We start from the raw sequence: 57671 nt of genomic DNA on the forward strand, positions 1-57671 counted from the left end.
CTATTCGGGCAACTAAGTATTACGTTAAGTAAATCTTAGATTTGCTACTACAAACTTGTTGGCTCTAGAGCCCGTCTCGTTTGGAGTGCGCGTATCTTATAGCGACTCAAAAAATCCTGCAAGGGCTTTTTTTGTTAATTTCGGTTGTTCGGCTAGTTTATGTTCAAGGTGATTATCAATAAGCCATAAATCGTTTCTGTTGATCGTTCTCTGTTCAATAACCATCAAAATAGCTGTGAAATTGCTTTTATCCAAGCTTGTAAATAGAAAGACGCCGCTTACATTTGCTGTAAACGGCGTCTTTTTAGCTAGTCTTTAAGAAAGACCCATTATTCGTCGTCTTTTTGTGGCACGTAGCCTTCAATTTCAACGTCTTTGCCTTCAAATAAGAAGTTGACCATCTGCTCTTCAAGAAACTTACGGTCATCAACGTTCATCATGTTTAATTTCTTTTCGTTGATAAGCATAGTTTGCTTTGATTGCCATAGTGCCCAAGCTTCTTTACTCACATTGTCGAAAATACGTTTACCTAAATCGCCTGGGTAAAGCTGAAAAGCGAGGCCTTCAGCCTCTTTGTTCAAATACACGCAGTTTACTGTGCGAGCCATGATTACTCCTTATTTAATACTGAACCTAAGTCGGCTAATACTCGCTCTGTTGCAGCAGCTAAGCCAACTTTAGGTGGATGAGGTAAGTTATACCAGACCGTCGCGGCTTGTTCCATGATCTGGTTATCGCTAAATTCACTAACCCGCACCAGTACGGGTTGTATATCAAGGTGAAAGTGGCTAAATGTATGCCTAAAACCTAGCAGGTCTTGTTGTGAATTCACCTTTAGTTGTTTATCTACTATATAAGTATCAAGTTCTTTTCTGGTATCAAACTGCGGAAAGCACCACAGACCGCCCCAAATACCTGCAGGCGGGCGTTTTTCTAAATGAACATGTTGGTCTTGCTCTAAAACTAGCAACCACGCTGACTTTTCTGGGATCGCTTTTTTAGGTTTTTTACCAGGAAACTCAGTTTGTCGGCCACTAAGTTGTGCTTTACAGTCAATAGCAACTGGGCAAGCTGCGCAGTTGGGTTTTGAGCGGGTACAAACAGTAGCACCAATATCCATCATTGCTTGGTTATACTTTTGAATATCTTTAGCGGGAGTGAGTTCTTCTGTCATTTGCCACAGACTCTGCTCAACCGCTTTCTTGCCCGGCCAGCCTTCAATAGCGCCATGACGAGCAAGCACTCGTTTTACATTACCATCAAGAATAGCAAAGTTGAGCCCAAGAGAAAGTGATAGCACTGCACCAGCGGTTGAGCGGCCTATACCCGGTAGCGCTAAAACCTCATCAAAGTCAGTAGGGAACTCACCGTCGAATTTTTCTAGCATCGTTTGCGCTGCTTTATGCAGATTACGCGCCCTTGCATAGTAACCAAGACCGGTCCAGTGGTGTAGAACTTCGTCTTGTTCGGCTTTAGCTAAGGTTTCAATATCAGGAAAACGGGCAATAAATTTTTCAAAGTAAGGGATAACTGTTGCAACTTGGGTTTGCTGCAGCATGATTTCTGAAATCCATACTTTATATGGGGTTTTGTTTTGCTGCCAAGGAAGCTGTTTACGACCAAAGTTGTCGTACCATTGAATTATGCGAGTCGAAAAAGTAGCTGTAGTTTTCATCGGCGCAGTGTAACGTTAGGCGGGCGCTTAAACAAGGCGAGATAGCCGCTTTATCTGCTAGAAAGTGAATGGTTATCAGTTTTAAAAGCAGCTAATTTTAGGCTAAGCAAATGCACTACTCGCACAAACTGAGATTCTTGGTATAATTTTGCCACAATAAGGCTTGCACTCAAGGTTTAACTTTGGATAATGCCTTTCTTTTTTAATAATAGCTGTCTAATGCTAGCGCAGCCTTAAGCGAGGGCAAAATGAGCGACGTAACAACCGCTGAATTCAATGAAGAAGGTAAATACCTTCGTAAAGTCAGAAGCTTTGTATTGCGTGAGGGCCGCCTAACCAAAGGCCAAGCTCAAGCAATGGAGCAACAATGGCCGATCATGGGTCTTGATTACACTCCTGATGCTATTGACCTAGTTGAAGTATTTGGTCGTGAAGCCGATACAGTTTTAGAAATTGGTTTTGGTATGGGCGCGTCATTGGTTGAAATGGCAAAAGCTGCACCAGAGTTAAACTTCATTGGTATTGAAGTGCATAAGCCTGGTGTTGGCGCTTGTTTAGCAGAAGCTGCAGAGGCGGGTGTAACTAACCTGCGTGTTTATCACCATGATGCTATTGAAGTACTTGAAAATAGTATTGCTGACGGTAGTTTGTCACGTGTACAACTTTTTTTCCCAGATCCTTGGCATAAGAAACGCCACCATAAGCGTCGTATCGTGCAAGCACCTTTTGCTGAATTGATCCGCAGTAAGCTTAAAGTCGGTGGGGTATTCCATTTAGCAACTGATTGGGAAAACTACAGCGAACACATGTTAGAAGTGATGAATGCAGCGCCTGGTTATAAAAACCAATCTGCAACAGGTGATGTAGTAGAGCGTCCTGATCATCGTCCGCTTACAAAATTCGAAGCGCGTGGCCACCGTTTAGGTCATGGTGTTTGGGATCTGATGTTTGAGCGCATCTAAGCGTTCAGCAAAATATAAACTTTAAAAATAAGTTATTTAGGAGAACAACCATGGCAGCAAATCGTAGCCGTCGCTTACGTAAAAAACTACGCGTAGATGAGTTTCAAGAGTTTGGTTTTGATGTTAACTGGACTTTCAATGACTCAGTTACAGAAGAGCAGATTGATGCAATCGTTGATCAGTTTATTGATGAAGTGATTGAGCCTGCTGCGCTAGGTTACCACGGTGGTGGCCATAAAGAGTGGGAAGGCATTATCGCAACTCAGGCGATTGGTAAGTGTACAGAAGAAAACCGTGCAGCGGTGAAAGCTTTCTTCGACGCACAACCTGTATCAAATCTAGAAGTCGGTGAGCTTTACGATATTTGGTGGGGCTAATGCCTGAGTTGGCATTGCTTGAAGAGATTGTCGAAAGCGTTCGGCCTCTTCTAGGACAGGGCAAAGTAGCTGATTATATTCCAGCACTTGCCCAAGTCGATGCTAATAAGTTAGGTATTGCGGTGACAACAGCTGATGGTGTCACCATAGGGGCTGGAGATTATCTCGAGCCCTTTTCAATTCAGAGTATATCTAAAGTATTTAGCCTTACTTTAGCGCTAATGCTGTATGAAGAAGATGAAATTTGGTCTCGAGTGGGTAAAGAGCCATCAGGGCACTCTTTCAACTCTTTAGTCCAAGTTGAGCTAGAAAAAGGCGTACCGCGTAACCCGTTTATTAATGCTGGTGCATTAATTATTGCCGACTTACTCCAAAGTCGATTGGGCGCTCCTAAGCACAGAATGCTCGAAATTGTCCGAGGCTTAAGCGAAAACCATAGGGTAGGCTACGACAAAGTTGTGGCGGCATCAGAATATCAACACAGTGCGCGAAATGCTGCAATTGCATACTTGATGAAGTCATTCGGTAACTTTAACAATGATGTTGATACTGTTCTGCATAGCTATTTTCATTATTGTTCATTACGTATGAGTTGTGCCGATCTATCTCGGGCTATGTTTTATTTGGCAAATTCAGGCAAAAGCCTTGCTGGTAAGCAGCTAATTAGTCCGGTGCAAACTCGGCAGCTTAATGCATTACTGGCAACTTCTGGTTTGTATGACGGAGCAGGTGAGTTTGCCTATCGAGTTGGTATGCCCGGTAAAAGCGGTGTTGGCGGCGGCATTATTGCAGTGATCCCTGGTGATATGTCTGTTTGTGTATGGTCACCAGAGCTTGATCCTAACGGTAACTCACTCGCGGGTACCGCTATTTTAGAAGCGCTAAGCCAAACTTTAGGTCGCTCAATATTCTAACTAATACCTAAGTCGTTACTCTCAAGTGCTCGTTGGCACAAATGTAATATTTGGCTAATTGTTAGCTTAATTAGCTAAATATTACATTCTTCCTCAATATCAATTGGTTCGAAATCTTCTTTCTTTAATATAAATATTCAGCCTAAACAAAGGTTTGCAACTTTGGCACAGGTTGTGCTTTATCTTGCTCAACGAATATTTATAAAGCTCTAAAGGACTGATGCAATGAAAAAGTTACTAACTTCTGTAGGGATCTCTGCTGTACTATTATCTGCGACAAGCGTTCAAGCTGTTGCAGCACACGACTCTCACTATGACGCTAAAGAATGCGAAGTTTTACTAAATTACGATGTTACGGTTGAGCCTAAAAAGCTGATTATTAGTGAAGTTGGTGATGAGAAATACCGTATCGAAATGGACCAACTATTTGTAAATGGCCAGCAGGTTAATTTGAACAAAGAGCAGCAAGCGTTAGTAAGCCGATACTCTGAAAGTGTTTCTGGCCAAGTTCCTGAGGTGATTGCTGTTGTTAATGATGCCGTATCGATAGCGTCTACGGCAGTTAGCCTAGCGCTCACTCCATTATTAGGTGACAGTGCTGGTGCACAAATTGATGAAATGATGGCGGGTCTCGAAGAGCGTATTGAGAAAGTAGCCTATCAACATGGCGACACTTTTTATTTAGGCGCAACAGAGTCATCACTTGAAGATGCATTTGGTGAAGAGTTCGAAAAGGAGATGGAGCAGCTTATTCAAAACTCTCTTGGTAGCATGATGATGTCGTTAGGTGCACAAATGATGTCGGGTGACGGTGATAGTTTTGAGCAAAAGATGGCATCATTTTCTGCGAAAATGGACTCTGTAGGCGAAGAGATTGAAATGCAAATTGAGCAGCAAGCAGATGATCTTGAGGCTCGTGGTGAAGTGCTGTGTAACAATTTCAAATCACTTATAGTGTTAGAAAAACAGTTGCGTTCGGCAGTGCCTGAATTAGCGAATTATCCTTTACTTGAAACTGGAAGCAAGACATTACTTGAGTAAATTAACTGACTGACATTGCCTCTACTGGACTAATACCGACAGGTATTAAACTGTTGCTTCAACTGTCTTGCAACGCCCCCTGCATCCCCTCTTTGTGCAGGGGCTTTTCTATGTTAATCATATAAATCCTGCCCATTAGTCAGCCCCACAAGCGACATATTTGATGAGTTATGGCGTTTTTTTGGTATACTTCTAAAAATAAAAGCAAAAACCATTAATTGGTTACATAATAAAAAACCTACTCTAGCGTACATATATTCACTTAAGATATTGTTTTTTATAAATAAAACAGCATGTCTTAGCGATGGAAGTACTATTACTGTCGTAAACACCTTAAGGCGATTTACATGTTAGAACTTTTAGAACCAATCGCAATTTTCACCCACGTGGCTCGGGCGGGCAGTTTTAGCTCTGCGGCGAGAAAATTAGGCATTTCAAAGTCTAAAGTAAGTACCCAAGTAGCGGATTTAGAGCATAAACTTGGTGTTCAATTGATCCAACGTACAACCCGTAGCTTGAGTTTAACTGAAGCCGGGCAATTACTTTATGCTCAAGGTGAAGAGTTGTTAAGAGATGCTGATCAAGCCGTTGCCAGCGTTCATAATCTTAATGATGCAACTCGGGGTGTATTGAAAGTCGGTATTTCGCAGTCTTTCGGTACAATGCATATTATTCCAGCCTTGCCAGAGTTTATGGCAAAACATCCAGAGTTAGAGTTACAGGTTAGCCTACTTGATCATAAAGTTGATGTGGTTAGCGAAGGCTTAGATCTACTATTGACGATGTCAGAGCAACTACCGTTAGGCATGGTTGCTAGACCATTAATGAAGTGTCAGTTCTTATTGGCAGCGTCACCTTCCTATGTTGAAAAGCACGGTGTGCCTAGTCGTCCAGAGCAGTTAGTTGATCATAACTGTTTGGTGTATCAAGGTGAGTGGCATGAGCACAGCATTTGGCAGTTTAAACAAGGCGATGATTACTGCGAAATTGGCGTAACCGGTAATTTCAGAGTCGATAATGCTCCAGCATTAAAATCGGCAGCAGTCAGCGGCTTAGGTGTGGTTTATCTTGCCAGTTACTTGCTTGAAGATGAGCTAGAAAAGGGCACATTAGTCCCTATTTTAGAAGACTGGCAGTTAACGCATCACTTACCATTACAAGCGGTATATCCAAGACGTAAGCATTTGGCGCCTAAAGTCAGTGCCTTTATTGATTTTATCAAAGATCATATTGGTACACCGCCATATTGGGACACGCCATTAAAAGAGTTGTATGCAAAACGTAAGTAAAATGGGGAAACATTGTTTTATGATGAAGACAATGTAAACCTTAGCTAAAGTAGCTAAGACTTATCGTATTAAAATTCAATATCTTATCATATTTTGAATACCTGTTTAGCTAAGTCTGAAATAGGCTTAGTTAAACAAGTATACATCATGCCTATTGCAGTTTGTTCTCAATTTAATACAATTGCCTGCAGTTGATTCAAATGCTCTGAGTCCTAAACTGTAATAGAGAATGACCCCTCTTTATTGCGTTTACAGAGCCGCTATAAGCAGTTTTGATTCAATGCTGACAGCGGTTTACGAACTAAAACAATGTCAGCCTTAAAACCATCATCCTAATTTTGGTTTTACCCCAGCTTTGACTGGGGTATTTTTCTTTCTGGGGTTAAGCATTAGAATCTTTAAAGCTTGTTTCGTATTTGGAACAATCCGCGTGCATTTAGCAAAAAGCCTCGCTAACTTGTGGTTAGCGAGGCTTTTTGCTAAAAAGTGTTGAGCTAGCTGCTTTGCTCTATCCAAAGATCAATTTCACTTTCAAGCACATCAAGCGGTACCGGTCCGTTTTTCAGTACGATAGTGTGGAAATCACGAATATCAAACTTATCACCAAGGGCCTGCTGTGCCTTATCTCTTAAGGCTAGTAGCTTAATCATTCCTACTTTGTAGGCCGTTGCTTGTGATGGCATCACAATATGACGTTCAACCATTTTCACTGCGTCAGACTTGGCATTTGGAGTGTTAGATACGTAGTATTCGATTGATTCTTCTCGAGTCCACTTTTTAGCGTGAATACCAGTATCGACCACTAGACGACATGCACGCCATAACTCCATTGCGAGTCGGCCAAAGTCAGAGTAAGGATCTGAGTACATACCCATCTCTTTAGGGAAATATTCGCTATATAGTCCCCAACCCTCGATATATGCAGTGTAACCACCAAACTTACGGAACTTCGGAATACCTTCTAGCTCTTGAGCAATCGCGATTTGCATATGATGCCCAGGTGTTCCTTCATGGTAGGCTAGTGCCTCCATTTGGTATTTTGGCATGGCTTTCATGTCGTAGAGGTTGGCGTAATAGGTGCCCGGACGACTGCCATCAGGTGATGGATTACTATAAAAAGCTTTGCCTGCAGATTTTTCTCTAAAGGCTTCAACCTGTTTAACAATCATTGGTGCTTTAGGTTTGATTTTAAATACTTCATCGAGTCTGCTACTCATGGTATCAATAAGTGCTGTCGCTTCGTTTAAATAATCTTGGCGGCCTTCGGTGGTATTAGCGTAGTAGAACTGCTCATCTTCACGCATAAATTTAAAAAACTCATTTAAAGAGCCTTCAAAATTAACCTTTTTCATAATCGCGCGCATTTCACTGTGAATACGGGCAACTTCTGCTAGTCCAAGTTCGTGGATCTCAGTGGCAGTCATGTCGGTTGTCGTGGTGCGAGCAAGGGCGTTATTGTAAAAAGTATCACCTTGAGGAAACTTCCAAGCGCCATCGCGGGTATCGGCTTTGGTTTCCAGTTTCGTCATATAGGCAATGAGTTTGTCGTAAGCCGGTTTAACATCGTTAATCAGTGCAGCTTTAGCCTCTCTAAGCAGGCTATCTTTGTCGCTATCACTAATTTCTAACTTGGCAACTTTACGCTTAAAATCGCTCCATAGAGCACTGTCGTCACTGTTAGCGCTATTGTTAAATGGCGCACCGCTAATAATATTCTTACTGTCGTTAATCACATACGGGAACACAAACTTTGGCGCGATAATGCCTTTGTTTTCGCGGATCTCTAATGCTGTTTGTAGTTGTGATAAACGTTTAGGCACACCTTGTAAGCGGCTGATATAAGCCTTTGCATCTGCAACGCTACCAATTTGGTGTTGGTTAATTAAAAACGATGCGATTTGTGAATGGCCGCCGTACATTTGATTAACTGGGTAGTTGTGGTAACGCCATTTATCATCTGCAATGCTCTGTTCGAGCTTTTGAGTGAGTAGTTGATAGCTGAGAAGTGTTTGTCTGTCGAGTTTACTCGTGTCTATCTGCTGTAGTTGAGCAAGGTGCTTTTTATCGCGCGCGAGAGCTGCGTCGTCAGCGGCATCGCTCATTTCATCCCATTTATCGTAATCAGTTTTGATCCCTAAATGGGTTTGTGAAATAGGGCTCGCCATGACATTTTCCATAAAAATGCTTTCAAACAGGGCGTTGGCTTTTTCTGATTCACTTTGTGCCTTGTGAGCAACACTCTCACTTGGACTTAATTGGGCTATAGAAGTAGGGGCGGCATTTGCACTAGTGCTAAGCGCTAATGAGAGCGAGAGGGTAATTAAGCTAATATTTGTTTTTATAGACATTTTTTAGGCTTCCTTAGAATTATGATTGTTATCCTAAAGAAGCCTGCAGTTAATTTTTTGATCTAAGTGTTACTAAATATTTCTAGCTGAAGATTGCTTGTATTATCGACTAATAAATTCAAATACTTAAGCAATCATTGAGCCGTGGGTGTGATTCACAAAATATTATAGGAATTGTGACAGTAGCTCATTGACGAAAAGCTGACCTTTGCTAGTAAGCTGCCAATGTTCATCCGAATCAGTCATTAATCCTTTGACGCAGGCCTGTTTTATTCCTTCACTAATGGTATCGCGCTTAAGACCAGTACGCTGTTCAAACTCAAGCTTGGGAATAGGGCTCATTAAGCGTAGACGATTCATTAAGTACTCTAATGGTCTGTCTTCTAGCTCAACTTCAGTTGTTTCATAGCTATAGTTATCTGCAGCTAAGTAGCCTTTAGGGTGTTTTATTTTTACTGTTCGTATAATTTTATCGTCATCGACTAGGGTGATCTTGCCATGGGCACCGCAGCCTATTCCTAGGTAATCACCGAATTGCCAATAGTTGAGATTATGGCGGCACTGATAACCTTCTTTGGCGTAAGCTGAGATCTCGTACTGTTGATAGCCAAGTTCAGCCAAACGCTTTTGCCCTTGCTCATAGATCTGCCATAGATTCTCATCATCAGGCAGCTGAGGCGGCTTAGAGTGGAATAGGGTATTGGGTTCTATGGTCAGCTGATACCAAGATAGGTGCGGTGGAGCGAGCTCTGCTGCAGTCTCGATATCGGCCATTGCCTCTTCAAAGCTTTGGTTTGGTAGACCGTGCATTAAGTCTAAATTAAAGCTTTGGTAACCTGATACTTGCGCTTTTTGTGCCGCAACCTGTGCTTCGCATTTATCATGAATACGCCCAAGTAAATTGAGCTTTTCAGTTGCAAAACTTTGCACCCCAATGGATAAACGCGTGACACCAGCTTGGCAATAAGCGGCAAAGTCGTCGTGTTCTAAAGTGCCTGGATTGGCTTCCATTGTGATTTCGATGTTGTCGCTAAAGGGAATGAGCGCATCGACTTCTGTTAGTAAGCGGCCAATCTGTTTAGCGTCAAATAATGAAGGGGTACCGCCACCGATAAAGATAGTGTGTAGCTCGCGGCCTTGCACATAATGCAGATCTTGTTTGAGATCGTTAATGAGTGCGTCGACATATTCAGTTTGTGGTAGCTCTCCATGTTGGCCATGGGAGTTAAAATCACAATATGGGCACTTTTGTACGCACCAAGGAATATGTATATAAAGACTTAACGGTGGCAGGGTTAGCATTATTTTAAAATACCTTGTTGCTTCATAGCATCGATGAGTAGCACTAGCGCTTTACCACGATGGCTCAATTTGTTCTTTTCATCAGAGCTTATCTCTGCAGCTGAGCATTCATGCTCTGCTGGAATAAAGATAGGATCGTAGCCATGGCCATTTTCTCCTTGAGCAGCATTCGCAATGCGGCCTTCCCATGAAGCTTGGCAAATGATTGGGGTTGGATCTTTTGCATGGCGCATATAAACCAACACACATTGAAAACGTGCGCTACGCTCACTCTGGCCTTCAAGCGCGGTTAATAACTTAGTGTAGTTTTGCTCATCTTTAGCGCCTTCTCCGGCGTAACGAGCTGAATAAATGCCAGGTGCGCCTTGTAAAAAGTCAACTTCAAGCCCTGAGTCATCAGCGATGGCTGCATGGCCAGTAACTTCTGCTGCATGTCTCGCTTTGATGATCGCATTCTCAACGAAGGTAGTACCGGTTTCAGGCACTTCAACTACATTAAATTCGCTCTGAGCTAAGATCTCAACGCCGAAACCTGCCATCAATTGCGAAAATTCTTTAAGTTTGCCTTTGTTACCGCTAGCTAGGACGATTTGATTCATGTGAGGCCTTTAGAGGGAGTCTGAAAATAATGGCGGCAATGATAGCCGAGATAATTGGGTTTCGGTAGTAGATAGCTAATAAAAAAGGGGCATCAAGCCCCTATTTAAATGAGTTACAGCGATTATTCTACGTAAAACTTCTGCTTGAAAGTTAACGTAGTATTGAGCTTTTTGTCGTATTTAACCGCGATTTTAAAGTTGATTTCTTGATCATCTCGGTAAGGAACTTCCGCTATGTAATAAATAGCGTCACCTTCGCGGATCTCTCTAAACTTTAAATCGATTCTGGCATCGAGCAAGTTATTGGCAACGCCAGACAATTCCACAGGAACCGCAGGGTTACCTTCAACACTGGTATCAAGCACAGCGATATTGATAATGCCAGTATAGCTACTGCGCTTAATGCCATATGACTTGGCAATACTCGGTGTTAAAAAGGTACTGCTGAGGGCAACGTAATGGATATCAAAGTTACCCACTTTTTCTTTCTGTTCTGCAAACGCGTTACTACTTAAACACAAAAGTAGCACAAGCATAGTGGTGAGCGAGCGGATCATATTAGCTTCCTTGAAATGATATCTTGTTAACAGTATAGAGCTTTGTTGCCGCGAATGCCTTATTCATCTACAAGGTTACAAAAGGTTTTGTACTTCAGCTGGGATTAACTTAGGTGCGATAATTCGTACCTGTTTGTGGCGTCCCATCTGGCCTTTAAGGATCTCAATATCGCCTTTAGGCACCTTGAATGATTTGGATAAATATTTAGTTAAATGGGCGTTAGCTTTGCCGTCAACAGGTGGTGCTGTGATGGCAATTTTAATCTCTTCACCGTGCAGACCAACAATTTGGTCACGACTTGCTTTGGGCTGAATATAGAGTTGAAGCAGCAGGTTTCCCTGCTGCATTTGTGCTGCAACCACTATACGCTAGCCCAAAATGGTACGTATTGTGCCAATAGAATATTGAGGAAGTTAAGGATAATCATCATCACCAGCAGTGATAAATCCAAGCCACCCATAGGAGGTAAGATTCGGCGTATTGGCGCGAGTAATGGCTCAGTTAGTTGGCCCATCACCATTTCTATCGGGTTATTGCCTTGACTTACCCAGCTCAAAATCGCGCGTAAGATCAGCATCCAGAACAGCAGTACGCCTGCTTCTTTGATAACCGAAACAATAGAGACAAGTAATAAGGTTGGAACATTAATCGCTGCACCAGCCATTAAACTTAGAATAACAAACTTCAGCACAACAACTGTGATGGCTAATATAAACGATGCGGTATCAAAGCTACCGAAAGATGGGATCACACGGCGCATTGGTCCAACAATCGGGTGGGTCGCTTTTACAATAAACTGGCTAAATGGATTATAAAAATCGGCTCTAGCCAGTTGTAGCCAAATACGTAACACCACAACCATTAGGTATAAATCAAATACCGTACTTACCAGAAAACTAAATGCATTCATCTGTTTACTCTACTTGTTCAAGTTAAATTAGTATTGCTTTGCCATTTCTTGTGCACGGGCGATGCAGTTATTCATAGCGCTATCGACCAAACTACGCAAGTCACCTTTCTCAAAGGTTTCAATTGCCTGAGCAGTTGTGCCACCTTTTGAAGTCACATTGTTTCTAAGTTGAGCTAGGCTTAGCTCAGGATTTTGCTTAGCCATCAAGGCTGCACCTAGAGCTGCTTGTTGTGCCATTTCGCGGGCAGCATCTTCTGGCATACCTGCTTTGACCGCACTTTCTACCATAGATTCTAAAAATAGGAAGAAATAGGCTGGGGAGCTGCCAGCGAGGGCGATAACTTGGTTTAAATCATCTTCAGTATCAACCCAAACAACTTCACCACCGGTGGCCATTAAAGTTTCGCAAATGGCTTTTTGCTCAGCCGAAATATCATCTCCAGCATAAAGGCCTGTTAAGCCTACACCTATTTGTGTTGGAGTATTAGGCATAGTGCGTATTAGTTTGATCTCTTGCTTAAAAAAATCACTATAACGCTTGGCAGTAACACCAGCAGCAATAGTAATAATCAATTTGTTTGATAAATCTAAACCGCTAAGTTCTTCACCAACAACTTGCATAAAGTGTGGTTTAACACCGAGTACGATAACATCAGCGTTTTGCGCAGCATTCACATTATTGTTCGACACATTAATACCAAAGTCGCTAGCCATGGCATCAAGCTTTGGCTGGCTAGGATTAGTGGCTTCAATAAGTGCTGGGTTATAGCCACTTTTTACAAGGCCGCTTACGATACTGCGGGTCATATTACCTGCGCCGATAAAGCATACTTTTTGTTGTGTCATGAAGATCTCGTTTGTTTTAGTTAGTATTTTGCTACTTTAGATATTTGGGCGACAAGCGCTAATTACAAGGTATTGTATAGCATGCGATTAGCGTCTAGCCGTTAAATTTAATTAAGCTTTTGAATAATCGCGTTCACCAAAAATGGCGCTTCCGATCCGCACCATGGTTGAGCCATGGTTTACAGCTAGTTCTAGGTCGTTACTCATTCCGACAGATAAGGTATCAACGCTGCTATGACGCTCTGCAAGCTGATTAAATAGTGCCTGAAGAGCTGCGAGTTCGGCACTGGCGGTTTGTTCATCAACATCGGCAGATGGAATCGCCATTAAACCGCGCAGTTTTATGTTGGGTAGCAAAGCGACTTTGTCAGCAAGCTCGAGCACGTCAGCCGCTAAAGCACCAGACTTACTCTCTTCTAAACTGATATTGACTTGAATACAGATATTGAGCGCAGGCTTACCGTCAGGGCGCTGATCATTTAAACGTTGGGCGATTTTTTCTCTATCAACCGTATGCATCCAATCAAACAGACTAGCAACGACTTTGGTTTTATTTGATTGTAACGGTCCAATGAAATGCCATTCAATATCGGGATAGTCTTGGCTTAACGCATTAATCTTTGTTTCACCCTCTTGAACATAATTTTCACCGAAGCGGCGTTGGCCAGCTTGATAAGCTTCTATGATGTATTCATTCGGCTTAGTTTTACTAACCGCTAAAAGTTGTACATCTTGTGGTCGACGTGAGGCATTTTGCGCCGCTTGGGTGATTCGATGCTGGGCGATTGCGAGTCTGTCTGTTATTGTTGTCATCTTGTAAGTTTTTGGTTGAATGGATATCCCAAACTATGGAAATCACAGAGTTACTAGCCTTTAGTGTAAAACACAATGCGTCAGATCTACACCTTTCTGCAGGTGTTTCTCCCATGATCCGCGTTGATGGTGAAGTGAGAAAGATAAACTTACCCGCTTTAGATCATCAAGGCGTGCATAGCTTAGTCTATGACATCATGAATGATAAGCAGCGTAAGGATTATGAAGAGCATTTAGAAATCGATTTCTCGTTTGAAGTACCGGGCCTTGCGCGTTTTCGTGTTAACGCTTTTAACCAAGCCCGTGGCGCTGCTGCAGTATTTCGTACCATTCCGAGCGACATATTAAGCTTAGAGCAGTTAGGCGCACCAGAGATCTTTAAAAAAATCGCTAGCTTTCCCCGCGGCTTAGTTTTAGTTACCGGGCCGACAGGCTCAGGTAAAAGTACCACTTTGGCCGCAATGATTGACTATGTGAATGAGAATCGCCATGACCACATTCTTACCATTGAAGATCCGATAGAATTTGTGCATCAAAACAAGCACTGTCTGATTAACCAGCGTGAAGTGCACCGTCATACCCATAGTTTTAATGCCGCGCTTCGTAGTGCATTACGTGAAGATCCCGATGTCATCTTAGTCGGTGAGATGCGAGACTTGGAAACCATCCGGTTAGCTATGACGGCTGCTGAAACCGGTCACTTGGTATTTGGTACCTTGCATACCACCTCTGCCGCTAAAACCATTGACCGTGTGGTCGATGTATTCCCTGAAGGTGAAAAGGGCATGGTCAGAACCATGTTGTCAGAATCGCTTCAAGCGGTTATCTCCCAGACACTGATTAAGAAAGTCGGTGGTGGGCGTGTCGCTGCTCATGAAATTATGATGGGCACTCCAGCTATTCGTAACCTTATTCGTGAAGACAAAGTGGCGCAGATGTATTCGGCGATCCAAACCGGTATGGCCCATGGCATGCAAACGCTAGATCAATGTTTACAAAACCTAGTCAATCGCGGCCAGATCTCACGAGAAGACGCGATGGCTAAAAGCTCAAATAAGCAAGCTAACTTTTAACAGGGACTCGTTAACCTATGGATGTTACTCCTTTTTTAAAGGTCATGATTGAGCGTAAAGCCTCTGATCTATTTATTACCGCTGGCTTTCCTCCCAGCGCTAAAATTGATGGAGAATTGCGTCAGCTTGGTGAAAACCCGTTCACACCAGCCCAATCGTTAGCCTTTGTTGAGTCATTGATGACCGACGCACAAAAGCAAGAATTTCATGAGTCGCGTGAGTGTAACTTTGCGTTTTCAGCGAAAGATTATGGGCGTTTTCGTGTCAGTGCGTTTTGGCAGCGTGAGTCACCAGGCTGTGTTATGCGTCGCATTGAAACTCAAATTCCTGATGTTGATGACTTAATGTTGCCGCCAATTCTTAAAGATTTGGTGATGAGTAAGCGTGGCTTGGTGATCATGGTTGGTGGTACCGGAACGGGTAAATCAACCTCATTGGCAGCTTTGGTTGGTTATCGTAATAACCATGCTCGCGGCCATATCCTCACCATTGAAGATCCTGTGGAATTTGTGCATGACCACAGACAAAGCATTATTACCCAACGTGAAGTTGGAGTTGATACCGAGTCGTTCGATGCCGCTTTAAAAAGCTCACTGCGTCAGGCGCCAGATGTTATCTTGATTGGTGAGATCCGCAGCCAAGAAACCATGGAGTTTGCCCTGTCATTTGCCGAGACGGGCCACTTATGTATGGCGACCTTGCACGCAAACAATGCTAACCAAGCACTCGATCGTATTATGCATTTAGTGCCAGAGAGTAAGCATCATCAGCTATTGTTTGATCTGTCATTAAATTTACGCGGTATTGTAGCGCAGCAACTGGTACCTAAAAGCGACGGTACTGGCAGACGCGCTGCGATTGAGGTATTAATTAATACGCCTCGTGTAGCTAGCTTGATTGCTAAAAATGAGCTGCATTCGCTTAAAGAGGCTATGGCTAAATCGAATGAACAAGGTATGCAGACTTTCGACCAAGCGCTATTAAAGCTGTATACCGATGGTGAAATCAGCTACGCCGATGCGCTGCATCATGCTGATTCGCCAAATGATCTGCGCTTAATGATTAAGTTGCAAAGTTCAGACCCTACCAGTAGCAGTTCAATGGATGGTGTTACCCTCAACCTAGATTAATTGTATAGCTCGCAAATAATTCACAGGCAGTACTTGGTACTGCCTGTCTTTTAGTTAAGCGTTGGCAGTGATCTTTATTTTAGTTTCAACGTATCTGCAGATAATATTTTGAACCTTAAGGAGTTATCTTGGCTAAGTTTTCAGGGTTAACCAAAGAGATTGGTCATAAGAAACGTGGTAAAACCGGTGTGTTACTGGTTAACTTAGGCACCCCAGACGAGCCTACAGCGCCAGCTGTTAGGCGCTACCTTGCCGAGTTTTTAGCTGATCCTCGAGTTGTTGAGATCCCAAAGCTCATTTGGATGATGATTTTACATGGGATTATTCTGCGTGTACGTCCAGCAAAATCAGCGGCACTGTATAAACAGGTATGGACCGAGCAAGGCTCGCCATTAATGGATATTACGCGGCGTCAAACACAAAAGTTGCACAGCTATTTTAAACAAGCTGGTGAAGAGGTATCGGTTGAGTTTTGTATGCGCTATGGCGAGCCATCAGTCTCTTCTACACTAAAACGTATGCATCAAGATGGTATCGACAAACTCGTGGTGCTGCCGTTATATCCACAATACGCGGCACCAACCACTGCATCAGCTTTTGACGCTATAGCTAAAGAGCTAACTAGTTGGCGTTATCTGCCTGCTTTGCACTTTATCAATACATACCATGATAACCCTGACTTTATTGATGCGTTAGCTGCATCGATTGCCAAAGACTTTGAAACTAATGGTCAACCGCAAAAATTGGTATTGTCGTATCATGGCATGCCGGAGCGTAATTTACACTTGGGCGATCCCTATTATTGCTTTTGTATGAAAACCACTAAGCTGGTGGTTGCTAAGCTCGGGCTAAAAGAAGATCAGTACATCACTACTTTTCAGTCGCGTTTTGGTAAAGCTAAATGGTTAACGCCATACACAGACGCAACGATGGAGTCGTTGCCTAAAGAGGGCATTAAAGATATTGCTGTTGTTTGTCCTGCTTTTAGTGCTGATTGTTTAGAAACACTTGAAGAGATTGCCGGTGAAAACCGTGAGATTTTTGAAGAGGCGGGTGGTGAAAGCTACCGTTATATTGCCGCGCTAAATGACGATGATGCGCACATTAAGATGATGGCGAATATTGTTAAGCCACATATTTAATTAAGTTACAGCAAGTAAAAAGGGAGGCTAAGCCTCCCTTTTTATATTGGTATTAATTTACTCGCCGTATTGATTTTCAAAGTAACTTTCAACAATCAATACTGCCGACATGGCATCGACTTGGCCTTTGGTCAGTGCTTTATAACCGCCCATTTCAAATAGTCGTGCTTTGGCATCAGCTGTGGTCAAACGCTCATCTTGAGTTGCTACTTTTACACCAAAGCGGCCACTTAAGCGATTGGCGAACTTGCGGGCTCTTTGAGTCATCTCTTGTTCTGTGCCATCCATGTTCAGTGGCAAGCCAACAACAATTAGATCCGGCTTCCACTCACTGATAAGTGCACCAATCTCTTCCCATTTTGGAATACCGTCAACAGCCTTTATTGACAGTAAAGGTCTTGCTGTTGCGGTGATCTCTTGGCCTATGGCAATACCAATACTTTTAGTGCCGTAATCAAAGCCTAAGACGCTTCTATCGCCCATGTTAATTTGTTCCTATTTAGCTCGATATTGCGAGTAGTGTTTATGCGTGGCCGGCAAGGTTGGATAGTTGCCAAATATCAAAACCAAGGGATTGAGTCGCTTGTTGCCAGCGCTCAGCATGGTCAATATCAAATAGCAGTTCAGTTGTTGCAGGAATCGACAGCCAAGTGTTTTCAATGAGCTCTTGCTCAAGCTGACCGCGAGTCCAACCGGCATAACCGAGTGCAATTAAAAACTTTTCTGGTGCATTATCAGAGCCTAGACTGGCAAGAATATCTTGCGAGGTGGTGAGCATGACATCATCTGTAATTGCATCACTGTTATTCCAGCAAGTCTGAGTGCTATGTAGCACAAAGCCACGCTCAGGGTTAACTGGCCCACCGAGTAAAACCTCTCCAGCTAAAGAGGTCACAGGCATTGGCTCTTCAGCAAGCTCCATTTGTTGCAGCAATTCGTCGACAATGATGCCGCTTGGTTTATTAACGACGATCCCCATCGCGCCTTTCTCATCGTGTTCGCAAATATAGATTAGCGAACGTTCAAAGTAGGTATCTTGCAAAGATGGCATGGCAATTAGAAAGTGATTTTGTAAACTGTCCATCGGCTTTTCCATATCAGCTTGTACTAACCACCTGCTAATTTTACAGTGTAATTAAGCTTTTCGAGCAAGGTTTTGATTTGCTCTCGATTATCCGTTTGCACTTCAATATTGAACTCTTTAACTGTACCGCCACAGCCACATTGCTTTTTAAGTTTCTGCGCTAGGGCTTTAAGCTCTTTCTCTTGTAGACCTAAGCCCTTAATAACAGATACACCTTTACCCTTACGGCCTTTGCTGTCTTTATGAATTCTAACGATACCGTCGCCTTCTGGCGCCGTTTGAGTTTGTTTTTCAGGCGCTATACGGCCAACATCAGTGCTATAAACTAAAGATACGTTTGGATCAGATTTCATATATGTGGTCGTTAATAAACTTATATCGGCAGTTTAGCAAAGTTACTAAGGTTAAGGGAGAGGGCTGTGAGGAGAAACTTATGTAAATGGAGTCAGGCTGACAATTAACCTGACTCACTATCTTTATTGGTATAAGTGTTACAAATAAAGTGCTAGCTCTATCAGTAATGAGGCAAAGGTGAGACTTGCTAACAAGGCGATATATTTATGAGTACTTGGCAGTGCGATAGCACACGAAGTCAACACAAAGCCAATGGCAGTTCCGGCAAAATGAGTCACAGGTGCGCTAGCAATAGCAATGATAATCCAGCTCAGGACTATCACAGGTAAGATAACCAAAGAGTGTTGGCTTAGCTTATCAACCGTAGATACTTTTGTGCTCTGGTGACTAGTGACTTTTTCCGGAGTGATAATAAATACAACTGTGGCAATAACAAACGCGGCTATAAACCAAAACATAATGATAGTCTCAATAAATTAATTGATAATGATTATCATTTAGGCGCTTCCTTAAGTCAAGCTTAACGAGATGGAGATTTACTAAAATTGAGTTGTAGATTAATAAATTGCTCTGTAAGCTGAATATTAAGCGGTCAAAATATAAAAGATTATTGTTGGAGAGAACATGAATAAGTTATTAGTGATTATTGCTGCATTAGCATTAAGTGCGTGTAGCTCACTTAAGACAAGCTCGGATTATGATCCTGGGGTTAACTTTGATGAAGTGAAAACCTACGCATGGGTAGAGAAGAAAACTGATGATGCAACTTATCATTTAGATGGCTTAATGGATCAACGTGTGCGTAAGGCAGTCGATGATCAACTACAACTTAAAGGCTTAACGCCAAGTGATGCCGCTTCTGCTGATGTGTTAGTTAATTACCTCACTAAAGTTGATAAGAAAATAAACGTAGATACTTTCAATACTAACTACGGCTACAACCCATATTATGGCCCTGGTTGGGGCTGGGCTGGTGGCGTAGGCCATACGCAAACCACAGTGCGTGAATATGAAGTGGGTACCTTGATTTTAGATCTTGTTAACGCCAAAACAGGCAAGCTTATTTGGAGAGGTTCAGTTGCAGATACAGTACGCGACAAAGATACTCCTGAAGAGCGTGTAGAAGTTGTTAATGAAGCGATTGGTGCATTACTGCTAAATTATCCACCAAAGCCTGAAGGCAAATAGCTTTTAAGCATATAAATAAAAACGGCCAGTAGGCCGTTTTTTTTATCCATAGAAACTTATCTAGGCAAAATGAGCTAGTGACTTGGGTATATTAGTTAACTGTAAATCCCTTAAACCAAGAGACTGCAACGCGGTTAAGTTTTCTATTTCATCAGGCAACTCGGTTAGCAAGGAGTAGCTTAAATCTAGCTTTAGTAAGTTAGTGAGCTTGCCGATCTCTTTAGGTAATACCTCAAGCTCACAGCAGTATAGGTTTAGCTCTTTTAACTGGCTCAAGTCGCCGATTTCTGTTGGTAACTGATTGAGGCAGACATTATCTGATAAATCTAGCGTTTCTAAGGACGCGAGTTTGCCTATCTCTATTGGCAACTCCTGCAAACAGCAGCCATTTAGGATTAATTGCTTTAAATTAATTAAATTACCTATCTCTGCAGATAAGGTTTCAATCTCATCACATGTGCTAGATAGATTGAGCTTTTCGAGGGATGTAATCTGCCAGATCTGTTCTGGTAAAGCATCGTTTTCACAACTGGTAAAATCTAATCGTTTTAAATTAGGTAGCGCAGTAATTTGCGTTGGTAGTGTTGTCATGGCTGGATAGTCAATACTAAGAGTGTCTAAACAGACTAGATTGCCGATTTCTGCAGGAAGTCGCTTTGTGCCAGACATATCAAGTTCAAGCTTAGTTAACTTTGCTAATTGTCCTAGCTCTTTGGGCAGCTCGAGGACTTCGGTTCCTGATAAACGCAACTTTTCGAGTGAGCTTAAGTTGGCGATCTCGGCAGGTAGACTGTTAATTTCTCGCCCTCTCAATTCAAGCTCTTTGAGGTTTGCGCATTGCTGTTTATTGCTGAGCAATGCTGTTAAAGCTGCGGCTGTACAGATTTCCATTATGATCCCTTTAAACTTTATTTATGCAACAAGCCACGCATTAACGCTCTAACTTGTTTATTAAATTCATTTTCACAGCGACTTTTGTGCTGAATCACATCAACGTTAGCCTGCCAACCAAGTTGCTCGAAATCAATCTTAAGCTTGCAAAGTTGTTGGTTAGCTAACGCTTCTTCACAAAGGTGAAGTGGCAATAAGGCCCAGCCAAAGCCTGCTTTAGCCAGCTCAAATAACATGTAATAGTTATCGGCATGCCAAACATCAGGAGAGTGTGGCGTGTTGAACCAACCTTGATGATTACCTTTAGAGCCAATCAGCAATTGGCGATGCAATCTCAGTACATCGATATGTGAAGAGGTTTCTCGCGCCAGAGGATGCTCAGGGCTGACTAAAAGCTCAAACTGCACAGTGCCGAGAGACTCAAAATCTATGCTTTCAGGGTAAGTGAGTTCGCTAAATACAATCCCAAAGTTCGCGCGTTTGTTATCAACCAGATGAATAATATCCATACTCGATGCACACAATAGCTCAATCTCAAGCTGCGGATATTGGCTTGATAAGCTTTTTAACAGTGCGGTGAACTGGTTATAGGGGATTGCCTCATCAACAGCGAGAGTCAGTTTTAGCTCATCTTGCTTGTCTAACGCCAGCACTTGTAGATTCAAGCGTTGGTGCTGGGCGATAACCGCTTTAGCTTGGGGCAGTAATTGTTCTCCTGCCTTGGTGAGCGTGGGGTAACGGCTGCTTCTGTCAAATAGAGCTTGGTTAGTATCGATCTCTAAATTGATGATGTGCTGGCTTATCGCTGATTGCACTTTGCCAAGTTTTCTTGCAGCAGCAGAAAACGATCCGGTTTCAACCGTGGTAACAAATGAATAGAGCTGTTCAATGGATAACATATCAGTAAAAGCGATGGTATCTAATTTTTATCTATCGTAGTTAAAGATGATAATGACTGCAACTTAACTGTAGAGCGATTTGTTATGACATTTAAAGACAGAATTATTCATGCGGTACTTTTTGAAGCGATTGCCCTTGCCATCATCGTGCCTGCTGCGAGTATGTTTTCCGGGAAAGAGGCGAGCTCAATGCTAGCGGTTGGAGTTGGCTTAAGTTTGTATACCGTGGTGTGGAATTACTTTTATAACCTTTGGTTTGACAAGCAGTTTGGTGCAGATCGACTTAACCGTAGTTTGATGACTCGTATTGGTCATACTCTAGGATTTGAGGGCGGGATCATTTTTATTACCGTACCGGTAGTGGCTTGGTTCTTAGAGATCACCTTGTTACAGTCGTTAGCACTTGAGGCGGCTTTCTTAATCTTCTTTTTCTTTTATGCTGTTGCTTTTAACTGGTGTTATGACAACGTTCGCAGCAAATTGAAATTGGCTTCATAATCGAAGCTGAGCATCAATCTGAACCAACATAAAAAGCCGCTGTTACAGTATGAGTAACAGCGGCTTTTTTGTGTAAACAAACAGCGGCATAGCTCAATTACTCGAGTGCTTATTGGTGATGGCGGGGCTAAAAATCGAAAATGAATAGATATCAGCTATGCTTGTAATGCATAAGTTAATTATTTGGCTGTGTTTTTAGGTTTTTTGAGGGTAAAATGTTGCGGTTAACGTCCTGCTGGTTCAAAACGGCCTGTTTACGCTTAGATTAGTTTATCTACTTCAGTTTTTACCAAGCCTACAGGGGAATTGTGGCGTACGAGGGGGCGAACAATGAAGATGATGCTAGTTGTTATTGGTTTGATGATAAGTCCATTATGTGCAAGCGAAGCACAGATAAAACCATGGCCAGATGCAGATCTTGATGGTGTACCCGATTTAAAAGATGCCTGTGCAAATACCGTTAACAATAAAACGGTTGATGCCAGTGGCTGTAGTGAAAATCAACGAATACTAGCGCAAAAACATAGCTTAAGTGTGATGCCCTTGCTTTGTTTTAATAGCAATACTGGTGGATTATTTCCTCGCAGTTGTAGCGAGATATCAACAATTGCTGTTAGGTTTGAATTTGCTAAAGCACAAGTATTGATATCACAACAACCCAGTTTACAAACCTTGTCTCGTTGGCTTAAGGCAAACAATGTGCCTTTAGTTGTTGTAGGACATACAGATTCAGTGGGTGAGGCGACGTTTAACCAACAGCTGTCTGTTGAGCGAGCGCAAGAGGTGAAAAGAGTTTTAGTACAGCAATTTGGTCTTGCTGCAAACAGGCTGCAAATTAAAGGTATGGGAAGCACAGATCCCGTTGCGAGTAATCAAACTGCGCATGGTCGAGAGATAAACCGGCGCGTTGAATTTTTAGTTAATGTTCAATAAGTTTAAATTTAAGGGAGAATACACATGGATCACTTGCAAGATTTAATGGACTATGCGCCAGAGTTAATTGTCACCTATGGCATGAAGATAGTGTTTGCCATTATCATTTTTATCATTGGTAAATTCTTATCCAATGTTGCTAAAAACCTCACCACTAAACTGCTAGAAAAACGCAAAGTTGATAATACCGTTACCTCATTTGTTGCTAACATTGCGTGGGCATTAGTATTTGTATTCACCATTGTGGCTACGCTTGGGCAAATTGGTGTGCAAACCGCATCATTAGTTGCTGTGATTGGTGCCGCCGGTTTAGCGGTTGGTTTAGCGCTACAAGGCTCACTATCTAACTTTGCTGCTGGAGTATTGATGGTGCTATTTAGACCATGCCGCGTTGGTGATTACATTGAAGCGGCTGGCATTGCCGGTACGGTTAATGAGATCACCATTTTCTCTACCAAGTTACTGACTCCAGATAACAAAGTGATTATTGCGCCAAACTCGGCAATGATGGATGGCACGATTATTAACTATTCAACAATGGAAACTCGTCGTTTAGATTTAGTGATTGGTGTGTCATACGATGCGAACCTTGCTGAAACTAAAAAGGTTCTTACCTCAATTTTAGACAATAGCCAGTATGTGCTAAAAGATCCCGCTTACACGGTAGCAGTGGCAGAGCTTGCTGATTCATCAGTTAACTTTGTCGTGCGTCCATGGGTTAAAGGTTCTGACTACTGGCCAGCTCATTTTGAAATTCTAGAGCAAATCAAGGTCGCACTTGATGAAGCTGGTATTGGTATTCCGTACCCACAAATGGATCTTTATGTAAAAGAAACTCCAGCAGCTTAATCAGGTATTGTTTAGGCAATAAAAAGGTCGGCATATGCCGACCTTTCTTTTAATGCGCATTGTCAGATTGATACTGATAATCAAACTTTGGCATAGACCATTTATAGCGAATGGCGAGCATTCTGAAACTAAAGCCAAAGGTTAATGAAATCGTTAAGTTAATCCACTCTGGTACGCCATTAAACTTCATCGCGACATATGCAGCAGCTGTTAATAGCGCCACTAGCGCATAGAGTTCTTTCTTAAAAATCAGCGGTACTTGATTACATAAAATATCGCGGATCACACCACCAAATACCCCAGTGACTACGCCCATTACAATGGCGATCTCTGGACTAAAACCTAAAGTCAGGGTTTTCTGAGCACCAATAATTGAAAATACCGCTAGACCTACTGCGTCAATGGCTAAAAACAGCTTAGATAAATGACGCATAACGGGTGCAATCATTACCGTGAGTAATGACGCCGCTGCGATAGCAATAAGGTAATGGACGTTCTCAATCCAGATTAATGGATAGTTGCCCAGCAAGATATCGCGCAAGGTTCCGCCGCCGATTGCGGTGACACAACCTATAATCACTACGCCAAACAGATCCATCTGTTTTTTTCCAGCAGCCAGCGCGCCAGTCATAGCTTCGGCCAATATGCCGATAAGCCATAAAAAACTGATAATTTTAACTTCTAACATGATTTGCACGAGTGAAATAAAAAGGAGACGATTTTGCCTGTTTTTAGCGCTTAAATACAATGATAAAAGCTAGATTATTGCATTACTTTTTCTAATGAATTTATTTTTAGGTGTGACTTATGTCTCATATTCTAGGGTGGCTTGGCTTGTTTGCTATTAGTTTTACGTTTCAATTTTACTCATGATTGTTGGATTTTTGAGATATGTTGCAAAGTTGTGTTATTCGCCCTGTTTATTGCAGTTTGTAAAGTTTTGCTTTTTGCTGGCAGTTCTTAACGCAGCACAGTAATATTGGCCACTATTTGTTATTTCTACAGACTTAAGGTTCACAATGATTGATTTTCGCAGTGATACGGTCACTAAGCCAACAGCTGCAATGCGCAGCGCCATTAGCCAGGCAGAAGTTGGCGATGATGTTTATGGCGATGATCCAAGTGTTAATTACCTTGAAGATATGGCCGCAGAAATGTTTGGTTATGACAATGCGCTATTCACCTCTTCAGGTACTCAAGCTAACTTACTGGCACTGATGGCACATTGTGAGCGCGGTGACGAATACTTGTGCGGTCAGCAAGCACACAACTATAAGTTTGAAGGCGGCGGGGCGGCAGTATTAGGCAGTATTCAACCACAACCGCTAACTAACCAATCTGATGGCAGTATTTTACTCAGTGATATTGAAGCGGCAATTAAGCCTGACGATATTCATTTTGCTCGTACACGTTTATTAAGCCTTGAAAATACCATTGGCGGTAAAGTGGTACCGCAAACCTACTTAGCGCAAGCACAAGCACTGGCATTTGAGCGTGGCTTAAAAATCCACCTTGACGGTGCCCGCGTTGCTAACGCAGCTGTTGCACAGAATATTCCGATGACAGAAATTACCCAGTATTTTGACTCGGTTTCAATCTGTTTATCCAAAGGTTTATGTGCACCAGTTGGTTCACTATTACTAGGTGACGAGCGCTTAATTACCAAAGCAAGACGCTGGCGTAAAGTGTTAGGCGGCGGTATGCGTCAAGCTGGTATTTTGGCTTCAGCAGCAACATTGGCATTAACAGAACAAGTTGAGCGCTTAGCGGAAGATCATGACAACGCAGCGTTTTTAGCGAATGAATTGGCCAATATTGATGGCTTTAGTGTTGATATGTCGCAAGTGCAAACCAATATGGTATTTGCTCAGGTGAGTGATGACATTAATGTCAAAACGTTAGCTATCGATTTAAAAGCAAAAGGCATTTTAGTTAGTCCGGGTAAAACCATTCGTTTGGTTACTCATGCTGATATCTCAAGAGCCGATATTGTTCGCTTTATCAGTGAACTTAAGGGCTTATTAAGTCGCGGCTAGTCGCCATAGTTATCACATATGACTCATACATAAAAACCTAGGCTCTTGCCTAGGTTTTTTGTTTTTACGCTCTTAGTAATTTTACGTTTAGGGAGAATAACGTTAATGCTGGTGGCCCGCGGCTCCTGTTGATAGTGCATTACCCTGGCTATCGTAAAAGCCAGAGCTACCATGCTGAATAAAGCCTTGGTGGATCATTTGAGCGATAAAAGGGTCTGACTCATTATCACCCACATCGGCAAAATCCATATCGCGGTAGTTAGCGGTATGCTCTGCAAATTGGGTTGAGCTAAGCGGCGTTAACGCGACTAACTGAAACTTGAGCTGTTGCCCGTCTTGCACCATGGTCATCGTGGCTGGTAGCGCTAATTCTGGCAACCATGTCAGTTGCAGCTGCTGGTGTTGATGCTGTTCATTGCGGTAGTGCTTAGCTTGCAAGCAGGTTAAGTCGATAGCGCCTGTTTCCTGCTGCGTAGCTTGCTGGGCACTGACCAAAGTCAGCTGTTGTAACGTTTTTGGCGCAATAAGCTGCGATAACTGCTGGTAATCAAACTGCATATTTAACGATAGTAAGTCGCCTTTACGGTATGAAATAGAGCGTTGTTGTTTAGGGAAGTAACGCACGTATTCACCTTGTTTATTCCACAACTCAAAACTCACATCATTATGTTGATAAATGACTTGCTCGGCGTTGCGCAGCAAAGTAAAACGTTTCTGCTCACCTTGGCTGGTGGTGACTGAGTAAGTGGCACTTAGATGTTGGGGTCTTATGTTGCTAGAGCTTATGCTGGCAGAGTTTAGCTGTTCACAGCTTGTCGCACTGGCATTAACGGCGACGCCTGCAAATAAGCTGAGGCCAAGTACAGCGTTGAACGCCGCTTTAGAGAAAAGATGTTGTGAGCGCCATAATTGGCCAATGGATGAAACTAGCATGTTAACTCCTACAGCAAAAATGGCACATGCCTAAGTTTTGCATGAATAAACAGGGTCATATCCATTTTCAAAATGATGATATGACCAATTTTTTTGTAAAAATGGAGCTAGCTTAAGCTAGCTCCTATCCTTTTTATTGCGCAGCTTCAGCCTTGTTCACAAGGTTGCCGGCATGATTCATTACGTGGAACAAGTGGTTTTGCTCAACAGTGCCTTGAACAAGGTGTGAACCCGGGCCGCGAGCAAAGATGCCAACATCCTCACCTGCGTGAGTTTCACTGCTCAGCGGAACTAGCGCTTCTTGGTGGAAGCCCGCACTTTGAGTATCGACATAGTTGAGGTCAAAGCGACCTGGTGCGACTTCAAAGCCATAGCGCTCATCACCACCGGTGGCTAAATTGGCGTAACCACGACCATTGGTATAACCCACTGTGGTATAAGGCATGCCATTAGCATCAGTTGCATTGGTTATCGCAGGTTGACCGTCTGAGCCATTACCTTTAACTAGGCCAAGAATTGGGTTGCCGCGAGTTGGGTAGCCTGCAATGGTAAATACATGGCTGTGATCGGCAGTCACCATTAACAGGGTATCGTCAGCCGATGTTTTTTCCATGGCGACACGTACTGCCTCAGATAAAGCAATGGTGTCGTGTAAAGCGCGAGCAGCGTTACCCGCATGGTGAGCATGATCAATTCGACCAGCTTCAACAATGAGTACAAAGCCTTTATCGTTTTTCTGTAAAATATCGATGGATTTGGCTGTCATTTCAGCAAGCGAAGGTTCACCGTTAACACCATCTGTACTGCGGTCTAATTCATACTCCATGTGAGATGAGTTAAACAGCCCAAGCGCATGGTCAGTTGTCATCGGATCTAACGCTAAAAACTGATCTCTATCAGCAACATAAGCTGAGTTTTCATACTTAGTTAACCACTCATTAGTTAAATCGCGGTTATCTAAACGTCGGCCAGACTTACCTTCAGGATCGGTGACAGAGGTTGGGATAAACGAGCGACGACCGCCACCCATTACTACGTTTAAACCTGAGCCATAATCAAATGCCAATAGCTGAGAGGCAATATCGGTACAGCCATTGGTCACGGCTTCTTCTGGTAGATCGGCATCGTTTTCCCAGTTACGCTCAGGCACGTGCGCATAGGTTGCAGCCGGTGTTGCATGGGTGATACGTGCTGTAGATACCACACCTGTAGATAACCCCGCCATGGCGGCAAGCTCTAATGATGTGACTAAGTTTTGGCCTTCGGTAGATGCGCAGTTGCCACGAGTCACGCCTTCAGCCTGACCAATCACACCGACATCGGTTTTAACTCCAGTGACCATCGCTGTCATGGTGCCTGCAGAATCTGGGGTTTGGCCGTCAACGTTATAGGTTTTTGCTAGACCAACATAAGGCAGGGTTTCAAACGAAAGCGAGTTTTCTTCACCAGTTTGGCCGTTAAGTTGCCCCTCTAAAATGCGTGCCGCGGTGACCGTTGATACGCCCATACCGTCGCCAACAAATAGAATGATATTTTTTGCTGCACCAGCTTCATTATTAACCGTCATCTCTTGTGCCTTAGCTACGCGAGATTGTCCGTCAACATACCATTGGTTTACGGCCGTCCAGTCTTTGCCGCTATCGCCGGTTTCACCTTTATCACCATCGTCACTACAAGCGGCAAGTCCCAGCATTGCAGAAACAGATAATACGAGTAATTTCTTGTTCATTTTAAAACTCCATAAATGGGTACGGTTGCAGGCGCAATATCTGTTGCGCCAAACATGATTTGGTACACTTGTACCCATCGATTAGTATTTGCTGCCACCAAGTGCTTGTGCTTGATTGATGATGTGGTAAATAACGTTTTGCTCGATAACCCCTTGCACCAGATCAGAGCCGGGGCCCGTGGCATGCAAAGTAATATCTTCACCAGCGTGAGTTTCGCTGCTTGTTGGAATAAGTGCTTGCTGCTTAAACTCTTTATCTTGCGTATCAACAGAGCTTAAATCATCACGTACGCCAACTACTGCGCCGGGGCCATTGGTGTAGCCGACAGTCGTGTATGGCTTGCCATCTTTAGCGATTGAAACATTGCCGTCGATACCGTGAACTAAACCAAGAATTGGGTTACCGCGCTTTGGGTAACCAGCGATGGTAAATACATGGCTGTGATCAGCTGTGACCATAATGAGGGTTTCTTCAGGGTTGGTATTCTCTACTGCAGTGCGTACTGCGTTTGACAGTTCAACGGTATCCATCATGGCGCGGTATGCATTACCAGCATGGTGAGCGTGGTCAATACGGCCAGACTCAACAATTAACAGATAGCCCTGTTCATTCTTGTTTAGCAGCTCAATGGATTTTGCCGTCATTTCAGTCAATGAAGGCTCGCCTGCAGTATCGTCTAATCGATCTGCTTCATATTCCATATGAGATGAGTTAAATAAGCCAAGCAGATGATCGGTAGTATCGACATCAATCGCATCAAAACCAGCTTTATCCCATACATATGCGGCATTGCTGTGGTTCTCTGTCCATGCTTGGGTTAAATCGACACCGTCTGTACGACGCCCCGATTTGCCTTCACCGTCAGTGACATCATTAGGAATAAAGTTACGGCGACCGCCACCAAGCGCAACGGTAAGAGCATCGGCTTCATCGCGCATCACAAGTTGGTAAGCAATATCTTTACACTCATTGGTTACAGCTTCTTGTGGTAGGTTTGAGTCGGCTTCCCAGTTACGCTCAGGTGAACGTGCATAACTGGCAGCTGGGGTCGCGTGAGTTAGGCGTGCAGTGCTTACTACACCCGTTGATAAGCCCTTAGCGTTGGCTAAATCGACTAAAGTGATCAGCTCATTGCCTTTTGATGATAGGCAGTTGGCTCGTAAGCTGGTATCTGATACAGATAAAACACCGGCTTTTGATTTTACTCCTGTCACCATGGCTGTCATGGTGCCAGCTGAGTCAGGTGTTTGCTGGTTGGTATTGTAGGTTTTGACTAAAGCCGTTTTAGGGAATTGCTCGAAGCTTAAAAAGTTTTCTTCACCGCCTTGATTACCTGCTTGCTGTTGTCCCTCAAAAATGCGCGCGGCAGTAAGGGTTGATACTCCCATACCATCACCTACAAATAGGATAACGTTTTTAGCCTTTGTTGCTGTTGTTTGATTTGTTTTATCGCTGACGAGCTGGGCACTATTTTTAAACCATTGGCTGTCTGTTTGCGTGCTGGGTAAAACAGATGCATTTGCCGCGACAGTTGCGAGACTACAAGAGATCATCACAGCTATTCTTTTGATATTATTCACTATTGTCACCGTAAATTAGTTAGGTTTATATAAGGTTCCGTGTGGCGAACAGATTGTCAGGTAATTGCGTGACGTTATTGAGTCGAATTTATGTCGGTTTTATTGCGGTATTAAAACAGGCCTGATTACAGCTCATTAAGCGAGTAAATAGCGCACAGCAGCACCAAATGAGTGCGAGAGGGGAGCTGAAGGGATTAGTTCTTTGTTTTAACTGTATGATTTTTATGACAATGTTTGATTGGTATTTTATTTGCTACCACTAATTGAGTATTTAACTTTTGAGGTGTAGATAATGAAATATTACAGTCGTCGTTTTATTAAGCCAGAGCATCTAAATCCGGCCAACTTTCTATTTGGTGGACAATTGTTAAGTTGGATTGATGAGGAGGCGGCCATCTTTGCTGGCTGCCAAATGAAGAGCCAGCGCCATGTAACAAAGTTAATGTCGGAAGTTAATTTCATGGCACCAGCTAAGCAGGGGGATGTCATCGAGTTTGGTTTAGAGTTGATAAGTGCCGGAGCCACTTCGATTACGGTTTGCTGCAAGGTGCGTAATAAGTTAACTCAGATGCCTATTGTTAGTATCGACAAAATTGTGTTTGTACATGTGAATGAGAAAGGCCAGCCTGCTGAGCACGGAATGCGTGCCAATGCGGCTTAATAGGTAATAGTGGCTAATAGTGTGTAATAGATTAAGCGTCACATAAAACAAAGGCTCAATAGTGAGCCTTTGTTTATTTTTAGTGCTAGTAAAACCTGCTCGTTAGCTAGTCTTCGCTTAAGTCTTGTTTTACTGAATTAACCGCATCTCTTGAAGCGTGGCCGATTGCGCGAGTGGTATCTCGGGTCGCATGGCCAATATCTGTGGTGACTTCTTTAGTGGTACTGCCAATTTGACGACCGGCTTCTTTTAAGTCGGCGCAACCGCTAATCGCCAAGCTGCACAAAAGTGCGCTAATTAAAGCTAACTGTTTCACTGAATGATATTCCATTTCTTATTAGATAGCGGGCATATTGCCAGCAATTTCTATGCTGCGCTAGGGTAGGGGGTCACGTTATTAGGCTAGCTTTCCAATAAAGGCTGGTTATATTTTTGTTTGTGTTCGGTGTTATATGGTAGTGAGTGTTGCGTTTTATCTTTATAGTTATCAATCGCCTGCAACGCGGGGAGAGTCGCCTTGAAATGAAGGCTGAATACATTAATTTAGGTTGGTGCTACCAAGTAGACTGTTTGAACTTCTAGTTCCTTATTTATCAATCGCCTGCAGCGGGCGTATGTGCAGATACTGCCGAAGCTCGCCTCAAGTACTTCCGTGTAGGCTCAACGAAAACATCCATGTTTTCGACGGCTTCAGCCGCATCTGCACTAGGTTAAACAAGCACAATTCTGGTGATTCGGAGTTATGGCTGTAAGGCTCGTTAATTATCTATTCCTGACCCGTTTATGTTCGATAAATTTTCGGTATCGCTTTGCGATATGGAAAATTCAATTTTTTAACATCTTCCAGATAAACGACTTTACATCAATGTGTTACGTTGCTAGTTTTGATATCAATTAATAAAAAGCAAGGATTTATCCAAGATGCAGGATAATAAGCTGTTAGCAATTTTATTTAGCGTGTGGGGAATCTTTTAACCCCTTTTGGTGTGGTTGGGCGTTATAGGAAGTAACAATTAAAATTTCAGGAAGAATATGAAGAATAAAGTTTTTAAATCCCTCATCGTTAGCTCACTTGTTCTATGCAATTATGTCAGCGCCGCAGATTGTCGTGATGTATCACAAATTATTGCCAAACAACTTGAACATAATTACGTCATTGAAAACACAGCAACAACGTTAGCTCAGCTAATGCGTTCGCAAGCACTTTTATCTGGTTGTGAACGTCAAAAGTCCTCTGAAGATATTGCTGAATTTATGACTTTGGAATTAAACAAGATTGCAAATGATAAACATCTCTCTGTGGTCTATGACCCACAATGGGTTAGTGAATTGAAAGCCTATCGTTCGTCGGTACAAACTGAGGCGCTTGCAGATAGTCGCGTCATGGAGACTCCGACAGACAACTATGGTTTTAGGAAAGTTGAGTTGCTTGAAGGCAATATTGGTTACCTTGACATAAGAATGTTCTCTGATAGTCATTTAGGTGGTGAAACACTTGAAAATGCGATGAAGTTTTTACAGCATTCGGATGGCATAATCATTGATTTAAGGAACAATTTTGGTGGTAGCCCATTTATGGTGACTTCCCTAGCAAGTTACTTCTTTGACCTAGATACAGTCCATTTATCAACTTTTGAAAGCCGTGAAAATGGTGTGTTAACTCAAACGCAAGATTGGACTTCGCCATATGTACCTGGTCCTAGGTTTAAAGATACTCCACTTTATATCCTCACCAGCAGTAATTCTGCATCTGCTGCTGAAAGCTTTAGCTATGCTATGCAGAGTTTGACTAGAGCAACCATTGTTGGAGAGGTTACTGCAGGTGCTGCTCACGCTAGAAGTGCTGAAATAGTAAATAACGATTATATTCTCACGTTACCAACTTCACGACCTGTTGACCCTAGAACAAAAGATAATTGGGAAAGAAAAGGGGTAAAACCAAATATAGAAACGAGCAGCGATAATGCGCTAAATGTAGCTTATGCAGAGGTACTTAACCTCTTAATCAATAGTAAGAGTAGTAACCTTAGTTTACATCAATGGGTCTATCCGTTAGTAAAAGCTAAATCCAACCAATACCAGCCAAGTCAGAATGACATCGACCAAATTATAGGGACGTATGGTAAGCGCAACCTTTTTCAAAAAAATGGCAAACTTTTTTATCAGTATTTAGATGATCCTGCTTTTGAAATAGAGCTGATTGATAAAGACGTTATTGTTTTTAAAGCATTTACTGAAGCGAGGTTGCAAGTGATATATAAAGATAAACAAGCCACAGCATTGAAAATGCTCTCTTTTGGCGAAAATGCAAGAGAGTTTCAGAGAACCATGTAAAAATTACTTACAAGAATCGCTTCAACAACGACAAACATTGATTGGCTCGGACGATAGCCAATCAATGTTTTCCTGTTAAGCGAGGGGTATTTCAAGTTAATCATACAGGGATAGTTAATGATAGATTCAAAGGTAGTTTTAGTAACTGGTGGTGGTCGAGGGATAGGTGCTGCGACTTCAAAACTTTTTGCTGCCAATGGTTACGCTGTTTGCGTCAATTACAAGTCCAATTCGGTTGCGGCCGAAGCACTCGCTGATGAAATTAGATTGACTGGTGGTCAGTGTATTGCGGTTCAAGCCGATGTTTCAAGTGAGGCTGATATATCAAGGCTGTTCGCGAGAATTGACAATGAACTCGGTAGCTTGTCAGTGCTGGTCAATAATGCAGGCATTCTTCACCCACAATCTCGCTTGGAAGATATGACTGCCGATCGAATCAATACCATCTTAACCAATAATGTGACTAGCTATTTTCTTTGTTGCCGTGAGGCTGTTAAGCGAATGTCTACTCATCATGGAGGAAAGGGAGGTGTGATTGTGAATGTTTCATCGGGTGCTTCTCGCTCGGGCTCACCAAATGAGTATATTGATTATGCTGCATCTAAAGGAGCGATTGATACGCTGACGAAAGGATTATCACTAGAAGTGGCTGCTGAGGGAATTAGAGTTAATTGTGTTCGCCCTGGGCTCATCCATACAGAAATGCATGCTGATGGTGGTGAGCCAGAAAGGGTAGAACGACTCAAGAGCATGATTCCTTTACAACGTGGTGGCACTCCTGAAGAAGTAGCCGAAGCAATCTACTGGCTTGCGTCTGAAAAGTCCTCATTCTCTACGGGAAATTATTTAGACTTGGCTGGTGGCTTGTAATCCATACAAGGATTTAAGAGTCATACCCGACACGCGGCAGTTCTATTCCATAGTTGCTTTTTGTTTTAAGGTGCTATGGTCTAGGTTTGGTGGTCGCGTTGCTCAAAATTTTAATGGGGCGTTAAATGGAGTTAACTAAGCCATGCCATATAAATTGAGTAAAAAAAATTCTGATTACAGTAAAGGGGAAAGGAGAGTTACAGCTGTAATCTGTTTTGTAGTATTTGCCTTGCTTACTTTCTACTATGCAAATTCTTTTAACTTTGAAAATGAGTTTTTTAAACTTGCTTCCCCCTACTTGTTTGCAGCAGCAATAGCAACATTAGTAGGCATATTTAGCTACAAGTATCCAAAAGTTATTCATTTAACGATATTTGCATTGCCATTAATGTTCGTTGGCAGTTGAACACTTAATTGGATTATTTGTGGGGGAGTAGAATTTAAGTGACCCCTATGCATTTCCTAATCCCACGATCCATTAGAGGGTTTGCTAAGGGGGACAAGCGCTTTCCCCCTTGGCTCGGGTGCGGGCGAAGCGCCGCGACCTTAGTTGTTAGACGTAGTCTAACTTTGTGCTAATTTAGTGCAGCTTTAAATGAGGGTGTACGATGCGGCTAATGCCTTTAGCGAACATCAACAAGGTGCCTTTAATTGGGCCGTGTAGCTCAATTAAGTGTCTGCGGTATAGTGAGGTGTAAACAAAACGCGCAATCTTACCTTCAACCATGACGCCGCCGCCAATGAATGACATCAAGTTACCTACAGTGTGGAACTTAGATAGGTTCACTAACGCACCTAAATCTTTATATACGTAGTTGTTTGATGCTGGCTTGCCATCTAACAACAACTTGATGTTGTCTGCCGTCATCAGTGCCATTTGACGGGCTGATTGACCACGTGGTGGTACCCAGCTGCCATCTTCTTGTGGACAAGCTGCACAGTCACCAATGGCAAAAATCGCAGGGTCACGGGTGGTTTGCATATTTTGATTTACCATCACTTGGTTAATGTGATTGCTCTCTAGGCCGCCAATCTCTTTTAAAAAGTCGGGTGCTTTTACCCCTGTAGACCAAATCACCATATCTGATGGAATAAATTCGTCTTCAGAGGTATGCAAGCCTTCTTCAGTAACTTGGTTAATGCGGGTATTGGTCATCACGTTAACGCCAATCGCGGTGAGCTCTTTGGCAACAGATGCTGAGATCTCGGCTTTTTCTACCTTAGGTAGAATGCGCTCGTCGGCTTCAATTAGAGTGATTTCAAGTAAGCTGCTATCGATTTTGTAACCAAAGCCACGTAGCTGGTCTACTGCGTGGTGCATCTCTGCCGACATCTCAACGCCAGTTGCCCCTGCGCCTACTACAGCAATTTTAATTTTATCGGCTAGTTGATTGTCACTGGCATAACGCATGAACTTGTTCAGTAACATGCTGCGAATTTCCATGGCTTGTTCAGTGCTATCTAAAAATACGCAGTGCTCACGCACACCAGTAATATTAAAGTCGTTGGCGATGCTACCGATTGCAATCACTAGGTAGTCGTAATCGATGCGGCGGGCAGGCAGTAGCTCATTGCCTTTGGCGTCATTAATAGGCGCTAAAATCACTTGTTTAGCTTCTCTATCGATGTCAGTCATCGCACCTTGCTGAAAGTGATAACCGTGTGCCGCAGCGTGGCCACGATAACTAATAGCATCGATACCAATATCGAGTGCACCAGTGGCAACTTCATGCAGAAGGGGTTTCCAAATATGGCTTTCGGCACAATCAATCAGTGTGACTCTGGCTTTGCCTTTGCGGCCAAGTTGGTGACCGAGTTTAGTTGCGATCTCCATACCACCAGCACCACCACCTACGATGACAATATTAGCCATTTCATGCATGAGTTCTATAATCCTTAAATTAGGTAAAAGAGTAAATTAAATATAGGTTTAACTTACGTAGACTGAATATAAAATTGCGATTTTGAGCTTGTGCAAGGCTTGAAAATCAGCTCTACAAGTTTGCTAAAAAAGTGTAGCAGTAGGCGTGAAAAACGGCAATTTAGAGCTTAAATTGCATTAGGAGGGGTATTAACTTTACTCTTTGTTTTTAAGTTTTTGTATTTTAATGGTTTAAAGTTTTACCAAGTTCATTTTATCTTGGGTTTACACGCCTGAATGACGCTGAGGAACTGAACTAAAATTTAGTTAGAAAGTAAGAAGTGTGATCTGACTCAGTTTATGCGCTAGAAATAAAACGGCATGCTTATATGAACTCGAGCATGCCGTGATATATTTAGAGTTTGCTTAAGCGAGACTTATAGTCCTCGATAACATGCTCCATGATCTCTTGTACTGATGTATCTTTGGTTTTGTTATCCATAAATACTTTGAAAGTCACCAGTGCGTGCTTGTCATCTTTGAGACGGTCATTTTGCATCGCAAAGTAAGCTTTTTCCTGCTCGCATTCTCTGACAACAAATCCGTCATGTTCAAATAGTCGATTACCAGAATGATTGTGCCACTTAGTAATTCTGTCTAATGCGATTTCACACGAGCGATTAAGCTCAATATGGTTACGCCAGCTGGTTGGGTGAGCGGGATCCTTAATGTGAGGGCATCGGACTGTGTAGTTGTATACATGAGAGATTGCTGTCATAAATTACCTACCTGTTCGCTGTGACTAATGCCATCTTAGGCATCGTTTTTTATCATGGTCAACCACTTGCGTGGTGTGAGCGTACTTTCTGTGTAGTTCGAGCAAGTTGAGCTAACTAAATATTGATCACATTTGTCACGCTACATTATAGCGTTCAGTTAACACTCTAGTTGCTGTAGTTATTGTTTACCACGACACTTTGTTGAATAACCTTGCTTGACCTCCCACTTTTGCCGAACAAGTTCAATTTGCAGCGCCTTTGGCTAATAAAGCAACAGTTAATTAGCAACTATTCGAGCAGATCTTGATTCGCCAATATATTCATTGAGTTAGTTTAGCTATTGATAGATTACATTTCGGTTGGATATATGTTGTTAAAACGTTTCTTTTACTGATTCTTAAGCATATACTTTCTGCATAAAAATAAAGCACATATCCTATTTCTATGGAGGCTCGGATGGCTAGCTCAACCGTTTCAAAAATTACGGCGTGGATTATCGTACTCGGTAGCACAATTATGTTTGGCTGCGGTGAGGCTCCTAAGCCACAGCAAGCCATGTTACCAAGCGTGATTGTTAATGTTGCTCATACTCAAGATATTATTCCTAAAACTGAAATTGTCGGCCGTACCCGAGCATCTGAAGATGTGGTGATTAAATCGCAAATTCAAGGTCAGCTATTAAAACGTCATTTTGTTGAAGGCGACGATGTCACCGCTGGCGACTTGCTGTTTGAAATCGATCCTGCCGCTTTTAAAGCTGAACTGGCGCAGCAAAATGCTGTGCTAAAACAAGCCATAGCTTCTCGAGATGTGGCGGTGATGAACTGGGAGCGTGGTCGCCGCTTGTTACCTGATGGCATGATAAGCGCCCAAGATATGGATGAGCTAACCAGCCGTAAATTGACCACTGCTGCTGGTGTTGTTCAAGCCGAAGCAGCTGTGCAAGCAGCAGAGTTGCAGCTGAGCTATACCAAGGTTTATGCGCCAATATCTGGCCGTATAAGTAATGCCAAAGTCAGTACGGGTGACATTATTACGCCGCAGTCTGAGATGGCGAGCTTAGTACAGTTACAACCTATGTGGGTTAACTTCCAAGTGCCTGAAAAGGGGTTGATTACTGCCCAGCAAAACTTCTCAAAAGCAGAAGAACGCGAAGTTAAAATCAGCGATATTGTTATGCGCCTTCGCTTACCTAACGGCACTATGTTTGATGAGATAGGTTTTATCGATTTTGTTGGCAACCGAGTCGATGCTGCTACTGGTACTTTGCCGGTACGTGCAAGCTTTAAAAACAACAACAAACTAATGCTACCGGGCCTATTTGTCACCCTAATTGTTGAATCACCAATTAAAGAAACAGCGTTATTGATCCCTCAAGCTGCGGTGCAGGAAGATCAACAAGGTCGCTTTGTGATGGTGCTTAATGCAGAAGATGAAGTACAAAAACGTGTGGTTGAGCTTGGGGATCGTTTTGGTGTTGAGTGGCGTGTATTAAAAGGGCTAGAAGATGGCGAGCGTATTGTGGTTGAAGGCCTACAAAAAATTCGTCCGGGGATCAAAGTTAACCCAGTAGAGCAAGAAGTGGTTCCTTTTAAAGAAGACGAGTCTAAATAGGAGTTGTAGTCATGAACAAATCTTATTTGGTCAATTTGCAACGCCAATATCGCCATCATTGCAAACTCGTTTCAACACTGACTGGGGGCTACCATGATTAGTGAGTTTTTTATTAATAGGCCCAAGTTCGCCTTTGTTATCTCAACTGTTTTAACCCTTGTTGGTTTAATTGCGATCCCGGTATTGTCAGTGGCAGAGTTCCCTGAGATCGCGCCGCCGCAAGTGAGTGTGTCGACCAGTTATTCTGGGGCCAGTGCCGATATTGTTAAAGACACCATTGCCCAGCCTTTAGAGGCGGAAGTCAATGGCGTGGAAGGCATGCTCTATATGGAGTCAAAAAGCGCTAACGACGGTAGTTACTCGCTCAATGTGACTTTTGAGGTGGGTACCGATGCGGATATGGCACAGGTTAAAGTACAAAACCGGGTGCAACAGGCTATGCCTAGACTGCCTGAGGAGGTAAAACGTCAAGGGGTTAAGGTTGAGAAGCAAAGCCCTAACATGTTGATGGTAGTCAACTTAGTTTCACCTGAAGAAACCTTCGACTCGTTGTTTATTACTAACTACGCCGGCTTAAATGTAAAAGATGCTTTGGCGCGTCAATACGGTGTGTCTAAAGTACAAGTGATTGGTGCGTTAGATTATGCGATGCGGATCTGGCTCGACCCCGATAAGATGGCTAGCCTTGGTGTGACGGCAACCGATGTTATCGGGGCGCTACAAGAGCAAAATATTCAAGTGGCAGCCGGACGTATTGGCGCTGCACCTGTGGATCCTGATCAACAGTTTCAGTACACCCTACAAACTAAAGGTCGTTTAAAAGATCCGCAAGAGTTTCACGACGTGATGATCCGTGCCAATAACGACGGCTCTAAAGTGGTGGTGGGTGATGTAGCCCGAGTCGAGCTTGGCTCGCAAACCTATGATGCGCAAGGTAAGCTAAATAACAAACCGTCTGCAATTATCGCCATTTATCAGTCGCCTGATGCCAATGCATTAGAGGTCGGCAATGCGATTAAAGCGGAGATGGAAAAGCTATCTGAGCGCTTTCCTAATGATCTTGAGTACGAAGTGCTTTATGACACCACTGAGTTTGTTGAAACCTCAATCAATGAAGTTGTGCAAACGCTATTTATCTCTATTGCTCTGGTTGTATTTGTAGTGTTTATCTTCTTGCAAGATGCACGTTCAACCTTAGTACCCGGCATTGCAATACCTGTGTCACTTATCGGTACGTTTGCCTTCTTGCTCGCTTTCGGTATGAGCATTAATACGGTTTCTCTGTTCGCGCTTATTTTGGCAATTGGTATTGTGGTGGATGATGCCATTGTTGTGGTCGAGAACGTGACTCGCCTAATGCAAGATGAAGGTTTATCACCTAAAGAAGCGACATCCAAGGCGATGAAAGAGGTAACAGGGCCAATTATCGCGACTACCTTGGTGTTGCTTGCGGTATTCGCACCAACGGCGGTGATGCCGGGGATCACTGGTCAAATGTACGCTCAGTTCTCGGTAACAATCTGTATTGCGGTATTAATTTCCTCAATCAATGCATTAACCTTAAGTCCGGCGTTATGTGCCTCATTGCTGCGAGTGCCAAAGACACATACCAAAGGCTTCCACGCAGCTTTTAACCGCCACTTCGAGCGATTTACGGGTAAGTATATGAAGTTGGTTTCTTCGCTTACCCGCAAACTGCTACTCGTTGGTGTGGTTTATGGCTGTTTAATTTTACTCACCGGTGGTGTCGCTAAGATTTTGCCGTCAGGTTTTGTGCCTATGGAAGACAAAAAAGCCTTTATGGTTGATATTCAACTTCCTGATGGTGCATCACTAAACCGTACTGAAGATGTCATGCGCGACTTGGTTGAGCTTACCTTAGCTGAACCAGGAGTTGAGAATGTGATTCATGCTAGCGGTTTTAGTATCTTAACTGGCTCTGTGTCATCAAATGGTGGTTTGATGATTGTGACACTTTCAACATGGAGCGAACGTGAATCGCCGGATATGGTTGAGTCAGCCATTGTGGCAAAACTGCAGGCCAAGTATGCGGCTAACCCTGCGGTGAAAGCCATGGCATTCTCTTTGCCGCCAATTCCCGGTGTGGGTAGCGTAGGCGGCTTTGAGTTTGTGCTGCAAGATACCCAAGGGCGAACGCCGCAAGAGTTAGCGTCTGTGATGCGCGCGCTGATCATGAAGGCCAACGAGCAACCTGAAATTGCAATGGCATTCAGTAATTTCCGCGCCGATGTGCCACAAATGTTTGTCGACGTTGATAGGGATAAAGCCAAGGCGCTTGGTATATCGTTAAATGAAATCTTCTCGACGATGCAAACTATGCTTGGCTCAATGTACGTTAACGACTTTAACCGTTTTGGTAAGGTCTTTAGGGTTATTTTGCAAGCTGAGGGCGATTTTAGAGATTCAGACCAAGATATTTCTAGATTCTATGTGCGCTCAAGTACTGGCGAAATGGTGCCGCTGAGTACGCTAGTCACAGTAACCCCAATACTTGGCCCCGATGTGATGAACAATTACAACATGTTCAGCTCAACGACCATTAATGGTTTCCCTGCTCCTGGCTATAGTTCAGGTGATGCCATTGCTGCTATGGAGCGTGCGGCCAATGAGTCATTGCCTACTGGCTATACCTTTGAGTGGACAGGGCAAACCTATCAAGAGATTAAAGCGGGTAACTTAGCACCGCTGATTTTCTCATTGGCGTTAGTGTTTACTTACTTATTCCTTGTGGCTCAGTATGAGAGTTGGACTATCCCATTTGCGGTTATTTTAGCTGTGCCTATTGCGGTATTAGGTGCGTTTTTAAATATCTTGCTGGTGGGCTCAGATCTTAACTTATATGCACAAATCGGTTTAGTACTGCTTATTGGCCTTGCTTGTAAGAATGCGATTTTGATTGTGGAATTTGCTAAACAGCTGCGCGAAGAGGGTAAGAGCATTATTGAAGCCGCTGAAACTGCAGCTAGATTGCGTTTCCGAGCGGTGTTAATGACAGCATTTTCATTTCTGTTAGGGGTGTTACCTTTAGTTGTGGCATCGGGCGCAGGTGCGGGCAGTCGTCGCGCCTTAGGCTATTCTGTGTTTGGCGGTATGTTAGCAGCCACTATTGTTGGTACCCTTTTAGTGCCGATATTTTATGTGATTATGCAAAAGATGCGTGAGAAAGCTAAAGGCATAAAGCCGCAGCCGGACACGAAAGACGCATAAGCGTTAAATACTGTTACCGATAAACAAGATAGCTAGATCTTTACTTAATAGGTCTGGCTATTTTTTTGGGGAGGTATAGCTGGACTCATTGGATCTCGCTATCGGACTTGAGCCTAGAAAGAAGAAACCCACTCCGAGGAGTGGGTTTCAAAGCTTGCTTTAACTTTTGCAGGGAAAAAGCGAACAGCAGGATTATAGCAAATGTGTATCCGTTTGTATCGCTGCAGGCTGCCTTAATTACTAACAATTAGCTTTTATATACATAAGCTATAAAAATGCCCGCATACAGCGGGCATTTTTTAAACCATAGTGGCTAAGTTATAGCGCGTTAGTGAAGATCTGGCAGATCTCTTCGTGAGTTGCTTGCTTAGGGTTAGTCAATCCACAAGCATCTTTAAGCGCATTGTCTGCTAGTGTTGGAATATCCTCAGCCTTAACCCCAAGCTCTGTTAGAGTTGCTGGAATGTTCACCGCAACAGACAATTGCTTAATCGCTTCGATTGCAGCTTGCGCGCCTTGCTCGTCATTTAATGCTGCAACATCAACGCCCATGGCTTTTGCTACATCTTTTAGACGACCCGGTACAACCTGTGCATTATAAGCTTGCACGTGTGGCAGTAATAGCGCGTTACATACACCGTGCGGTAGGTCGTAGAAGCCACCAAGTTGATGCGCCATTGCATGTACATAACCAAGGCTTGCGTTGTTAAATGCCATACCAGCGAGGAACTGGGCGTAGGCCATTTGGTCACGGGCTTCAATGCTTTGGCCATTGTGAACCGCTTCGACTAGGTTGCCCTTAATCAGTTCTATCGCCTTAATCGCACAAGCGTCAGTGATCGGGTTAGCTGCAATAGAAACATAAGCTTCAATTGCGTGAGTAAGCGCGTCCATACCGGTAGCTGCAGTTAGCCCTGCTGGCTTAAGAAGCATAAGCTCAGGATCATTAACTGATAAAATCGGGGTGGTGTTCTTATCTACGATTGCCATTTTGATGTGACGTTCTTCATCTGTAATGATACAAAAACGTGTCATCTCACTGGCGGTACCTGCTGTGGTGTTGATTGCAACCAGTGGCAGCTGAGGTTTTACTGATACATCTAAGCCTTCGTAGTCTTTGATGCTGCCGCCGTTTGTCGCCACGAGTGCAATACCTTTAGCGCAATCATGAGGTGAACCACCGCCTAGAGAAATAACAAAGTCACAGTTGTTGGCGGTTAAGATCTCAAGGCCTGCTTCAACGTTACCTACGGTTGGGTTTGGTTGCACACCGTCAAATACTACGGCGTTTATCTCATTACTTGCTAGTTTATCGACGACTTGCGCTACAAGGCCTATTTCAACTAACGGCTTGTCTGTAACAATTAATGCTTTTTTAAAGCCTAGTGACTTAATGTCACCGATAGCTTCGGTAACAGCATTTTGTCCTAAGATATTGACAGATGGGATAAAAAATTTAGCAGCCATAAGATTCACCTATTACGCTTAAATGTTAAAAGTTGTTATCTTTTCTGGTAATTAAAGTACCAACACTAGCTATTTAAAGGTGTGATCTAGCTCAAATAAAGCGACGGCTTCGCTAAAAATAAGCCGAAAAGTGGATCTACATTACTAATTTTGTAATTTTATGACACAAATTACATCGTTAATGTTAAAAGTGCCCGCAAGTGAAGAATAAGCAGTGAAATAAACTAGGAAAAAGCTTTTTGGTAGGGACAAGTATGGTGGGGTGAAGGTTTTCTCGTAATGAAACAAGCCTTGTTAATAACGCCTATGAAATTTGCACAAAAAAACTAAAGCAACAAGCTATAGTCGATTTCATGGAACTGGTTAACAGAGTCAATTAGCGACTTTGCGGTTAAGCTAGGCACGCCATAAACCTGAGTTTCAACGCCATGTTTTTGCTGAATTTTTTGCATTAATAAATCAAAGTCACCGTCGCCTGATAGCAAGATAATAGTGTCTACCTCACCGGCCGCTTCCATAATATCTATGGTGATCCCAACATCCCAATCGCCTTTGGCGGAACCATCACTGCGCTGGATAAAGGGCTTTAGTTTGACTGCAAACCCTATGTGTTTTAAGGCGTCTTGAAACTTGAGTTGGCCATCATCGCCACGATGAATAGCATAAGCCGTCGCTTGCACAATATCGCCCTCATAGCCTAAGTGTTGCCACAGTTTTCGATAGTTAAACTGCTTGCCGTAGGCTTGGCGACAGGTGTAGTAGATATTTTGCACATCAACAAAAAGGGCAATTTTTTTCAAAGTTAGCTCATTGACTTAGGTAAAGGGAATAGCAATTGATAATCAGGTTATCACATCATTATTATACTGGGCAGTACTAAACCGTCTCGCCGGGCTATTGCTGCGTTTCAGTATGGTAGGGAGCAGATAAAGTTGACCGTTCTGCCCAATATTTCTGCTCAGGGTTATTATGCACAGTAATTAAATATAGATATCAATATCAGGCAGGTAGTTTTGTGGGGATTGACGTCTATCGTAAGCTTTGATTTTGTGATCAACTCTGTTGTCACCGCCACAGCGTCTTTCAACAATAAATTGGCCGTCAATATGCACTGTGTCGTAGATTTGGCCATCGTTATCAATGGTTGAGCAATTGTTATAGCCATTACGATTGTTGCGGGTAAAGTCAGTTTCATCCATAAGCGTGACCTCTTTGTACTAATAAAGCGTTTGCTGGGTGGCCGTATATTTTGCAGCCTTAATACCAATGAGTATAAGTATAGAATCAATATCAAGCTTTGCTGCGTATTTTTAGCTTGTTAAGGATAAACAAAAAGGAGCGCATATTGTGAATATGCGCTCCTTATTAGTGAGTAAGATAATTGCTAGTTATCTATTAATCATCAAGTCAAAATAGTTAAGATGATGGTGAAGTGAGCTTTTTATGCTCTGCAATCGCTTTATCCAGCTGTGACTCAACAAAACCTGGCGACTTAGTTGCAACCGAGATCAAGCGGTACATGGCTGGGATAACGAGTAGAGTTACAAAGGTGGCAAAAGCCATACCAAAGAACACGACAGTACCAACAGAGATACGACTTTCAGAGCCTGCGCCAGTTGATAAAATTAGCGGAATAGCACCGATTAAGGTAGTGAATGCCGTCATCAAAATTGGACGCAAACGACGGGTTGAGGCATCAATAATCGCTTGCTCAATTTCAAGGCCTTTATCACGCAGTTGGTTAGCAAACTCAACAATAAGAATACCGTTCTTGGTCACCATACCAATAAGCATGATCATGCCGATCTGGCTATAAATATTCAGTCCTTGGCCGGTTAGGTATAAACCTAAGAAGCCGCCGAATACTCCCATAGGTACAGTAAACATCACCACTAATGGGTTGATAAAGCTTTCAAACTGCGCGGCTAATACTAAGTATGCCACCAGTAAGGCTAGACCAAACACAATAAAGATACTGCTTTGGTTTTCTTTAAAGTCCTTGGATTCGCCTGTGTAAGCAACGGTAATATCGCTTGGTAGCATTTCAATTGCTTTTTGATCTAAGAAATCTAGCGCTTCACCTAAGGTATAGCCTTCACCTAAGTTGGCTTTTAAGGTGATCGACTTTTGCTTGTTGTTATGGCTAAGTTTCAGCGCTGATGCCACTTCCTCAATGTGAGTAATGGTGTCTAGGGTGATCAGTTCCCCTTTGTTTGAGCGCATATAGATTTGGCTTAGATCTGCCACGTTATTGAAGCTGTCTTCATCACCGCGTAGATAAACATCATACTCTTCACCGCGTTCAACAAAGGTGGTTTCACTGCGGCCACCAAGCATGATCTCTAAGGTTTCAGAGACTTCGGCAACACTGATCCCAAGCTGGGCTGCACGTTCTTTATCTACAGTCACAACAAGCTCTGGAGAGGTCTCTTTGTAGTCAATTTCTGGGCTATCAAAAATCGGGCTGTATAGTGCTTCTTCTTCAAGCATTGTTGCCCATTTGAAAAGCTCTTGATAATCCGAACCACCAAGCACAAATTGTACTGGCTCACTAGAGCCGCCTCTAAAGCCAGGTAGCAATGGGCGTACCATTACATCTGGAATGCCTTTTAGCGCTTTGGCCACGACAGCTAAAGCTTGTTGGGCGTTCACGGTTCTGTCATTCCAATCTTCTAATTGAATGATAACAAAACCCGTTTGATCACCCGCGCGGCCACCAAACGCTGGCGCTTGAATGCTAAATGACTTAACCACGCCTTGGCCTAATAGCGGCATAAGTTTATCTTCAACGATTTCCATGTTGGCAGCCATGCGGTTATAACTGGTGCCCTCAGCGCCTTTAATAAAGGCGAAGATCACGCCGCGATCTTCCGTCGGCGCAAGTTGAGCAGGTACCTGTTGCAGTAACCAGCCACTGCCAACTACACAAGCTATGATAACCAGAGGCGCTGCTAAACGCAGACTAACGGCCTTAGTTACCATTTTACGATAGCCATTTTCTAAGCGATTAAAGGCGCTATCGACGATGAGGTTAAAGCGATTAGGTTTTACGTTTGCCTTAAGAATTTTACTGCCAAGAACCGGTGTTAAAGTCAGTGCTATCAGTGATGAAAATAGCACTGAAACCGCTAGCATGACCGAAAATTCGGTAAACAGTAGGCCAACCATGCCTTCCATAAATGAGATAGGTAAAAATACCATCACCAGAACAGCTGTCGTTGCCATTACCGCAAAGCCTACTTCTCGGGCACCGTTATAGGCTGCAAGTAATGGTGGTTCGCCTTTTTCTATATGGTGGAAAATGTTCTCAACCACCACGATAGCGTCATCAACGACCAGACCGATTGATAAGATCAGTGCCATTAGTGTGAGTAGGTTAATCGAGTAACCAAACACATTGGCGGCAATAAATGCGGAGATCAGTGATACTGGAACCGTTACCGCTGGGATCAAGGTTGCTCTGGCTTGACCAATGAAGATATATAGCACCAATATCACCAGTAATGCGGTAACGGCTAAGGTACTAAAGACTTCATCAATTGAGCGATCGATAAATACAGTGGAGTCGTAATCGACAATTAAGTTGGTGCCATCAGGTAAGAAGTCTTGAATAAGATCGACCTCTTTGTGCACGTCTTGGGCAACTTCTAACGGGTTAGCATCTGATTGCGCAACAATACCTAGGCTGATATTGACCACACCGTCACTTTTAAAGGTCGAGTTTTCGTTTTCAGCACCAATAAATACATTCGCAACGTCTTTTAAATAGACTTGTGAGCCATCACTTTCTGTGCGCAGTACTAGATATTTAAAATCTTCAGGGCTTTGATATAGACGCGCGGTCCTTACCGCCATGACTGTGGTGTCGTTACGGACTTGGCCACCGGGTGTTTCAACGTTTTCTTTGTTGAGCACGCTTACGATATCTGAGGTGGTAATATTACGGCCAGCCATAAGTTCAGGCTTTAGCTGGACATACATCACCTTGTATAAGCCACCAGAAATATCAACGCTACTGACCCCAGAAATAAGGCTGAATCTGTCTTCTAATACACGTTCAGCATAATCTGTCAGCTGGGTTCTATCCATGATGGACGAGCTTAAGTTGACATAAACGGAAGGCTCGCCTGTGCCGTTATCTTTCGATACAACAGGATCGTCCGCTTCGTCGGGTAGACGACGCTGAGCTCTAGCTACCGCATCTCGCACATCGCTGACACCTTCTGTTAGATCCCAGCCAATGAGGAAAGTTACGGTAATACGTGACATACCATTACGGGTAACCGATTCGATTTGGTCAACACCGCTAATACCTGTCAGCTCAGACTCCAGCGTGGTGGTGATCTGGCTTTCCATAATTGTGGCCGAAGCACCTGAATAGGTTGTCATTACCGTGACGACAGGGCTTTCTACATCAGGCATTTCGCGCACTGCAAGCTTACTGAATGACACCATGCCAAATACGCACAGTAGCAGGCTTAGTACGATGGCGACGACAGGCCGCTTTACTGAAACATCAGACAACCACATTTAGATGTTTCCTCTTGTCGCTTGATCTTTTTTACCACTCGCCAGCGCGCTGTTAGCAAGATCATCCACACGCAAACCATCGCGCATATTCACTAAGCCTTGGATCACGACTTTGTCGCCAACGTTAATCCCTTCAGTAATTAGCACTTCATCGTTGATGCGAGCGCCCAATGTCACTTTAGTGCGCTTGGCGATATTGTCAGCGTCGATGACATAAACAAAACGGTTAGTGCCGGAGTATTCAAGAGCTTGAACTGGGAGCACTGGCTCTGCAACGCTAGGGAATAGCATGGTTGCAGACATAAGCATACCCGGTTTTAGTTGATGCTTTGGATTGCTAAATTGCACGCGCACTCTTAGGTTTAACGTGTCTTGATTAACCCGTGAGTCTATGGCGATCACTTTGCCGATAAACTCTTGCTCTGGCCAAGCGCGACTTGTGGCGCTAACAGACATACCAATACTTAGCTGTGATAAGTAGTTTTCAGGTACTTGCAGATCAAGACGCATGCTGGATAAGTCATCGAGAGTTAACAGTTCACTGCCTGCGGTAACCATTTTTCCTTGGCTAAAATCAATTAGGCCCGCAGTGCCAGCAAATGGGGCACTTAAATAGTGGTAATCAAGATCGGCTTGCGCGGCGGCTAAACGCGCTGCGGCCATGTCAACACTGGCTTTTTGTGCATCAATTTCAGTTTTGGTGATCGCATTTTGTGCGATTAATTTTTGGAACTCTTTTAGTTTTCTTTTTTCATCAGCAAGGTAGGCTGCAGCTTCTGCAAGTGATGCTTGGGCTTTTGCATCATCAAGCTGCACTAAAATTTGTCCTTGCTGTATATCTTGATCTGTATTGACCAGTACCGATTTAATTTTGCCAGCAATTTGTGGCGCGATGAAGACTGATTGTTCAGCGTCGAGCTTGCCGATTAGGGCTAGTGACTGTGAAAGTTCATGCTGATCTACTATGCCGGTGACCACAGGTACGGTTCGCACGGCACGCTCTTTGTCATCAGAGCGCTTAGCTTCTGAGAACTTACTGTAGGAAACAGCTCCTACAACAACCAAAATTAAAGGGACAAGAAAATAAGACGGTTTCATGAATGATTACTTAACACAGCCAAAGTTGGGATTATTGTAGATAAAAATCCAGCTTTGTACGGTAAAGCAATGTAAAGTAAAGAAAATTAGAAGTTAACGTTTTACCATTTTTAAATAGTCTCTTAACAGTTTTAACTTGTTTTTATCGCTGTTTTCATTATTGGATCAAGTTGAAATTGGCTTAGCTCATTTGGGCATGAGTTTTTACACATTTAGCTTTAGTTTGAGCAAACGAATAAAGCCGTTTTAGTTGCTATAGGGGATTAAGTAAGGAGCCAAGAGCGGTAGTGTTAGCTACCACTCTTTGCTGTTAATTGTGTAAGCCAAATTAAGCTAAATGTTAACGGGGACTTTTGTGGATTATAACGGCTCGCGTTCACCATTAAATAAGCCACGGAGCAGTTCACCGTTGTCAATTAACAGTAACTCCCCTTGTTTGCCTAGCTTTATGCTGCTATCGATCGCGATTAGCTTATTATTAAATAGCCCTAACACTTGAGTCTGCGAGGTGTGGCCAACGGTAATATGCTTGACATCGAAATAAGCAAGAATACGATCGAGTTCGGACTCAGTAAAACCCTGTTTGAAATAACCACGATACCAAGTTGGCCCATTGCCGTAAAACAGGAAGTTTAACAATTCATCTTGCTTAAGTTCGCGCTTTGGGCGGCCGATGTTGTCGCGAAATATCTTATTGGCTTGTTTAATTGTTAATTTACGATCTAGCCATTCGCTGCTAATACCGCCATGCATATAAAGCACATCATTAATTTTTACTAAAGTGTGTTTACTGCGGAGCCATTGGCCTATTTCGGTATCTTCTCCATAGAGTGCATCGTTGCTGCGCTCAAGCAGTTGGCTAGCTAAATCATAACGTTGATGTACGTAGCGAAGATCGCCGCCTAATACCATTTGCTCATGATTGCCCATAAGCAGGTGTAGCATGCCTCCAGCCGCTTTTGCTTGCCTATCTAATTGATAGATGAACCAGAGTACTTCATTAATTTTATCGCCGCGATCAAACATGTCACCGGTGATCACCATATGGCCAGTACCAAAAGCCCAATTATTGTTGTCATCAATAATATTTTGATTCTTCAAAAGAGTGATAAGTACATCGTACTGTCCGTGAACATCACTCAATGCAACGATGTTTTTAACCCCTTGAAAGCTGTCAGGCATGACTTGTTTTACAGTATCACTTAATAACGGTTGTGGTAATTGACCGCAGTCAGTCGGACGTGTGAGTTGTTGCCCATTGGCGTAGTTATGCTTGAGCTGCGCATTACATATCCAGTAAGCAGAATGCGTTTCGTCAGGCTGCGCGCTAGGGTCGGTAAATACATAGGGGCCATCAAATTGATAGGCAGGTTGATTGTTAGCACTTACTGGTAAACACAGGCTGCAAAGCAACAGTGTAGAGAGCCAAAGTTTTAGCATAATAGATCACTTATTATTGTTGTTTTATAAAGTTAATTGTTGAATTACCAGCCTATAAGATAGCGACTGCGTTTGTTAAGACATTTCTTAATAATAATGGCGATAACATAAGAGATGGCTACCACAGTTAATGTAACCATTAGTGTGGTGAAAATATTGCCGTTATTAGCAATGCCGAACAAGTCGGGACTGTCGTAAACCATCCACCATGGGGTGGTGAGCCACGGATGAATAAAGTAAATCGCGAAACTGACTTCTGCTAATTTTTGTAATGGCATAATCGAAATATGCTCAAATTTATTTAAAATCGCCAAGATCACTAAAGTCAGTAGCAGCTTTTGTGGCAGCATTAAATCGGGAACTGTCATTTCAAAAGGTGCTTTGTTGAGTGTCCCTGCACCAAAGAATTGTGCTTGAATAAGGGCTAGAGCGATAGCTGCAAATAGCATAGCGAGCCAATATCTATCGATAAAAGCAAACAGTTTATCTCGGTGGTCAGATCCCCAAACACCGAGCAGGTATACAGGTAAAAAGTAAACTAAAGACTGGATTGCATTTAAATTGGAGATCGGTCGATGGATCATAATCGCAATCAACAGCAGTGGAATAGCGTAGTAGAGTACTTGTTGCTTTCTGATTAAATACATAACCCATGGCGACAGAGCAAATAGCATCATTCCCATAGGAATATACCAATATGCGGTTAAAGTGCGCCCTGTGATGACATACCAGCTTGCAGCTGCTGCGGGTGCAGATATATCAGCCATTTGTTGATGCATCATGGGGTCGGTGCCAACAGTTAAGTGCCAGACAATCCAAGGTAAAGACAATAGCAAGTAGGGCAGAAAAACAAATTTGCTTTTGTTCTTCATGTACTTTTTGTAATCCCAACGATGATAGAAAACATGATGAAACAGAAAGCCGGAGATAAACACGAAAAATACCGTGCCATTCATCATTAAGTTAAACCAAGCTTTGTCGGCAAAGGTTTCAATTTGCCAGCCTGCTGGGCGGTAACAATGGGCCATTACAATAAAAATAATTGCGATACCACGAAAGTGATTAATGCTATTTAAAAACGCTTTGGCCGGTGGCTTTTGAGTTGAAATTTGCTGTTGTGCTATCTTGTCTTGCGGTAGCTTATCATCCATGTGAGCAGCACTTATTGTTGTTATTTTATTCGGTTAGCATACATATAGAGGGACGTCAGAGTCCAATTTAATCGCTAACAGCTTAGATAAAATAAATTATATTTTTGCTAAAAAAATTGCTGAACCAGTGAATGGTTCAGCAATAACTTGCTAGTCACTTAACGCAAGCGCTCGCTGCTAAAGTCACTATTTTGCTGTGGCGTTGCTGCGGGTACGCCTATGAAATATTCGTAATCTTGTTTTTTATCGGTTTCTTGTTTTTTTGGGCTCGGTGTTGGAATGGTTGTGTTGTCTGCAAGCAGCGTAAACTTAGCCTTGGTTTTGCTGTTTCTTGGCTCAGACTTATGAGCAACAGGAGATAGGCGTTCTACGCTATTGCTGGCTTTGTTAGTGTTTACCGCTGAGGTGTGTTGATTGAAGTTATAGCTAAATACACCGTTCCCCTCAATTTTTTCAATGCTAGATTTGTCACTATTTTGGTAAGAAGCAAGAATACCGTGTTTACCTAAAGGAACTTCATGGAACAGCTTAGTGCCTGTACCGACTTTAATACCATTAATATACCAGTCTGCTTTAACGTTACTGACTAAGGTTATCATTGCCGAACGTAAGCCCAGCTTTTCATTAAGAACAGTATCGATTTTACTGTTATACGAGGGTTTAAAGCTCATTGCGACTTTATAGTCTAATTTGCCTTGCATATTCATGCTGGCATCAGTGACGTCATATGACAGTAGTACGCTTTTGTCATTTAAAAATGGTGAGTCATTGCGAGTGCTAGATAAAATTTCAGATTTTGACTTTTTTAAGCAATCAGTAATTGATTGGTATTTTGAGCACTGGGTAGAACCATCAAGGTTTACCTTATAGTTGCTTGATGACTTAGACAGATCCGCTAGAAGTCGATTAATAATGTCAGTTTTCAATTTGAACAGTTGCTGACTCTTATCTAAGCGCTGTTTATCGACAATTTCATATTCTTGCTGAACTATGACTCGTTGGCGTTCAATGGCCGCTGCATCAATTTTAGATTTTTGAGTTAAGTTGGCGGTTGAATTAACGTTAGTTTCGATTTGACTATAAAACTGAGCCAAGTTGGCTTTGGCGAGAATTTTATTAGGAAGCTGTGCGATCAACTCATTGTATGCAACTTCATTGGCGGCAATATTTTCTTTTAATTCTTGTAAGTCATAGTAGCGCTTATTTAGTTTGGAGAACTTGTCATTCACCTTTATCAGTTCAGCATCAATACTATATTGCTGTTCAATTTCATTTAAACTGGCTTGTTCTGAGGGAGTGATTACCTTGAGATTGGCAAACGAATTGGCTGAAAATAAGCATAAAAGTGTTAAGGCTACAGAACCGTACTTCACTGAAAACTCCATTTAAATTAATCAAAACTACTAACAATCAGTCCATTTGGATTGTGACTTTAGGGTTGCTAAATTGTTGCAAATTATTGAGTTGCACGCATGTTACTTAACTTAATAAGGGTTTACAAATAGATTGTGGCTATATCTGACGAAATTTTGACACTGAGGTTGGAAATTGACATAAACAGTTATGTTGCGCAGATAAAAAAAGGGCCTAGAACAGTATTGCTCTAGGCCCTTACACAGAGTTAAATCGTTATTTAACCATGCGCTTGTATTTTAAGCGGTGCGGCTCAATAACATCTGTCCCCATGGTTTCTTTTAACCATGTCGAGTATTCAGTGTAGTTACCTTCGTAGAAGTTAACTTTACCTTCATCACGGTAGTCTAAGATGTGGGTTGCAATTCTATCGAGGAACCAACGGTCGTGAGAGATCACCATGGCACAGCCCGGGAACTCAAGCAGCGCTTCTTCTAGTGCACGTAGTGTTTCAACGTCCAAATCGTTGGTTGGTTCGTCGAGAAGCAGTACGTTACCGCCAGCTTGTAGTAGCTTAGCTAAATGTACACGGTTACGTTCACCACCTGATAAGGTACCGATTATCTTTTGCTGATCACCACCACGGAAGTTAAAGCGGCCAACATAGGCACGGCTTGGAATTTCTGTGTTATTGATACGCATGATATCTTGACCACCAGAGATCTCTTCCCAAACCGTGTTTTTATCATTCATTGAGTCACGGAACTGCTCAACCGATGCAATTTGCACTGAGTCACCGAGCTCTACGCTACCGCTATCTGGTTGCTCTGCGCCTGAAATCATCTTGAATAGTGTTGATTTACCTGCACCGTTAGCACCGATAATACCGACGATTGCGCCCTTAGGTACTGAGAAGCTTAAGTCGTCAATTAATACGCGGTCACCGTAAGACTTAGTTAGGTTGTTTACTTCAATAACCTTGTCACCTAGACGTGGTCCTGGTGGAATAAATAGCTCGTTAGTTTCGTTACGCTTTTGGTAGTCGTTAGTATTTAACTCTTCAAAGCGAGCCATACGCGCCTTACCTTTAGACTGACGACCTTTAGTGCCTTGGCGTACCCACTCAAGTTCTTTGGCAATGGTTTTTTGGCGTGCGCTTTCAGCTGCTGACTCTTGCTGTAAACGTGCATCTTTTTGTTCAAGCCAAGAAGAGTAGTTACCTTCCCACGGAATACCTTCACCACGGTCAAGCTCTAAAATCCAGCCAGCTGCGTTATCGAGGAAATATCTATCGTGGGTAATGGCCACAACAGTACCTGTGTACTCTTGTAAGAAGCGTTCTAACCAGGCAACAGATTCAGCGTCTAAGTGGTTAGTTGGTTCGTCGAGTAATAGCATGTCTGGTTTTTCAAGCAGCAAACGACAGATCGCGACACGGCGACGCTCACCACCCGATAACACTTCAATCTTTTCATCCCAATCTGGTAGACGCAGTGCGTTAGCGGCACGATCTAACATCACATCTAGGTTATGTGCATCTTGAGATTGGATAATGGCTTCTAGCTCACCTTGTTCTTTAGCAAGTGCATCAAAGTCTGCATCTGGCTCAGCGTAAAGTGCATATACTTCATCTAAACGTACTAATGCGTTTTTCGCTTCAGCAACCGCTTCTTCAACGGCTTCACGTACAGTTTGATTCGGATCGAGTTTTGGTTCCTGTGGTAAGTAACCAATTTTAAGATCTTGCATTGGGCGCGCTTCACCTTCAATTTCGGTGTCTAGGCCGGCCATAATGCGTAGAAGGGTTGATTTACCTGAGCCGTTTAGACCCAAAACACCGATTTTTGCGCCAGGGAAAAAGCTTAATGAGATGTCTTTAAGAATTTGCTTCTTAGGCGGAACAATTTTGCCCACTCTAAGCATGCTATATACAAATTGAGCCATACTATTTCTCTTTAATGGTATTTGTTCTTTGTTGAATGGGCCTAATTCTACTTGGTTCATTGCAGAATTAAAATCTGAATTAACCGAGTATAAACCAATGCTGAGACTTGGTTGTTTTAGGCTGATTCGTTCTTTTTACAAAACTCACTCATTTATAAATGCAAGTAATTTCATGATGCAAATGCTGGGATTGTGATCAAATGCGCTGTAGAATACCGCGCAACCCTACTAGAAGAATTTTACAGCTGGAGTGAGTAATGCTGAAAAAAGATATGAATATCGCGGATTACGATCCACAACTATTTGCAGCAATTGAAGATGAAACCCGTCGTCAAGAAGAGCACATCGAACTCATTGCTTCAGAAAACTACACTAGTCCTCGCGTGATTGAAGCCCAAGGTACACAGCTAACGAATAAGTACGCTGAAGGTTACCCTGGTAAGCGTTATTACGGTGGTTGTGAGCATGTTGATATCGTTGAAGAACTTGCGATTTCTCGTGCAAAAGAGCTATTCGGTGCAACATATGCAAACGTGCAGCCACACTCTGGTTCACAAGCTAACGCAGCCGTATTTATGGCGCTACTACAAGGTGGTGATACTGTTCTAGGTATGAGCCTTGCGCACGGTGGCCACTTAACTCACGGTTCACATGTAAGCTTCTCTGGTAAGCTATACAATTCAGTTCAGTACGGTATCGATGAAACAACAGGTAAGATTGATTACGCTGAAGTTGAGCGTTTAGCGCTAGAACATAAGCCTAAAATGATCATTGCAGGTTTCAGTGCTTACTCAGGCATTATCGACTGGGGTAAGTTCCGCGAAATCGCTGATAAAGTAGGTGCTTACCTATTTGTTGATATGGCACACGTAGCTGGTCTTGTTGCTGCTGGTATCTATCCAACACCAATGCCACACGCTCACGTTGTAACTACGACAACTCACAAGACGCTTGCTGGCCCGCGTGGTGGTTTGATCCTTTCAGCTTGTAATGATGAAGATATTTACAAGAAGCTAAACTCAGCGGTATTCCCAGGCGGCCAAGGTGGTCCACTAATGCATGTTATTGCTGCTAAAGCGGTTGCATTTAAAGAAGCATTAGATCCAGAGTTTACAACATACCAAGAGCAAGTCGTGGTTAACGCTAAAGCTATGGCGCGTACGTTCATCGAACGTGGTTATGATGTTGTTTCTGGCGGTACAGATAACCACCTATTCTTGCTTGATTTGATCAGCAAAGATATCACAGGTAAAGATGCTGACGCTGCACTAGGTAACGCTAACATCACTGTGAACAAAAACTCAGTTCCAAATGATCCACGCTCTCCATTCGTGACCTCTGGTCTACGTATTGGTTCTCCTGCAATCACTCGTCGTGGTTTTGGTGAAGAAGAGTCTGTGTTACTGACTAACTGGATGTGTGACATCTTAGACGACATTACCGATCTAGCCGTTAGCGAGCGCGTTAAGGGTCAGGTTCTGGAATTGTGCGCTAAGTTCCCTGTTTACGGTTAACCTTAAGCGTTAAATCAGTTAGACTCCTATGGCCGCATTTATGCGGCCATTTTTGTTTATTCGAACATACTTCTTATTCGGGTCTATTTGCTAAGGTTGATTACTACCTAGCGAGTGAAATCCATTAACTTCTAAGCGGAGGCTAAATGCATTGTCCATTTTGCAGCGCAACTGACACAAAAGTGATTGATTCGCGCTTAGTCGCAGACGGCCATCAGGTGCGTCGACGTAGAGAGTGTGTTCAATGTCATGAACGTTTTACTACTTTTGAAGGCGCTGAACTCGTTATGCCTCGAGTGGTAAAACAAGACGGTAGCCGTCAGCCATTCGATGAAGAAAAACTGCGCGGTGGCATGTTAAGAGCCGTTGAGAAAAGACCTGTGTCTATGGACCAAATTGAGCAGGCATTAAGTAAGATAAAATCAACTTTACGCGCGACAGGTGAGCGTGAAGTAAAATCTGAAATGATTGGTAACTTGATGATGGAACAGTTGGTTAACTTAGATAAAGTGGCCTACATTCGTTTTGCGTCAGTTTATCGTGCTTTTGAAGACGTTTCAGAGTTTGGTGAAGCCATCGCTAAACTACAAAAGTAAATGACATAATTAGGGCTAAGTGGAAACTTAGCCCTTTATCAATCTATAAATCGGAATTGCAGCCATTATGTGGTCTATTGAAGACAGCCAAATGATGAGCCTTGCCATTGAGTTGGCTCAAAAAGGGATGTACACCACGCGCCCAAATCCTAGTGTTGGTAGCGTAATCGTTAAAGACGGCGAAATTGTTGGTGAAGGTTATCACATTCGTGCTGGTGGTCCTCACGCTGAAGTATATGCGCTAAACATGGCGGGCACAGATGCTAAAGGCGCCACTGCTTATGTGACGCTTGAGCCTTGCAGTCATTATGGCCGTACTCCACCTTGTGCTAAAGCCCTTATTGAACACGGTGTCAGCCGAGTCGTTATCGCGGTACCAGACCCTAACCCTGAAGTATCTGGTCGTGGCATTGCTATGCTGCGTGATGCAGGTATTAAAGTTGACGTCGGCTTAATGACCGAAGAAGCAAAACAGGTCAATTTGGGCTTTTTAAAGCGCATGGAGCAGGGCGTACCTTGGGTTACGGTTAAGCTTGCTGCTAGCCTAGATGGTAAAACCGCGTTATCAAATGGTGTGTCTAAATGGATCACCGGACCTGAGGCTCGTAGTGATGTGCAGCGCCTTAGAGCTCGTCATTGTGCAATTGTAACTGGGGTTGAAACCATTATTGCGGATAACCCTAGTTTAAATGTGCGCCATAGTGAGTTAGGCTCACTGGCAAATCAAATTGCCCCTGCAGAAATTCATCAGCCATTGCGCGTGGTAGTCGATACCAATGCGCGTCTTGGCGCTGAGCTAAACTTATTTAAGCAAGCAACCCCTGTATTATTGGTAAGTGCTAAACCTTACCCGGAAGAGGTGCAAGCTGCGTGGCCTGAACATGTATCGCAGCAGATTTTGCCAACCCATGATGGCCGTATAGATTTAACGCTGTTGCTAGGTTTACTGGGTAAAACCTGTAACTCAGTACTCATCGAAGCAGGGGCAACCTTAGCTGGGGCGGTGGTGAATCAAGGTTTAGCCGACGAAATTGTGCTGTATCAAGCGTTAAAGATCCTTGGTGGGCAAGGCCGAAACCTATTGGCTTTAGATGATTTTCAAACTATGGCAGAGATCCCACAGATCACCCTAATCGATGAGCGTAAAGTGGGCAAAGACACCCGCTTAACGTTAAGAGTGAGTAATTAGTTTATGTTTACTGGAATTATTGAATCTGTTGGCCACTTGAGAAAAGTGGAACGTCGCGGTGATGATATTCGTTTAACCGTCGCCAGCG

55 protein-coding genes (1 of these 55 running past the window's edge) are annotated in these 57671 nt (G+C 43.0%); 23 read left to right on the forward strand and 32 right to left on the reverse strand.

Annotated elements, in window-relative coordinates; genetic code table 11:
• Positions 1–329: 329 nt before the first annotated feature.
• Entirely contained in the window at positions 330–608 is a 279-nt protein-coding gene (locus L884_RS0116140) for an oxidative damage protection protein (protein WP_028768463.1), read from the reverse strand.
• Positions 609–610: 2 nt separating this feature from the next.
• Positions 611–1675 (reverse strand): A/G-specific adenine glycosylase, encoded by a 1065-nt coding sequence (gene mutY / locus L884_RS0116145; RefSeq protein WP_028768464.1) that lies wholly within the window; start codon positions 1673–1675, stop codon positions 611–613.
• Positions 1676–1923: 248 nt separating this feature from the next.
• Between mutY and trmB the strand changes: the two genes are divergently transcribed.
• The 5 genes from trmB to L884_RS0116170 all read left to right on the forward strand — a co-directional run bounded on the left by trmB (position 1924) and on the right by L884_RS0116170 (position 6258).
• Positions 1924–2637: a tRNA (guanosine(46)-N7)-methyltransferase TrmB gene (gene trmB, locus L884_RS0116150; protein WP_028768465.1), complete on the forward strand. Its 714-nt coding sequence runs from the start codon at positions 1924–1926 to the stop codon at positions 2635–2637.
• Between the two features lie 50 nt (positions 2638–2687).
• Entirely contained in the window at positions 2688–3014 is a 327-nt protein-coding gene (locus tag L884_RS0116155; RefSeq protein WP_028768466.1) for a YggL family protein, read from the forward strand.
• Complete coding sequence (glsB, locus tag L884_RS0116160) at positions 3014–3928, forward strand: glutaminase B (RefSeq protein ID WP_028768467.1); 915 nt, start codon at positions 3014–3016, stop codon at positions 3926–3928. The genes L884_RS0116155 and glsB overlap by 1 nt, the downstream gene beginning before the upstream one ends.
• A gap of 225 nt (positions 3929–4153) precedes the next feature.
• Positions 4154–4969 (forward strand): YggN family protein, encoded by an 816-nt coding sequence (locus L884_RS0116165; protein WP_028768468.1) that lies wholly within the window; start codon positions 4154–4156, stop codon positions 4967–4969.
• A 347-nt stretch (positions 4970–5316) separates the two neighbouring features.
• A complete protein-coding gene (locus L884_RS0116170; RefSeq protein ID WP_028768469.1) occupies positions 5317–6258 on the forward strand; it encodes a LysR family transcriptional regulator in 942 nt (313 codons plus the stop codon).
• 494 nt (positions 6259–6752) lie between these two features.
• Here the strand turns inward: L884_RS0116170 and L884_RS0116175 are convergent, their stop codons facing one another.
• From L884_RS0116175 to L884_RS0116210, 8 genes are all read right to left on the reverse strand, one after another.
• Positions 6753–8606, reverse strand: coding sequence for a DUF885 domain-containing protein (locus tag L884_RS0116175; RefSeq protein ID WP_028768470.1), 1854 nt, complete (start codon positions 8604–8606; stop codon positions 6753–6755).
• A gap of 165 nt (positions 8607–8771) precedes the next feature.
• On the reverse strand, positions 8772–9908 hold the full coding sequence (hemW, locus tag L884_RS0116180; protein ID WP_028768471.1) for a radical SAM family heme chaperone HemW: 1137 nt from the start codon (positions 9906–9908) through the stop codon (positions 8772–8774).
• Positions 9908–10507 (reverse strand): RdgB/HAM1 family non-canonical purine NTP pyrophosphatase, encoded by a 600-nt coding sequence (rdgB, locus tag L884_RS0116185; RefSeq protein ID WP_028768472.1) that lies wholly within the window; start codon positions 10505–10507, stop codon positions 9908–9910. The genes hemW and rdgB overlap by 1 nt, the downstream gene beginning before the upstream one ends.
• A 122-nt stretch (positions 10508–10629) precedes the next feature.
• On the reverse strand, positions 10630–11064 hold the full coding sequence (locus tag L884_RS0116190) for a DUF4426 domain-containing protein (protein ID WP_028768473.1): 435 nt from the start codon (positions 11062–11064) through the stop codon (positions 10630–10632).
• A 75-nt stretch (positions 11065–11139) separates the two neighbouring features.
• Complete coding sequence (gene yggU / locus L884_RS0116195) at positions 11140–11412, reverse strand: DUF167 family protein YggU (protein WP_037411140.1); 273 nt, start codon at positions 11410–11412, stop codon at positions 11140–11142.
• Positions 11413–11426: 14 nt separating this feature from the next.
• Positions 11427–11975 (reverse strand): YggT family protein, encoded by a 549-nt coding sequence (locus L884_RS0116200; RefSeq protein WP_028768475.1) that lies wholly within the window; start codon positions 11973–11975, stop codon positions 11427–11429.
• 27 nt (positions 11976–12002) lie between these two features.
• Positions 12003–12821 carry a pyrroline-5-carboxylate reductase gene (proC, locus tag L884_RS0116205; RefSeq protein WP_028768476.1) on the reverse strand — a complete coding sequence of 273 codons (819 nt, stop codon included), beginning with the start codon at positions 12819–12821 and terminating at the stop codon, positions 12003–12005.
• A gap of 111 nt (positions 12822–12932) precedes the next feature.
• Positions 12933–13634 carry a YggS family pyridoxal phosphate-dependent enzyme gene (locus L884_RS0116210; protein ID WP_028768477.1) on the reverse strand — a complete coding sequence of 234 codons (702 nt, stop codon included), beginning with the start codon at positions 13632–13634 and terminating at the stop codon, positions 12933–12935.
• 35 nt (positions 13635–13669) lie between these two features.
• Here L884_RS0116210 and L884_RS0116215 point away from each other — a divergent pair, with 35 nt between their 5' ends.
• The 3 genes from L884_RS0116215 (at position 13670) to hemH (ending at position 16979) form a co-directional block, all read left to right on the forward strand.
• Complete coding sequence (locus tag L884_RS0116215; protein ID WP_028768478.1) at positions 13670–14707, forward strand: type IV pilus twitching motility protein PilT; 1038 nt, start codon at positions 13670–13672, stop codon at positions 14705–14707.
• A gap of 17 nt (positions 14708–14724) precedes the next feature.
• A complete protein-coding gene (locus tag L884_RS0116220) occupies positions 14725–15837 on the forward strand; it encodes a PilT/PilU family type 4a pilus ATPase (RefSeq protein ID WP_028768479.1) in 1113 nt (370 codons plus the stop codon).
• Between the two features lie 128 nt (positions 15838–15965).
• The gene (gene hemH, locus L884_RS0116225; RefSeq protein ID WP_028768480.1) at positions 15966–16979 is read left to right on the forward strand and encodes a ferrochelatase; all 1014 of its coding nucleotides are present in this window, start codon (positions 15966–15968) and stop codon (positions 16977–16979) included.
• A gap of 57 nt (positions 16980–17036) precedes the next feature.
• Here the strand turns inward: hemH and ruvX are convergent, their stop codons facing one another.
• From ruvX to L884_RS0116245, 4 genes are all read right to left on the reverse strand, one after another.
• The gene (gene ruvX, locus L884_RS0116230) at positions 17037–17462 is read right to left on the reverse strand and encodes a Holliday junction resolvase RuvX (RefSeq protein WP_028768481.1); all 426 of its coding nucleotides are present in this window, start codon (positions 17460–17462) and stop codon (positions 17037–17039) included.
• A 40-nt stretch (positions 17463–17502) separates the two neighbouring features.
• Positions 17503–18063: a YqgE/AlgH family protein gene (locus L884_RS0116235; protein WP_028768482.1), complete on the reverse strand. Its 561-nt coding sequence runs from the start codon at positions 18061–18063 to the stop codon at positions 17503–17505.
• A gap of 23 nt (positions 18064–18086) precedes the next feature.
• Positions 18087–18416, reverse strand: a complete 330-nt coding sequence (gene yciH / locus L884_RS0116240; protein ID WP_028768483.1) for a stress response translation initiation inhibitor YciH — start codon at positions 18414–18416, stop codon at positions 18087–18089.
• A gap of 138 nt (positions 18417–18554) precedes the next feature.
• Positions 18555–18875, reverse strand: coding sequence for a hypothetical protein (locus L884_RS0116245; protein WP_028768484.1), 321 nt, complete (start codon positions 18873–18875; stop codon positions 18555–18557).
• A gap of 166 nt (positions 18876–19041) precedes the next feature.
• On the opposite strand from L884_RS0116245, the gene L884_RS0116250 reads away from it, so the two are divergent.
• Entirely contained in the window at positions 19042–19605 is a 564-nt protein-coding gene (locus L884_RS0116250; RefSeq protein ID WP_028768485.1) for a DUF4136 domain-containing protein, read from the forward strand.
• A 60-nt stretch (positions 19606–19665) separates the two neighbouring features.
• On the opposite strand, the gene L884_RS22250 is transcribed toward L884_RS0116250, so the two are convergent.
• Both L884_RS22250 and L884_RS0116260 read right to left on the reverse strand, forming a co-directional pair.
• A complete protein-coding gene (locus tag L884_RS22250; RefSeq protein WP_051435660.1) occupies positions 19666–20496 on the reverse strand; it encodes a leucine-rich repeat domain-containing protein in 831 nt (276 codons plus the stop codon).
• Between the two features lie 17 nt (positions 20497–20513).
• A complete protein-coding gene (locus tag L884_RS0116260) occupies positions 20514–21395 on the reverse strand; it encodes a LysR family transcriptional regulator (RefSeq protein ID WP_028768486.1) in 882 nt (293 codons plus the stop codon).
• A gap of 84 nt (positions 21396–21479) precedes the next feature.
• Here L884_RS0116260 and L884_RS0116265 point away from each other — a divergent pair, with 84 nt between their 5' ends.
• The 3 genes from L884_RS0116265 to L884_RS0116275 all read left to right on the forward strand — a co-directional run bounded on the left by L884_RS0116265 (position 21480) and on the right by L884_RS0116275 (position 23675).
• Positions 21480–21893, forward strand: a complete 414-nt coding sequence (locus L884_RS0116265) for a PACE efflux transporter (protein ID WP_028768487.1) — start codon at positions 21480–21482, stop codon at positions 21891–21893.
• 330 nt (positions 21894–22223) lie between these two features.
• The gene (locus tag L884_RS0116270; protein ID WP_037411104.1) at positions 22224–22826 is read left to right on the forward strand and encodes an OmpA family protein; all 603 of its coding nucleotides are present in this window, start codon (positions 22224–22226) and stop codon (positions 22824–22826) included.
• Between the two features lie 24 nt (positions 22827–22850).
• Positions 22851–23675, forward strand: coding sequence for a mechanosensitive ion channel family protein (locus tag L884_RS0116275; RefSeq protein WP_028768489.1), 825 nt, complete (start codon positions 22851–22853; stop codon positions 23673–23675).
• A gap of 49 nt (positions 23676–23724) precedes the next feature.
• Here the strand turns inward: L884_RS0116275 and L884_RS0116280 are convergent, their stop codons facing one another.
• Positions 23725–24363, reverse strand: a complete 639-nt coding sequence (locus L884_RS0116280; RefSeq protein ID WP_028768490.1) for a trimeric intracellular cation channel family protein — start codon at positions 24361–24363, stop codon at positions 23725–23727.
• Between the two features lie 331 nt (positions 24364–24694).
• Here L884_RS0116280 and ltaE point away from each other — a divergent pair, with 331 nt between their 5' ends.
• Positions 24695–25711: a low-specificity L-threonine aldolase gene (gene ltaE, locus L884_RS0116285; RefSeq protein WP_028768491.1), complete on the forward strand. Its 1017-nt coding sequence runs from the start codon at positions 24695–24697 to the stop codon at positions 25709–25711.
• A 102-nt stretch (positions 25712–25813) separates the two neighbouring features.
• On the opposite strand, the gene L884_RS22255 is transcribed toward ltaE, so the two are convergent.
• From L884_RS22255 to L884_RS0116300, 3 genes are all read right to left on the reverse strand, one after another.
• Positions 25814–26644, reverse strand: a complete 831-nt coding sequence (locus L884_RS22255) for a hypothetical protein (protein ID WP_051435661.1) — start codon at positions 26642–26644, stop codon at positions 25814–25816.
• 133 nt (positions 26645–26777) lie between these two features.
• Positions 26778–28373 (reverse strand): alkaline phosphatase family protein, encoded by a 1596-nt coding sequence (locus tag L884_RS0116295; RefSeq protein WP_028768492.1) that lies wholly within the window; start codon positions 28371–28373, stop codon positions 26778–26780.
• 81 nt (positions 28374–28454) lie between these two features.
• Complete coding sequence (locus tag L884_RS0116300) at positions 28455–29927, reverse strand: alkaline phosphatase (protein WP_037411105.1); 1473 nt, start codon at positions 29925–29927, stop codon at positions 28455–28457.
• A 319-nt stretch (positions 29928–30246) separates the two neighbouring features.
• On the opposite strand from L884_RS0116300, the gene L884_RS0116305 reads away from it, so the two are divergent.
• Positions 30247–30615, forward strand: a complete 369-nt coding sequence (locus tag L884_RS0116305) for an acyl-CoA thioesterase (RefSeq protein WP_028768494.1) — start codon at positions 30247–30249, stop codon at positions 30613–30615.
• Positions 30616–30721: 106 nt separating this feature from the next.
• Here L884_RS0116305 and L884_RS0116310 read toward each other — a convergent pair whose 3' ends face one another.
• On the reverse strand, positions 30722–30931 hold the full coding sequence (locus L884_RS0116310) for a hypothetical protein (RefSeq protein ID WP_028768495.1): 210 nt from the start codon (positions 30929–30931) through the stop codon (positions 30722–30724).
• A gap of 716 nt (positions 30932–31647) precedes the next feature.
• On the opposite strand from L884_RS0116310, the gene L884_RS22660 reads away from it, so the two are divergent.
• The 3 genes from L884_RS22660 (at position 31648) to L884_RS0116325 (ending at position 34225) form a co-directional block, all read left to right on the forward strand.
• Entirely contained in the window at positions 31648–32949 is a 1302-nt protein-coding gene (locus L884_RS22660) for a S41 family peptidase (protein WP_051435662.1), read from the forward strand.
• Positions 32950–33066: 117 nt separating this feature from the next.
• Complete coding sequence (locus tag L884_RS0116320; protein WP_028768496.1) at positions 33067–33819, forward strand: SDR family oxidoreductase; 753 nt, start codon at positions 33067–33069, stop codon at positions 33817–33819.
• Positions 33820–33961: 142 nt separating this feature from the next.
• A complete protein-coding gene (locus tag L884_RS0116325; RefSeq protein WP_028768497.1) occupies positions 33962–34225 on the forward strand; it encodes a hypothetical protein in 264 nt (87 codons plus the stop codon).
• Positions 34226–34399: 174 nt separating this feature from the next.
• On the opposite strand, the gene L884_RS0116330 is transcribed toward L884_RS0116325, so the two are convergent.
• Both L884_RS0116330 and L884_RS0116335 read right to left on the reverse strand, forming a co-directional pair.
• Positions 34400–35701, reverse strand: a complete 1302-nt coding sequence (locus L884_RS0116330) for an NAD(P)/FAD-dependent oxidoreductase (RefSeq protein ID WP_028768498.1) — start codon at positions 35699–35701, stop codon at positions 34400–34402.
• 394 nt (positions 35702–36095) lie between these two features.
• Positions 36096–36458 carry a hypothetical protein gene (locus L884_RS0116335; RefSeq protein WP_028768499.1) on the reverse strand — a complete coding sequence of 121 codons (363 nt, stop codon included), beginning with the start codon at positions 36456–36458 and terminating at the stop codon, positions 36096–36098.
• A gap of 457 nt (positions 36459–36915) precedes the next feature.
• Between L884_RS0116335 and L884_RS0116340 the strand changes: the two genes are divergently transcribed.
• Together L884_RS0116340 and L884_RS0116345 are read left to right on the forward strand one after the other, a co-directional pair.
• Entirely contained in the window at positions 36916–38073 is a 1158-nt protein-coding gene (locus L884_RS0116340) for an efflux RND transporter periplasmic adaptor subunit (protein WP_028768500.1), read from the forward strand.
• Between the two features lie 93 nt (positions 38074–38166).
• Positions 38167–41301 carry an efflux RND transporter permease subunit gene (locus L884_RS0116345; RefSeq protein ID WP_028768501.1) on the forward strand — a complete coding sequence of 1045 codons (3135 nt, stop codon included), beginning with the start codon at positions 38167–38169 and terminating at the stop codon, positions 41299–41301.
• A 318-nt stretch (positions 41302–41619) separates the two neighbouring features.
• Here L884_RS0116345 and yiaY read toward each other — a convergent pair whose 3' ends face one another.
• From yiaY to ettA, 9 genes are all read right to left on the reverse strand, one after another.
• Complete coding sequence (gene yiaY / locus L884_RS0116350; RefSeq protein WP_028768502.1) at positions 41620–42768, reverse strand: L-threonine dehydrogenase; 1149 nt, start codon at positions 42766–42768, stop codon at positions 41620–41622.
• A 326-nt stretch (positions 42769–43094) separates the two neighbouring features.
• Positions 43095–43568, reverse strand: a complete 474-nt coding sequence (locus tag L884_RS0116355) for a LabA-like NYN domain-containing protein (protein ID WP_028768503.1) — start codon at positions 43566–43568, stop codon at positions 43095–43097.
• A 180-nt stretch (positions 43569–43748) separates the two neighbouring features.
• Positions 43749–43967 (reverse strand): hypothetical protein, encoded by a 219-nt coding sequence (locus L884_RS0116360; protein WP_028768504.1) that lies wholly within the window; start codon positions 43965–43967, stop codon positions 43749–43751.
• Between the two features lie 217 nt (positions 43968–44184).
• Positions 44185–47298, reverse strand: a complete 3114-nt coding sequence (locus L884_RS0116365) for a multidrug efflux RND transporter permease subunit (protein WP_028768505.1) — start codon at positions 47296–47298, stop codon at positions 44185–44187.
• Positions 47299–48396 (reverse strand): efflux RND transporter periplasmic adaptor subunit, encoded by a 1098-nt coding sequence (locus L884_RS0116370; RefSeq protein WP_028768506.1) that lies wholly within the window; start codon positions 48394–48396, stop codon positions 47299–47301.
• 360 nt (positions 48397–48756) lie between these two features.
• Entirely contained in the window at positions 48757–49836 is a 1080-nt protein-coding gene (locus tag L884_RS0116375) for a metallophosphoesterase (protein ID WP_028768507.1), read from the reverse strand.
• Between the two features lie 44 nt (positions 49837–49880).
• Complete coding sequence (locus L884_RS0116380; protein WP_028768508.1) at positions 49881–50987, reverse strand: acyltransferase family protein; 1107 nt, start codon at positions 50985–50987, stop codon at positions 49881–49883.
• Between the two features lie 158 nt (positions 50988–51145).
• Positions 51146–52360: a hypothetical protein gene (locus L884_RS0116385; RefSeq protein WP_028768509.1), complete on the reverse strand. Its 1215-nt coding sequence runs from the start codon at positions 52358–52360 to the stop codon at positions 51146–51148.
• A gap of 256 nt (positions 52361–52616) precedes the next feature.
• The gene (ettA, locus tag L884_RS0116390; RefSeq protein ID WP_028768510.1) at positions 52617–54284 is read right to left on the reverse strand and encodes an energy-dependent translational throttle protein EttA; all 1668 of its coding nucleotides are present in this window, start codon (positions 54282–54284) and stop codon (positions 52617–52619) included.
• Positions 54285–54541: 257 nt separating this feature from the next.
• Between ettA and glyA the strand changes: the two genes are divergently transcribed.
• The 4 genes from glyA to L884_RS0116410 all read left to right on the forward strand — a co-directional run.
• Entirely contained in the window at positions 54542–55798 is a 1257-nt protein-coding gene (gene glyA / locus L884_RS0116395) for a serine hydroxymethyltransferase (RefSeq protein ID WP_028768511.1), read from the forward strand.
• 146 nt (positions 55799–55944) lie between these two features.
• Complete coding sequence (gene nrdR / locus L884_RS0116400) at positions 55945–56394, forward strand: transcriptional regulator NrdR (RefSeq protein WP_028768512.1); 450 nt, start codon at positions 55945–55947, stop codon at positions 56392–56394.
• 67 nt (positions 56395–56461) lie between these two features.
• Complete coding sequence (gene ribD, locus L884_RS0116405) at positions 56462–57583, forward strand: bifunctional diaminohydroxyphosphoribosylaminopyrimidine deaminase/5-amino-6-(5-phosphoribosylamino)uracil reductase RibD (protein ID WP_028768513.1); 1122 nt, start codon at positions 56462–56464, stop codon at positions 57581–57583.
• Positions 57584–57586: 3 nt separating this feature from the next.
• Positions 57587–57671, forward strand: the beginning of a protein-coding gene (locus L884_RS0116410; RefSeq protein WP_028768514.1) for a riboflavin synthase. Its footprint extends 581 nt past the window's final position; only the first 85 of its 666 coding nucleotides appear in the window; it begins with the start codon at positions 57587–57589; its stop codon lies beyond the right edge, outside the window.

The sequence above is a fragment of the Shewanella fidelis ATCC BAA-318 genome, from assembly GCF_000518605.1.
In the GTDB taxonomy this organism is placed as follows: Bacteria; Pseudomonadota; Gammaproteobacteria; order Enterobacterales; family Shewanellaceae; genus Shewanella; species Shewanella fidelis.

Excerpts from the sequence above, each read along its gene's own strand:
- L884_RS0116175 (WP_028768470.1), bottom strand. The coding sequence starts at position 8,606 with ATGTCTATAAAAACAAATATTAGCTTAATTACCCTCTCGCTCTCATTA.
- L884_RS0116325 (WP_028768497.1), top strand. The coding sequence starts at position 33,962 with ATGCCATATAAATTGAGTAAAAAAAATTCTGATTACAGTAAAGGGGAA.
- L884_RS0116270 (WP_037411104.1), top strand. The coding sequence starts at position 22,224 with ATGAAGATGATGCTAGTTGTTATTGGTTTGATGATAAGTCCATTATGT.
- nrdR (WP_028768512.1), top strand. The coding sequence starts at position 55,945 with ATGCATTGTCCATTTTGCAGCGCAACTGACACAAAAGTGATTGATTCG.
- mutY (WP_028768464.1), bottom strand. The coding sequence starts at position 1,675 with ATGAAAACTACAGCTACTTTTTCGACTCGCATAATTCAATGGTACGAC.
- ruvX (WP_028768481.1), bottom strand. The coding sequence starts at position 17,462 with ATGGGCGATAGAAGCGTCTTAGGCTTTGATTACGGCACTAAAAGTATT.
- L884_RS0116295 (WP_028768492.1), bottom strand. The coding sequence starts at position 28,373 with ATGAACAAGAAATTACTCGTATTATCTGTTTCTGCAATGCTGGGACTT.
- glsB (WP_028768467.1), top strand. The coding sequence starts at position 3,014 with ATGCCTGAGTTGGCATTGCTTGAAGAGATTGTCGAAAGCGTTCGGCCT.
- L884_RS0116345 (WP_028768501.1), top strand. The coding sequence starts at position 38,167 with ATGATTAGTGAGTTTTTTATTAATAGGCCCAAGTTCGCCTTTGTTATC.
- L884_RS0116280 (WP_028768490.1), bottom strand. The coding sequence starts at position 24,363 with ATGTTAGAAGTTAAAATTATCAGTTTTTTATGGCTTATCGGCATATTG.
- L884_RS0116305 (WP_028768494.1), top strand. The coding sequence starts at position 30,247 with ATGAAATATTACAGTCGTCGTTTTATTAAGCCAGAGCATCTAAATCCG.
- L884_RS0116250 (WP_028768485.1), top strand. The coding sequence starts at position 19,042 with ATGAATAAGTTATTAGTGATTATTGCTGCATTAGCATTAAGTGCGTGT.
- L884_RS0116375 (WP_028768507.1), bottom strand. The coding sequence starts at position 49,836 with ATGCTAAAACTTTGGCTCTCTACACTGTTGCTTTGCAGCCTGTGTTTA.
- L884_RS0116140 (WP_028768463.1), bottom strand. The coding sequence starts at position 608 with ATGGCTCGCACAGTAAACTGCGTGTATTTGAACAAAGAGGCTGAAGGC.
- yggU (WP_037411140.1), bottom strand. The coding sequence starts at position 11,412 with ATGCAGCAGGGAAACCTGCTGCTTCAACTCTATATTCAGCCCAAAGCA.
- L884_RS0116165 (WP_028768468.1), top strand. The coding sequence starts at position 4,154 with ATGAAAAAGTTACTAACTTCTGTAGGGATCTCTGCTGTACTATTATCT.
- proC (WP_028768476.1), bottom strand. The coding sequence starts at position 12,821 with ATGACACAACAAAAAGTATGCTTTATCGGCGCAGGTAATATGACCCGC.
- L884_RS0116170 (WP_028768469.1), top strand. The coding sequence starts at position 5,317 with ATGTTAGAACTTTTAGAACCAATCGCAATTTTCACCCACGTGGCTCGG.
- hemW (WP_028768471.1), bottom strand. The coding sequence starts at position 9,908 with ATGCTAACCCTGCCACCGTTAAGTCTTTATATACATATTCCTTGGTGC.
- ltaE (WP_028768491.1), top strand. The coding sequence starts at position 24,695 with ATGATTGATTTTCGCAGTGATACGGTCACTAAGCCAACAGCTGCAATG.
- L884_RS0116275 (WP_028768489.1), top strand. The coding sequence starts at position 22,851 with ATGGATCACTTGCAAGATTTAATGGACTATGCGCCAGAGTTAATTGTC.
- L884_RS0116260 (WP_028768486.1), bottom strand. The coding sequence starts at position 21,395 with ATGTTATCCATTGAACAGCTCTATTCATTTGTTACCACGGTTGAAACC.
- L884_RS0116265 (WP_028768487.1), top strand. The coding sequence starts at position 21,480 with ATGACATTTAAAGACAGAATTATTCATGCGGTACTTTTTGAAGCGATT.
- rdgB (WP_028768472.1), bottom strand. The coding sequence starts at position 10,507 with ATGAATCAAATCGTCCTAGCTAGCGGTAACAAAGGCAAACTTAAAGAA.
- L884_RS0116370 (WP_028768506.1), bottom strand. The coding sequence starts at position 48,396 with ATGAAACCGTCTTATTTTCTTGTCCCTTTAATTTTGGTTGTTGTAGGA.
- L884_RS22255 (WP_051435661.1), bottom strand. The coding sequence starts at position 26,644 with ATGCTAGTTTCATCCATTGGCCAATTATGGCGCTCACAACATCTTTTC.
- L884_RS0116300 (WP_037411105.1), bottom strand. The coding sequence starts at position 29,927 with ATGATCTCTTGTAGTCTCGCAACTGTCGCGGCAAATGCATCTGTTTTA.
- L884_RS0116220 (WP_028768479.1), top strand. The coding sequence starts at position 14,725 with ATGGATGTTACTCCTTTTTTAAAGGTCATGATTGAGCGTAAAGCCTCT.
- L884_RS0116365 (WP_028768505.1), bottom strand. The coding sequence starts at position 47,298 with ATGTGGTTGTCTGATGTTTCAGTAAAGCGGCCTGTCGTCGCCATCGTA.
- L884_RS22660 (WP_051435662.1), top strand. The coding sequence starts at position 31,648 with ATGAAGAATAAAGTTTTTAAATCCCTCATCGTTAGCTCACTTGTTCTA.
- L884_RS22250 (WP_051435660.1), bottom strand. The coding sequence starts at position 20,496 with ATGGAAATCTGTACAGCCGCAGCTTTAACAGCATTGCTCAGCAATAAA.
- L884_RS0116330 (WP_028768498.1), bottom strand. The coding sequence starts at position 35,701 with ATGCATGAAATGGCTAATATTGTCATCGTAGGTGGTGGTGCTGGTGGT.
- L884_RS0116360 (WP_028768504.1), bottom strand. The coding sequence starts at position 43,967 with ATGGATGAAACTGACTTTACCCGCAACAATCGTAATGGCTATAACAAT.
- L884_RS0116335 (WP_028768499.1), bottom strand. The coding sequence starts at position 36,458 with ATGACAGCAATCTCTCATGTATACAACTACACAGTCCGATGCCCTCAC.
- yciH (WP_028768483.1), bottom strand. The coding sequence starts at position 18,416 with ATGAAATCTGATCCAAACGTATCTTTAGTTTATAGCACTGATGTTGGC.
- yiaY (WP_028768502.1), bottom strand. The coding sequence starts at position 42,768 with ATGGCTGCTAAATTTTTTATCCCATCTGTCAATATCTTAGGACAAAAT.
- L884_RS0116380 (WP_028768508.1), bottom strand. The coding sequence starts at position 50,987 with ATGGATGATAAGCTACCGCAAGACAAGATAGCACAACAGCAAATTTCA.
- L884_RS0116215 (WP_028768478.1), top strand. The coding sequence starts at position 13,670 with ATGGAAATCACAGAGTTACTAGCCTTTAGTGTAAAACACAATGCGTCA.
- L884_RS0116200 (WP_028768475.1), bottom strand. The coding sequence starts at position 11,975 with ATGAATGCATTTAGTTTTCTGGTAAGTACGGTATTTGATTTATACCTA.
- glyA (WP_028768511.1), top strand. The coding sequence starts at position 54,542 with ATGCTGAAAAAAGATATGAATATCGCGGATTACGATCCACAACTATTT.
- L884_RS0116155 (WP_028768466.1), top strand. The coding sequence starts at position 2,688 with ATGGCAGCAAATCGTAGCCGTCGCTTACGTAAAAAACTACGCGTAGAT.
- L884_RS0116245 (WP_028768484.1), bottom strand. The coding sequence starts at position 18,875 with ATGTTTTGGTTTATAGCCGCGTTTGTTATTGCCACAGTTGTATTTATT.
- L884_RS0116190 (WP_028768473.1), bottom strand. The coding sequence starts at position 11,064 with ATGATCCGCTCGCTCACCACTATGCTTGTGCTACTTTTGTGTTTAAGT.
- L884_RS0116340 (WP_028768500.1), top strand. The coding sequence starts at position 36,916 with ATGGCTAGCTCAACCGTTTCAAAAATTACGGCGTGGATTATCGTACTC.
- L884_RS0116320 (WP_028768496.1), top strand. The coding sequence starts at position 33,067 with ATGATAGATTCAAAGGTAGTTTTAGTAACTGGTGGTGGTCGAGGGATA.
- L884_RS0116235 (WP_028768482.1), bottom strand. The coding sequence starts at position 18,063 with ATGGACAGTTTACAAAATCACTTTCTAATTGCCATGCCATCTTTGCAA.
- ribD (WP_028768513.1), top strand. The coding sequence starts at position 56,462 with ATGTGGTCTATTGAAGACAGCCAAATGATGAGCCTTGCCATTGAGTTG.
- L884_RS0116210 (WP_028768477.1), bottom strand. The coding sequence starts at position 13,634 with ATGACAACAATAACAGACAGACTCGCAATCGCCCAGCATCGAATCACC.
- trmB (WP_028768465.1), top strand. The coding sequence starts at position 1,924 with ATGAGCGACGTAACAACCGCTGAATTCAATGAAGAAGGTAAATACCTT.
- ettA (WP_028768510.1), bottom strand. The coding sequence starts at position 54,284 with ATGGCTCAATTTGTATATAGCATGCTTAGAGTGGGCAAAATTGTTCCG.